39 protein-coding genes, 7 tRNA genes and 1 pseudogene (1 of these 47 cut by a window edge) are annotated in these 50,953 nt (G+C 71.7%); 24 read left to right on the top strand and 23 right to left on the bottom strand.

Annotated elements, in window-relative coordinates:
* Positions 1–104 (top strand): annotated as a pseudogene (locus J5X75_RS44400) (IS5 family transposase); the annotation flags it as partial.
* A gap of 19 nt (positions 105–123) precedes the next feature.
* Here the strand turns inward: J5X75_RS44400 and J5X75_RS17760 are convergent.
* From J5X75_RS17760 to J5X75_RS17750, 3 genes are all read right to left on the bottom strand, one after another.
* Positions 124–810 (bottom strand): hypothetical protein, encoded by a 687-nt coding sequence (locus J5X75_RS17760; protein ID WP_208468505.1) that lies wholly within the window; start codon positions 808–810, stop codon positions 124–126.
* A 160-nt stretch (positions 811–970) separates the two neighbouring features.
* Positions 971–1,909, bottom strand: coding sequence for a nucleotide-binding protein (locus J5X75_RS17755; protein ID WP_208468504.1), 939 nt, complete (start codon positions 1,907–1,909; stop codon positions 971–973).
* Positions 1,910–1,978: 69 nt separating this feature from the next.
* Positions 1,979–2,197, bottom strand: coding sequence for a hypothetical protein (locus tag J5X75_RS17750; protein ID WP_208468503.1), 219 nt, complete (start codon positions 2,195–2,197; stop codon positions 1,979–1,981).
* Positions 2,198–2,305: 108 nt separating this feature from the next.
* Between J5X75_RS17750 and J5X75_RS17745 the strand changes: the two genes are divergently transcribed.
* Positions 2,306–3,292 carry a hypothetical protein gene (locus J5X75_RS17745; protein ID WP_208468502.1) on the top strand — a complete coding sequence of 329 codons (987 nt, stop codon included), beginning with the start codon at positions 2,306–2,308 and terminating at the stop codon, positions 3,290–3,292.
* A gap of 129 nt (positions 3,293–3,421) precedes the next feature.
* Positions 3,422–3,973 (top strand): QsdR family transcriptional regulator, encoded by a 552-nt coding sequence (locus J5X75_RS17740; RefSeq protein ID WP_208468501.1) that lies wholly within the window; start codon positions 3,422–3,424, stop codon positions 3,971–3,973.
* On the opposite strand, the gene J5X75_RS17735 is transcribed toward J5X75_RS17740, so the two are convergent.
* Positions 3,889–4,770, bottom strand: a complete 882-nt coding sequence (locus J5X75_RS17735; RefSeq protein WP_208468500.1) for an alpha/beta hydrolase family protein — start codon at positions 4,768–4,770, stop codon at positions 3,889–3,891. The two genes, J5X75_RS17740 and J5X75_RS17735, sit on opposite strands and share 85 nt — an antisense overlap.
* A 293-nt stretch (positions 4,771–5,063) precedes the next feature.
* Here J5X75_RS17735 and J5X75_RS17730 point away from each other — a divergent pair, with 293 nt between their 5' ends.
* Positions 5,064–7,352, top strand: coding sequence for a sensor histidine kinase (locus tag J5X75_RS17730; protein ID WP_208468499.1), 2,289 nt, complete (start codon positions 5,064–5,066; stop codon positions 7,350–7,352).
* A gap of 34 nt (positions 7,353–7,386) precedes the next feature.
* Here J5X75_RS17730 and J5X75_RS17725 read toward each other — a convergent pair.
* The 7 genes from J5X75_RS17725 to J5X75_RS17695 form a co-directional block, all read right to left on the bottom strand.
* Positions 7,387–7,460, bottom strand: a tRNA-His gene (locus J5X75_RS17725).
* Between the two features lie 33 nt (positions 7,461–7,493).
* A tRNA-Val gene (locus J5X75_RS17720) sits at positions 7,494–7,566 on the bottom strand.
* 5 nt (positions 7,567–7,571) lie between these two features.
* Positions 7,572–7,644: transfer RNA gene (locus J5X75_RS17715), tRNA-Val, on the bottom strand.
* A gap of 2 nt (positions 7,645–7,646) precedes the next feature.
* A tRNA-Met gene (locus tag J5X75_RS17710) sits at positions 7,647–7,723 on the bottom strand.
* A gap of 1 nt (position 7,724) precedes the next feature.
* A tRNA-Lys gene (locus J5X75_RS17705) sits at positions 7,725–7,797 on the bottom strand.
* A 15-nt stretch (positions 7,798–7,812) separates the two neighbouring features.
* Positions 7,813–7,886 (bottom strand) — tRNA-Ala (locus tag J5X75_RS17700).
* 23 nt (positions 7,887–7,909) lie between these two features.
* Positions 7,910–7,981, bottom strand: a tRNA-Gly gene (locus J5X75_RS17695).
* Positions 7,982–8,952: 971 nt separating this feature from the next.
* Here J5X75_RS17695 and J5X75_RS17690 point away from each other — a divergent pair.
* The 4 genes from J5X75_RS17690 to J5X75_RS17675 are packed head-to-tail and all read left to right on the top strand — an operon-like array spanning position 8,953 to position 16,476.
* Positions 8,953–9,978, top strand: coding sequence for a multicopper oxidase domain-containing protein (locus J5X75_RS17690; RefSeq protein ID WP_208468498.1), 1,026 nt, complete (start codon positions 8,953–8,955; stop codon positions 9,976–9,978).
* Entirely contained in the window at positions 9,975–13,901 is a 3,927-nt protein-coding gene (locus tag J5X75_RS17685; protein WP_208468497.1) for a ThuA domain-containing protein, read from the top strand. The genes J5X75_RS17690 and J5X75_RS17685 overlap by 4 nt, the downstream gene beginning before the upstream one ends.
* Before the next feature lie 56 nt (positions 13,902–13,957).
* Positions 13,958–15,469 (top strand): OmpL47-type beta-barrel domain-containing protein, encoded by a 1,512-nt coding sequence (locus J5X75_RS17680; RefSeq protein ID WP_238488291.1) that lies wholly within the window; start codon positions 13,958–13,960, stop codon positions 15,467–15,469.
* Positions 15,470–15,504: 35 nt separating this feature from the next.
* Positions 15,505–16,476, top strand: coding sequence for a hypothetical protein (locus J5X75_RS17675; protein ID WP_208468496.1), 972 nt, complete (start codon positions 15,505–15,507; stop codon positions 16,474–16,476).
* Between the two features lie 139 nt (positions 16,477–16,615).
* Here the strand turns inward: J5X75_RS17675 and J5X75_RS17670 are convergent, their stop codons facing one another.
* Positions 16,616–17,299, bottom strand: coding sequence for a hypothetical protein (locus J5X75_RS17670; protein WP_208468495.1), 684 nt, complete (start codon positions 17,297–17,299; stop codon positions 16,616–16,618).
* 36 nt (positions 17,300–17,335) lie between these two features.
* On the opposite strand from J5X75_RS17670, the gene J5X75_RS17665 reads away from it, so the two are divergent.
* From J5X75_RS17665 to J5X75_RS17655, 3 genes are all read left to right on the top strand, one after another.
* Entirely contained in the window at positions 17,336–18,106 is a 771-nt protein-coding gene (locus J5X75_RS17665; RefSeq protein ID WP_208468494.1) for a hypothetical protein, read from the top strand.
* Positions 18,103–18,465 carry a GntR family transcriptional regulator gene (locus J5X75_RS17660; RefSeq protein WP_208468493.1) on the top strand — a complete coding sequence of 121 codons (363 nt, stop codon included), beginning with the start codon at positions 18,103–18,105 and terminating at the stop codon, positions 18,463–18,465. Before J5X75_RS17665 ends, J5X75_RS17660 begins: the two co-directional genes overlap by 4 nt.
* Positions 18,466–18,555: 90 nt before the next feature.
* Positions 18,556–19,518 (top strand): hypothetical protein, encoded by a 963-nt coding sequence (locus J5X75_RS17655; protein WP_208468492.1) that lies wholly within the window; start codon positions 18,556–18,558, stop codon positions 19,516–19,518.
* A gap of 155 nt (positions 19,519–19,673) precedes the next feature.
* Here the strand turns inward: J5X75_RS17655 and J5X75_RS17650 are convergent, their stop codons facing one another.
* Positions 19,674–20,792 carry a CAP domain-containing protein gene (locus J5X75_RS17650; protein WP_208468491.1) on the bottom strand — a complete coding sequence of 373 codons (1,119 nt, stop codon included), beginning with the start codon at positions 20,790–20,792 and terminating at the stop codon, positions 19,674–19,676.
* Between the two features lie 567 nt (positions 20,793–21,359).
* On the opposite strand from J5X75_RS17650, the gene J5X75_RS17645 reads away from it, so the two are divergent.
* Entirely contained in the window at positions 21,360–23,588 is a 2,229-nt protein-coding gene (locus J5X75_RS17645) for a pectate lyase-like domain-containing protein (RefSeq protein WP_208468490.1), read from the top strand.
* A gap of 83 nt (positions 23,589–23,671) precedes the next feature.
* Here J5X75_RS17645 and J5X75_RS17640 read toward each other — a convergent pair whose 3' ends face one another.
* On the bottom strand, positions 23,672–24,448 hold the full coding sequence (locus tag J5X75_RS17640) for a calcium-binding protein (protein WP_208468489.1): 777 nt from the start codon (positions 24,446–24,448) through the stop codon (positions 23,672–23,674).
* A 59-nt stretch (positions 24,449–24,507) separates the two neighbouring features.
* Positions 24,508–26,118 (bottom strand): FG-GAP repeat protein, encoded by a 1,611-nt coding sequence (locus J5X75_RS17635; protein ID WP_208468488.1) that lies wholly within the window; start codon positions 26,116–26,118, stop codon positions 24,508–24,510.
* Positions 26,119–26,221: 103 nt separating this feature from the next.
* Between J5X75_RS17635 and J5X75_RS17630 the strand changes: the two genes are divergently transcribed.
* The gene (locus tag J5X75_RS17630; RefSeq protein ID WP_208468487.1) at positions 26,222–29,167 is read left to right on the top strand and encodes an ATP-binding protein; all 2,946 of its coding nucleotides are present in this window, start codon (positions 26,222–26,224) and stop codon (positions 29,165–29,167) included.
* 27 nt (positions 29,168–29,194) lie between these two features.
* Here the strand turns inward: J5X75_RS17630 and J5X75_RS17625 are convergent, their stop codons facing one another.
* The 4 genes from J5X75_RS17625 to J5X75_RS17610 all read right to left on the bottom strand — a co-directional run bounded on the left by J5X75_RS17625 (position 29,195) and on the right by J5X75_RS17610 (position 33,034).
* Entirely contained in the window at positions 29,195–30,655 is a 1,461-nt protein-coding gene (locus J5X75_RS17625; RefSeq protein ID WP_208468486.1) for an RAD55 family ATPase, read from the bottom strand.
* Positions 30,621–31,010, bottom strand: a complete 390-nt coding sequence (locus tag J5X75_RS17620; RefSeq protein ID WP_208468485.1) for a response regulator — start codon at positions 31,008–31,010, stop codon at positions 30,621–30,623. The genes J5X75_RS17625 and J5X75_RS17620 overlap by 35 nt, the downstream gene beginning before the upstream one ends.
* 135 nt (positions 31,011–31,145) lie before the next feature.
* Entirely contained in the window at positions 31,146–32,381 is a 1,236-nt protein-coding gene (locus J5X75_RS17615) for a sensor histidine kinase (protein WP_307798129.1), read from the bottom strand.
* On the bottom strand, positions 32,378–33,034 hold the full coding sequence (locus J5X75_RS17610; RefSeq protein ID WP_208468484.1) for a response regulator transcription factor: 657 nt from the start codon (positions 33,032–33,034) through the stop codon (positions 32,378–32,380). Before J5X75_RS17610 ends, J5X75_RS17615 begins: the two co-directional genes overlap by 4 nt.
* A gap of 108 nt (positions 33,035–33,142) precedes the next feature.
* On the opposite strand from J5X75_RS17610, the gene J5X75_RS17605 reads away from it, so the two are divergent.
* From J5X75_RS17605 to J5X75_RS17585, 5 genes are all read left to right on the top strand, one after another.
* Positions 33,143–33,691: a hypothetical protein gene (locus J5X75_RS17605; RefSeq protein ID WP_208468483.1), complete on the top strand. Its 549-nt coding sequence runs from the start codon at positions 33,143–33,145 to the stop codon at positions 33,689–33,691.
* Positions 33,688–34,722, top strand: coding sequence for a peptidoglycan-binding protein (locus tag J5X75_RS17600; RefSeq protein ID WP_208468482.1), 1,035 nt, complete (start codon positions 33,688–33,690; stop codon positions 34,720–34,722). The genes J5X75_RS17605 and J5X75_RS17600 overlap by 4 nt, the downstream gene beginning before the upstream one ends.
* Positions 34,719–35,375, top strand: a complete 657-nt coding sequence (locus J5X75_RS17595; protein WP_208468481.1) for an ABC transporter ATP-binding protein — start codon at positions 34,719–34,721, stop codon at positions 35,373–35,375. The genes J5X75_RS17600 and J5X75_RS17595 overlap by 4 nt, the downstream gene beginning before the upstream one ends.
* The gene (locus J5X75_RS17590; protein ID WP_208468480.1) at positions 35,372–36,565 is read left to right on the top strand and encodes an ABC transporter permease; all 1,194 of its coding nucleotides are present in this window, start codon (positions 35,372–35,374) and stop codon (positions 36,563–36,565) included. The genes J5X75_RS17595 and J5X75_RS17590 overlap by 4 nt, the downstream gene beginning before the upstream one ends.
* A 206-nt stretch (positions 36,566–36,771) precedes the next feature.
* On the top strand, positions 36,772–37,788 hold the full coding sequence (locus J5X75_RS17585) for a glycoside hydrolase family 26 protein (RefSeq protein WP_208468479.1): 1,017 nt from the start codon (positions 36,772–36,774) through the stop codon (positions 37,786–37,788).
* Between the two features lie 103 nt (positions 37,789–37,891).
* Here the strand turns inward: J5X75_RS17585 and J5X75_RS17580 are convergent, their stop codons facing one another.
* Both J5X75_RS17580 and J5X75_RS17575 read right to left on the bottom strand, forming a co-directional pair.
* Entirely contained in the window at positions 37,892–38,620 is a 729-nt protein-coding gene (locus J5X75_RS17580) for an Ltp family lipoprotein (protein WP_208468478.1), read from the bottom strand.
* A 498-nt stretch (positions 38,621–39,118) separates the two neighbouring features.
* Positions 39,119–41,707 carry a tetratricopeptide repeat protein gene (locus J5X75_RS17575; protein ID WP_208468477.1) on the bottom strand — a complete coding sequence of 863 codons (2,589 nt, stop codon included), beginning with the start codon at positions 41,705–41,707 and terminating at the stop codon, positions 39,119–39,121.
* A gap of 124 nt (positions 41,708–41,831) precedes the next feature.
* Here J5X75_RS17575 and J5X75_RS17570 point away from each other — a divergent pair, with 124 nt between their 5' ends.
* The 3 genes from J5X75_RS17570 to J5X75_RS17560 all read left to right on the top strand — a co-directional run bounded on the left by J5X75_RS17570 (position 41,832) and on the right by J5X75_RS17560 (position 44,729).
* Positions 41,832–42,989: an MFS transporter gene (locus tag J5X75_RS17570; RefSeq protein ID WP_238488287.1), complete on the top strand. Its 1,158-nt coding sequence runs from the start codon at positions 41,832–41,834 to the stop codon at positions 42,987–42,989.
* Positions 42,986–44,020, top strand: coding sequence for a zinc-dependent alcohol dehydrogenase (locus tag J5X75_RS17565; protein ID WP_238488285.1), 1,035 nt, complete (start codon positions 42,986–42,988; stop codon positions 44,018–44,020). Before J5X75_RS17570 ends, J5X75_RS17565 begins: the two co-directional genes overlap by 4 nt.
* A 64-nt stretch (positions 44,021–44,084) precedes the next feature.
* On the top strand, positions 44,085–44,729 hold the full coding sequence (locus J5X75_RS17560) for a ThuA domain-containing protein (RefSeq protein WP_208468476.1): 645 nt from the start codon (positions 44,085–44,087) through the stop codon (positions 44,727–44,729).
* 7 nt (positions 44,730–44,736) lie between these two features.
* On the opposite strand, the gene J5X75_RS17555 is transcribed toward J5X75_RS17560, so the two are convergent.
* Positions 44,737–45,654, bottom strand: coding sequence for an ADP-ribosylation family protein (locus J5X75_RS17555; protein WP_208468475.1), 918 nt, complete (start codon positions 45,652–45,654; stop codon positions 44,737–44,739).
* A gap of 38 nt (positions 45,655–45,692) precedes the next feature.
* Here J5X75_RS17555 and J5X75_RS17550 point away from each other — a divergent pair, with 38 nt between their 5' ends.
* Together J5X75_RS17550 and J5X75_RS17545 are read left to right on the top strand one after the other, a co-directional pair.
* On the top strand, positions 45,693–46,460 hold the full coding sequence (locus J5X75_RS17550; RefSeq protein WP_307798127.1) for a carbon-nitrogen hydrolase family protein: 768 nt from the start codon (positions 45,693–45,695) through the stop codon (positions 46,458–46,460).
* Positions 46,461–46,755: 295 nt separating this feature from the next.
* Positions 46,756–49,944, top strand: coding sequence for a tetratricopeptide repeat protein (locus J5X75_RS17545; RefSeq protein ID WP_208468474.1), 3,189 nt, complete (start codon positions 46,756–46,758; stop codon positions 49,942–49,944).
* 26 nt (positions 49,945–49,970) lie between these two features.
* Here the strand turns inward: J5X75_RS17545 and J5X75_RS17540 are convergent, their stop codons facing one another.
* Complete coding sequence (locus J5X75_RS17540) at positions 49,971–50,345, bottom strand: DUF2203 domain-containing protein (RefSeq protein ID WP_208468473.1); 375 nt, start codon at positions 50,343–50,345, stop codon at positions 49,971–49,973.
* Positions 50,346–50,419: 74 nt separating this feature from the next.
* Here J5X75_RS17540 and J5X75_RS17535 point away from each other — a divergent pair, with 74 nt between their 5' ends.
* Positions 50,420–50,953: the 5' portion of a DUF2079 domain-containing protein gene (locus J5X75_RS17535; protein ID WP_208468472.1), read on the top strand. The gene runs 1,017 nt beyond the window's last position; the window shows 534 of its 1,551 coding nt (coding positions 1–534); its start codon is at positions 50,420–50,422; the stop codon falls past the right edge of the window.

Raw genomic sequence — 50,953 nt, 5'->3', positions numbered from 1 at the left:
TCGCCCGGCTCAAGCGCCACCGCGGCGTGGCCACCCGCTACGACAAGTTGGCCGTCCGATTCCAGGCCGTCCTAACCATCACGGTCATCTGCGAGTGGCTCTGACCGGCTTATGAAACACGCCTTAGGCCAGCAGGGCCTCGCGCATCTCCTTGCCCGGGTTGAAGCCGCCGACGACCCGGCTGGTGGCCGGATCCCGGACCTCGACGGTGTTGTTGCGGCGCATCTGCTCGCGGATCGGGGACGGCAGCGGCGGCGCGTCGGACATGGCGGCACGGATGTCGCGGGCGGCGGCGATGAGGCGGGCCGCGAGGGTGGCCGAGTCCGCGTCGGGAATCACGCCGCCGTACTCCCATCCGGCGGTGACCAGGTCGAGCAGCTCCAGGACGTGGGTCAGGACCGGGTTCGCGTCGAGGATCCGGACCAGCTGCTTGGCCTGGTCGCCGGCGACGGTCACGGCCGCGGTCGTCTGCACGTACGGATGGAAGGCGCCGGCCGGCACCGTGAGCAAGGGTGACCGCAGCCGCGTGCCGGCGCTCTGCCATGCCCAGCGGTAGTCGCGGCGCTCGACCGGGAAACCCTGGGCGGCCATCGCCGCGAACGCGGTGTCCGCGGACTCCCGCAGCACGAGGGTGGCGGTGACCAGCCCGTCGTCACCGTCGAGCAGCCGGGCCGCCTCGGTGGCCTGATCGGCGAACCGGGCCGGGGTCTGGCCACCGAACCGGGTGCGCAGCTCGCGCAGCAACTCCTGCTGGCGGCCGGGATCCGTCTGCGCCTGCCGTCCACCCGACCCGAACCGGAACCACCGCATGTCGCCTCGTCTCCGCCGCCTCGAGAATCGCGCAACATCGTAGTCGCCGGGACGGGACCGCCTGCGGGCGGATGCTGTCTATAATGACAACCGTTTCCACGAGGGTGTGGTGAGACCGCGCCGGAATGCCCCGTTTGCCGGCGGGGCAGTCCGGCGTTCCTCACACCGGGACCGGGCCCAGCTGGCCGGTGACGTCACCATGGGCGGCGCGGACCCAGCCCTTGCCGGCGACCCGCAGGTGGAGCGTGCGCAGGAGGTCCTCGCGCCGGCCGGCGGAGATCGGCCGCGACGCGGCGTGCCGCGCGATCAGCGCCAGCGGGGCGGCGTCGTCCAGATCCTCCGGCCGCGGCGGGCTGCCGGCCTGGCGGGCCCGGCGCAGACCGGCCTGCATGCCGAGGACCGCGATCGGGGCGACGCCCAGCTCCCGCTCCAGGTACTCCCGGTCCGGCTCGTCGGCCACCTTGTTGCCGACGACCGCCACCGCCTCGGCCACCCCGGCCGCCGCGGCCAGCTCCCGGTAGCGGCGCGCCACCGACACCGACTCCGGCGTCGGCTCGGCCACCACCACGATCACGTCGAACTGGGCGTGCAGCGAGTTCGCGAACGCGTCGGTCCCGGCGACCATGTCACAGACCACCCAGCCCTCGCCGGCCGGATCCAGGTGGGAGAGCAGATTCTCCAGGATGGCGAGATGTCCGTGGTAGCAGCCGGATCCGATGTCCCCGGGCTCGTAGGTCCCGACGTGCAGGACGTGCGCCCGGTCGTCGAGCCGCGCCGCGTGCCGCGCCAGGACCGGATCCGCCGGGTCGAGGGTGACCAGCCGCGACCCCGGGCCCGGCGGTGTCGTCGCCACGAAGTGTTCCACCCCGGCGATCCGGGTGTTGCCGCCGAGCAGATGGGTGCGCACCGACCGCACGTTGTCCGGGTGCGACAGCGCGTCCTCGGCGCGGGCGGTCACACCGAGAAGGGGCGCGAGGTGCACGTTGACGTCCGCGTCGACGGCCAGCACCCGGTGCCCGGCGGCCCGCAGGTGCTGGACGAACAGCGCCGCCAGGGTGCTCTTCCCACTACCGCCCTTGCCAGTGAAAGCGATTTTCATTTGCATGAAGGTAAGGATGGCACGGCGCGGTGGCAAGCACCGCCACTCCGCGATTCCGGTCCGGTACACCTACGTGAACCGCTGCGCGCCGGGAGGGGCCGGCGACACCAGGGCGCCGCGGTCGGCGTACCGGGAAAGGGTTTGACCGGTCCGTGGACGGGCGCCGAGGTCGACCACCAAGGCCGTGGCGAACGCGGCGCCGAACAGGCGCCAGCGCGAGACCGCGGCCGGCGCGGCCGCCGGGCGACGCGTGGCCGGAAAGGTCATCGGGACGGTCATCTGCGACATGCGAGGAAGCGTGACCCGCGACTTCGGGTCTGCCCCATGAGCCCGCTGTGGACTTGCTGACGGCCCGCGCGGACCGGTGGCGGTGCCATGGCAGGGTTATGAGCCGTGATGGGTGTTCTTCTGATGGCCGCGCTGACCGGAGCGCCCGTCGCCACGACCGGACCAGCCGAGACCGTGTGCCGGATCGAGGACGACCGGCTCGTGGAGATCTCCGGCCTGGTCAGCGACGGCAGCGGCTACGTGGTGGTCAACGACAGCTCCGACGACGCGGACCGGCGGCGGATCTTCTTCCTGGACGGGGACTGCGCGGTGACCCGGACGGTGAAGTACCCGTCGGAGCCACAGGACACCGAGGACCTGACCCGCGCCGCCGACGGGACGCTGTGGGTGGGCGACACCGGCGACAACGACAAGGAGCGGGACTCCGTCGCGCTGTGGCGGCTGGACCCGGGGTCGAAGAAGCCGACGATGTTCCGGCTGGCCTACCCGGACGGGCCGCACGACGCGGAGGCGCTGCTGGTGGGCGCGGACGGCGTACCGGTGATCGTGACGAAGGATCCGCTGACCGCCGGGGTGTACGTGCCGGACGGCGACCTGCGCGACGACGGGACCACGACGCTGCGCCGCGCCGGCGGCTGGGGCATCCCGATTGGCACCGGGACCAGCAACCCGTACGGGATCCGGGGCCGGGCCGTCGTGACCGGCGGCGCGGTCAGCCCGGACGGGCGGCGGGTGGCCCTGCGGACGTACGCGGACGCGTTCGAGTTCGACGTGCCGGACGGTGACGTGGTGCGGGCGATCACCGAGGGCACGCCCACGCCGGTGGCGCTGCCGGACGAGCCGCAGGGCGAGTCGATCGCCTACTCCTCGGACGGGACCGCCCTGCTGACGGTCTCCGAGGGCGAGGGTGGCGTGCCGCTGCAGCGCTATCCGACGGCGGCGCCGGTGTCGCCGTCACCGTCGCCCTCTCCGTCGCCGGCCGTGGTGGCCGCGCCCGCCCCGAACAGACGGTTACCGATCGGGGCGCTGATCGCCGGTCTCGCCTTCGCCGGGGCCGCCGGCACGCTGTTCGCCATGCGCCGCCGCCACCATTGATGATCGGTTTTCCCCTCCCCTGCGTACTCATTTCCGGAAGGGGGGAGAATCTTGCTCAGCAAACGGCGTGTCATCGCTCCCGAAGTCCTCCTCCGGGGTGCGGCCATGCATTTCCTACAGCATTCCACGATGGACATGGACCTTCTCGCCACCGAGCTGGCGATCAGCCGGGCGACGCTCTACCGGGCGGCCGGGAGCCGGGACACCCTGCTCGGCGAGGTGTTCTGGGCGATCGGGCGGATCCTGATCGAGGAGGCGTCCGGTGAGGTCACCGCGACCGGCCCGGACCGGGTCATCGGGATCTCCCGGCAGTTCGCCGAGCTGATCGACTCGGCCCAGCAGCTGCGCGCCTTCATCGCCGCCGAGCCGCGGACCGCGGCCCGGGTGCTGTTCACGACGGCCGCCGACATGAACTCCCGGGCGGTCGACGCCCAGCTCGCGATCTTCGTCGAGTCCGGGATCGAGGGCGAGCCCGGGGATCTGCGTCGGCGGGCCCTTCATGTACGTGCGCACCCTCGAGTCGGTGCTGTACGGCCCGCTGCTGGGCAGCGGGCCGATCGCCTTCGAGTCGGCCGAGCCGGCTCTGCGGGCGCTGCTCACACCGTGAAGTCGTCGCAGGTGCTGCGGTACTCGCTGACCGCCGTGCCGGCGCCCGGGCCGGGGCAGACGAACTGCCGGTAGCGGGTGTCGTCGTCGACGAACAGTTTCAGCCAGGCGACGCTGGTGGCGGCGATGGTGGCGTTCGGGGTGTTCGGCGCGAAGTGGCTGGCGTCGTTCAGCTCCAGATAGGCCTTGCCGGGGCCGGTCGGCAGGCTCTGGAAGAACGGTTCGGCGTGGCTGCGGACCGGGGCGATGGTGTCCGACTCCGCGCCGATGATCAGCGTCGGCACGGTGTCCCGGCTGAACGACTTGGTCAGGTTCCACGGGGTGAGCGGGATGGCGGCCCGTAGGCCGGGCCGGCTGCGGGCCGCCTCCAAGGCGCCGCCGCCGCCCATCGAGTGGCCCATCACCGCCACCCGGGAGGCGTCGATCCGGGTCCGGGCGCTGCTCCGGCCGGTCAGGAAGTCGGCGGCGGCGAGCAGCTGGCGGCCACGGCTGGCAGGCTGGTCGGAGGTGGTCAGCGTGTCGATGTTGAACACCACGAAACCCTGCGAGGCGATCCGCGGGGCCAGCCAGGCCATGCTGGACTTGCGGGCGGTGAAGCCGGGCGCGATGACCACCGCGCCGAACGTGCCGGCACCGGTGTCGGCCGGTACGTAGATGTCGCCGCCGCCGAAGCCGGTCACCGAGGCGCGGGCGACGGCGGTCTGCGAGATCGCGAACGGTCCACGCGCCGCCGCGATGCTGTTCGCACTCGGCGCGGGCCCCCGCCGGAAACTCTCGGTGGCGGCGTCGGCACGCGGGATGAGCGTGATCCCGGCGGCGCCGATCGCGACGGCCGCCGCAATTCCGAATAGGCGCGGAATCGTCTTGCCCAATGTTCTCTCCCCACTGACGAAACGATTGTCTGCGAGAAAAGCGTGACCCGGGAATTCGCCGTCGCCAACGGTTCCGCGATTGTTGAGACGGGGGTCCAGGCAAAGCGGTGGAATCGGGCATCACTGATGGACAGCAATTGGTCGCCCACCGTCAATGATCAGATCCGGGCCTGAGGCCGGGTCGGGCGACGGACCGGCCTGCGGTGGCCCGATGCGTCGTCGACGATCCGGGCAATCTCATATGATCGGGCTATAAGGCGCGGCACACGGATGGGGGTGCAGCGGTGGTCGGCATGCCTGTGCTCGACAGGGCCGTACTCGACGCCCCGGCCCGGCTCCATGCCGTCTCGCAAGCCCGCGAAACCTTCGCCGGCATGCCCGTCGGCTTCGATGCCATCGCCCGGATGACCGCCCGTCTGACCAACGCGCCCATCGGGATGATCTCTCTGCTCGGCAGCGCCGAAGAAGAACTCATCGGGCGGTACGGGGTTCCCGAGTGGTTCGCACCGGACCGGCATGGCGCACGCCACGCGCTCTGCGCCTACGTGGTCTGCGGCAACGAGGTGCTCGCGGTCGAGGAGCTGCCTGCGGGCGAGGGCGCGTCCGACGATCCGCTCCGGAGCAATCCGCTGCTCGCCGACGGCGGCATTCGTGCCTTCGCCGGGGCGCCACTGCGTGATGAGGCCGGCCGGCCGTTGGGTGCGGTGTCGGTCGCCGACACCGTGGCGCGTGCGTGGCATCCGGGCGAACTCGCGGTGCTCGCCGAGGTCGCCGAGATGCTCCGGTTCGAGCCGGACGGCGAGGCCGCCCGCGCCACGCTCGGCGAAGAGCCTCCGCCCTCCGGGCGGACCGGCCGGGCCTGGCCGTCGAGCATGCAGGCCGGTTTCGAGGGGGACCGTCGGTTCTTCGCCGCGCTCCTGGACAGCCTGCAGGTCGGCGTGGTGGTGGCCGACAGTACGGGCCGGCCGGTACTGGTCAACAAGATGGCGCGCGAGCGGAACAGGGTTCCTGCCGGGCTCTCTCCGGAGGAGGCCATCGCGACGATCTGTCGCCGGCTGCGCCACTCCGACGGCACTTCGTTCGAGCGACACGAAATGGTGTTCGTACGCGCGCTCGTCGACGAGAACGTGCAGCGAGCCGAATCGATCCTGCAGGGCACAGGGTTCCGGGACCACCACGTGGTCGCCTACGGCAAGGCGCTCCGCACCGACGAGGGCGAGCTGTTCGGCAGCGTCACGACGGTCCTCGACGTCACCGACCGGTGGCGCGCCGACCGGTTCCGCGACTGCAATCTGCGGATCGCCACCATGCTCAACCACGCTGACACCGTCGAAGAGGCCGGTCCGGAGCTGGTCGACGCGCTGGGCGAGGCCCTGGACTGGCCGTGCGTCGCGCTCTGGCTGGCCAACCCGGCCGAGCATGTGCTCGATCTCGTCGCGCACCACCTCGACTCCGGTATCGCGCTCGCCGCGCCGATTCCGGACCGGGTGGAGCGTGGTGGAAGCGTGACGGGTGAGTGCTGGCAGAGCGGCACGCTGCTGTGGGTGCCGCGATATGCCGAATCCCGGTACGCCCGCGGGCCCGGAGCTCAGGAGTTCAGCCCGGCCGGTGACGGGCCTCGTCCGTACACAGCGGTGGCGGTGCCGATCCGCGACGAGGCTTGCGTGGTCGGCGTGCTGACCTGCTTCGCCGACACGGTCGAACACGACAGGCCGTTGCTCACCGGCCTGCTCGAGGACATCGCCGAGCAGGTCGGCTACTTCCTCGCCCGGCACCACAGCATGGAACTGGCGATGCAGCTGGTCCGCACGAGGGACGACTTCATCGCCCTGGTCGGGCATGAGCTGCGCACGCCTCTGACGTCGATCACCACCTGCAGCGACCTGCTGCTGGAGGACGAGCAGTTGTCCGACGACGCACGTGAGCTGGTCGAGATCGTCAGCCGCAACGTCGGATCCGTGCATGCGATCATCGAGGACCTGCTCGACCTCGCCGCCCTGGAGTCGGGCCACCTGCGACCGCAGCTGCTGCCGGTCGACCTGGTCGCCGTCGTCTCCGCCGCGATCGCGGAGCTCGGCGATCAAGCGGGGACCCGGCTGCACACCGGCTTGCCGAGCACGGTCGTGCTGGCCGGCGACGCCCGGCGGTTGCGTCAGGTGGTGGACAACCTGCTTTCCAACGCCGTCAAGTACAGCCCTGACGGTGGTGACATCCATGTCGAGTTGGTCGCCGGGGAGGACTTCGCGGAGCTCGCCGTCACCGACAACGGCATCGGCATCCCCCCGGAGGACCGGGACCGGCTGTTCGACCGTTTCTACCGGGGCGGCAACGCCCGCCACAACATCCCCGGAACAGGGCTCGGGCTGACCCTGGTGCGAACCATCGTGCAGGCGCACTGCGGCACCGTGGCCCTGGATCCCACCAGGAAGAACGGGACCCGCATCCTCGTACGCCTACCGCTGCACGCCGCGGCGACGACGCCGGCCGATGGGCAGCCCGGTGTCGCGCTGCGCTACCCCCTGCGGGGAGCGTTCCGGCCGCTGGAGCCGATCCGGCGCGTGCCGGATCAGGATTGTGGCTGAGCCGCCCGCGCCGCTGCCGGCGCGCCCGCGTGAGGGTGACCGGCCGGACTCGAACCGCGCCGCCTCCAGGTCCACAGCCTGGCGCTCTGCCTGATGAGCTACGGCCACCATGCCGTCGCCGGACACGCCGGTGACGGTTCGTACCCGTGCCGGGACTCGAACCCGGGACAGCCGGTTTGTAGGACCGGTGCTCTCGCCGCTGAGCTACACGGGCATGCGTGTTCCGGCCTGGAATCGAACCAGGGACCTCCGTCTTGTCGAGGCGGCGCTCTACCGACTGAGCTACCGGAACGGGAGCGGGGACGGGATTTGAACCACGTGATCTCCGGCTTATGAGGCCGGCGAGGACGACCGAACTCCTCTACCCCGCAGTGCGCCGTCGGGGACTCGAACCCCGGACATGCCGCTTAAGAGGCGGCAGCTCTACCAGCTGAGCTAACGGCGCGTGTATCGACGTACGTGGACCCGGTCGGAGTCGAACCGACAACCTTCGCTGTGCAAAAGCGTTGCTCTACCAGTTGGAGCTACAGGCCCGAGGGTGTTCTGTGCTGGACACGAGCGGCTACGGGGAGTCGAACCCCGGTCTCCGCCATGGCAAGGCGGCGCACTGACCGTTGTGCTACAGCCGCGCTGTTGAGTGGAGAGAGAACAATTCTGGAACGAATCCAGGGCACGGTCGATCACCGCGGAAAACAGGAAAGCCGCCCGTCCCCCGAGTGCCGAGGTGGGCGGCTAGAACGCAGAGAACGCTGCGCTATCCACTCCACCGATCGGGGCCGTGACCTCGCCGATGCGGCCTCGCCGTCACGACGGGAACGGCGAATCCATATCGCTTGGCGCAGGTCGGCTGCGTCACCATGACGGTTCAACTCCCTTCGGCGATCGTGGTGTTGCGGGTTCTTCGCCCGCCTCACCGGCGTTGAGATCACTCTGCATCATGCCGGCGGAACGCGCGACGTATTTATGAGCCGTGTCATCGCGGACCGGGACCGGCTGGGCCGAGGCGGGCACCGCGCGGCAGTCGGTGACGTGGTAGTAGAACGGTCTCGCCCGGCGGTAACACGTGAGGGTGGTCCGGGGTCAGCGTCTCGCCTCCGGTATCCGCCTCGGCCCGAGGGTTCGTGGCGTCGCCGTAGAGGAACCAGCCGTTCCAGCCGGGATCGGCGGTCAGCCGCGGGGCGGGCACCCCGGAACCTTAATCGGTCAAGTTGGCGAGGACGCCTGCATTCAAGCTGCTGAATGCGTGTTCCAGCGGGCCCGTCGCCGACTGGAATCACCGCTCGGGATGGCCCGATTCATCTTCCCTCGGGTCACGATGTGCCTGGTGAAGCCGAGGATGGGGCCGGGATCCCGGCACGGCCGCTGAATTTTACGGCAGTCAATGTCCTGACCTGGACTTTCAGGAATACTTTCGATTTGCCCTGCCGTAGTTCCGTCGAAGAGACCTTTACTTTCGTCGATCCCGTCCATAGATTCTGCGGTATCAGGCACCACTGATATCAGCGAGCCGTTAACGCGAGGCGTGACGACAGGCCAACCCCCTCCTTTTAGATCTTGGGTGCGCTGCCGCGTCCATTCGGCTCGAGAGGAACGGAGACGCATGGACGACACCGCCGACCGGACCCGACCAACGTTCTCCCGGCGTTCGCTGATCGCCGCCGGCACACTGGGGGCCGCCGTACCCGCCATCGGCGGCGCGGCGGCCCTGCCGGACACCCCCGCGCGCGCGGCCCTCTCCGTCACCAGACGGGTGACGATCTACGCCGAGGCGCTGCCGGGTGGCCTCTTCGGCTACGGGTTACAGCCCGGACAGGCGACCGTGCCCGGTCCGGTGCTGGAGATCTACGAGGGGGACACGCTCGAGATCACGCTGGTCAACACCACGAACCAGCGCCTGTCCATCCATCCGCACGGGGTGGACTACAGCGTCGGATCCGACGGCAGTCCGCTGAACGACTCGTACAACGATCCGGGCGAGACACGCACCTACGTGTGGCGCTCACGGGAGATGGTCGCGGCCGCCGGGCGCCGCCTCATGCCGGGCAGCGCCGGTTACTGGCACTACCACGACCACGCCATGGGAACCGACCACGGCACCGCGGGTGTGGCCCGCGGCCTCTACGGTGCGCTGATCGTGCGCCGCCGCGGCGACATCCTGCCGGACAAGCAGTTCACCGTGGTCTTCCACGACATGACGATCAACAACCGGACGGCGCCCGCCACACCCCTGTTCGAGGCGAATCTCGGCCAGCGGGTGGAGTGGATCGCGATCGGGCACGGCAACCTGTTCCACACCTTCCACCTGCACGCGCATCGCTGGGTGGACAACCGCACCGGCATGCTGGAGAGCCTGAACGACCCCAGCCCGGCGATCGACAACAAGGATCTCAACCCGGGTAGCTCCTTCGGCTTCCAGGTGCTGGCCGGCGAGGGCGTCGGCCCCGGCGCGTGGATGTACCACTGCCACGTACAGAACCACTCCGACGGCGGCATGGCGGGGATCTTCCTGGTCCGCAACGCCGACGGCAGCATGCCGCCCGGCGCCGAGGAGGCCATCCACCGCTTCCAGGGTCACGCCCACGGCGCACCGGCGAGCCACACCGATCATCAGGGGGCGCACGGATGAGCACACGGGCATCACGACGAGGGCTCGCCGTCCTGACGGCGCTGACCCTGGTGGCGGGCATGACACCGGTCATGGTGAGCGCCGCACCGGCGGCGGCCGCCGCGGAGCCGATCTCGGTGATCGTCTTCCACGGCGCGGCGGCGGAGCAGGAGGACCCGGTCACCACCGCCGCGCAGACCATCCAGCAGCTCGGGCAGGCGGCCGGGATCACCGTCGAGGTCACCAGCGACCCCTCGGTGTTCACGGCCGCCGAACTGGCCGGGCACCGTGCGGTGGTGTTCCTGTCGGCCGGCGGCACGGCCCTGTCCCGCGATCAGGAGAGCGCGCTCACCGCGTACATGAAAGGGGGTGGGGGTTTCGTCGGCATCGCCGACGCGGCCAAGGCGCAGCTGGACTCGGCCTGGTTCACCGGCCTGATCGGCACCCGCCCGGCCGGTGCCGTCCCGGCCGCCGAACCGGTCGCCAAGGTCGGCGCCAGCGCCGAGAACCCGCCCAACGAGACCAAGGAGAAACTGGCCGACGGCGACACGAACACCAAATGGCTGGCCCGCAGCACCACCGGCTGGGTGAGTTACGAGCTGGCCGCCGCCAAGGCGATCACCGGGTACGCGCTCACCTCCGCCAACGACGCCGCGGGACGCGACCCGAAGGACTGGTCGCTGCAGACCTCACCGGACGGGCAGACCTGGACCGACGTGGACCGGCGCACCGCGCAGACGTTCCCCGACCGATTCCAGACCCGCCGCTTCGACCTGGCCGCACCGCAGAACGCCAGGTTCTTCCGGCTGAACATCACCGCCAACTCCGGTGAACCGCTCGTCCAGCTCGCCGAGCTGCGGCTGTTCACCGCCGACAGCACCGCCCCGGGCTCCCCCGCGGTCAACCGGTCCGTCGTCGACGTGCTCGACCGGCGGCATCCGGCCACCAAGGACCTGCCGGCCACCGTCACCCGGGCGGACCGCTGGTACAACTGGTCCCCCAACCCGATCGGCACGGTGCACACCCTCGCCCAGGTCGAGGAACGCCACTACAACCCGGGGACCAGCGCCAACGGGCCGTTCCATCCGGTGTCGTGGTGCCGCGACTACGAGGGCGGCCGGTCCTTCTACACCGGCATGGGCCACACCGCGGACAGCTACGCCGAAGCCGGCTTCCGGCAGCACCTGGCCGGCGCGCTGGGCTGGGCGACCGGCATGGTGCGCGGTGACTGCCAGGCGACCATCGCGGCCAACTACCGGACCGAGCGGCTGACCACGGCCAACCAGAGCGGGCAGCTCGACCAGATCGGCGAACCGCACGGGCTGACCATCGCCGGCGACGGCACGGTCTTCTACGTCGGCAAGGCGGCCTGCCCGAGTGGGCCGGTGGTCAGCTGGGACGACCCCAAGGTCGGGCTGGGCTGCGGCACCATCCACTCCTGGAAACCGGGCACCCGACAGGTCAAGCTGCTGACCACGCTGCCGGTGATGGGCAACCGGGGAAGCGGTTCGGAGCTGGTGAAGAACGAGGAGGGCCTGCTCGGCATCGTGCCCGACCCGGCGTTCGCCGAGAACGGCTGGCTCTACGTCTACTGGATGCCGCACGAGTCGATCGACCGGGCCAAGCGCGTCGGGCAGCGCACCGTCAGCCGGTTCACCTACGACCGCGAGACCCAGAGCATCGATCAGGCCACCCGCAAGGACCTGCTGCGATTCCCCGTGCAGATCCACAGCTGCTGCCACGCCGGCGGCGGCATGGCCTTCGACAAGCAGGGCAACCTGTACGTCGGGTCCGGCGACAGCAACTCGTCCGAGGGTTCGCAGGGCTACTCCGGCAACAACTGGACCCAGGAGTACGCCGGGCTGTCCTTCCAGGACGCGCGACGTACCTCCGGCAACACCAACGACCTGGCCGGGAAGATCATCCGCATTCACCCGGAGCCGGACGGGACGTACACGATCCCCGAGGGCAACCTGTTCCCGCCCGGTACCGAGAAGACCCGGCCGGAGATCTACGTGATGGGCGTCCGCAACATCGCCCGCCTGCAGATCGACCCGGAACGCGACTGGCTGACCGCCGGCTGGGTCGGCCCGGACGCCGCACAGCCGAACCCCGAACTGGGCCCGGCGAAGTACGAGACGGCCACCGTCATCACCTCGGCCGGCAACCAGGGCTGGCCCTACTGCATGGGCAACCGGCAGCCGTACCGGGACCGCAGCACCACCGACGCCACCGTGCTCACCGGCTGGTACGCCTGCGACAACCTGAAGAACACCTCACCGCGCAACACCGGACTGGTGGACATCCCGCCCGCCCGGGACAACATGATCTGGTACGCGCCGGGTGGCGGCGGCCCGGTCTTCCCGCCGCGCGCCGACGGCAGCGGCATCCCCACCTACCACGCCGCCGACGCCGTCTACACGCAGCCGTACCTGCGCGGCGGCGGCCAGGCGATCATGTCCGGGCCGACGTACCACCGCGACCGGGTCGACCCGGCCAGCACGGTCGCCTGGCCGGCCTACTGGGACGACAAGTGGTTCATCGGCGACCAGTCCAACTCCGCCAACCGGGTGGCGGTCACCGTCGACCCGGCCGGGGTCCCGCAGCAGAAGCCGCCGCTGTTCGGCGAGTCGCTGCGCGCGATCCTGCCCGGCGGCAACGCCGACAACCGGCTGATGAGCTGGATGGACGCCAAGTTCGGCCCGGACGGTGCGCTCTACCTGCTCGACTACGGCGGCGGCTTCTTCAGCCTGCACCCGGCCCAGAAGCTGCTGCGGGTGGTTTACACCGGCGGGGCGCCGACCCCGGCTCCGGCCGCGACGTCGGTGGCGGTGCAGAACAAACCTCTGACGTACGCCTTCAGCGGCTCCCGATCCGGTGGAGTCAGCCACCGGTGGGAGTTCGGCGACGGCGCCAGCTCGACGCTCGCCGACCCGCAACACGTCTACGGCGATCCCGGAAACTACACCGCCCGGCACACCGTGACCTATGCCGACGGCGAACAGGTCACCGTGACGACGACCGTGAACGCCGGATGCGCCGTGCCGGACGACCGGGCCACCGTGTTCCTGACCGACAGCGACACCGGGGTGCCCAACAAGGCGGCCGGCGGCGGCTGCACGATCAACGACCTGATCGACGACGAGAGCACCTGGGACAGCCACGACAACTTCGTACGCCATGTCACCGCGGTGGCCCGTGAGCTCCAGGACGACGGGCTGCTCACCGCCCGGCAGGCGGGCACGCTGACCCGCGCCGCGGCGGCGGCCCCGGTCGGCCGGCCCGGCCACACCGGATACGAGCCACTGTTCGACGGCACCGCGCGGTCCCTGCGGGACTGGGTCCAGGCGCCGTCCGGGTCGTTCGGCATCCAGCCGGACGGTTCGCTGCGCCCCTCCGGCGGCCTGGGCATGCTCTGGCACACCGGGGAGTTCGCGGACTTCTCGCTGCGGCTGCAGTTCCGCGACGTCGCGCCCGGCACCGGGCGCGGCAACAGCGGGGTGTTCACCCGGTTCCCGGACCCGCGGACCCCGCTGGACCAGCGGCCGCCGGGCAGCTGCGGCACGGTCGGCTCGGCACGCACCTCACCGGCCTGGGTGGCCATCTACTGCGGGCACGAGGTGCAGATCTACGACGGCGAGACCGGGGAGCCGCAGAAGACCGGCTCGATCTACAACTTCGATCCGGCGTCACTGGCGGAAGCCCGCGCCACACCGAAGAACGTGTGGAACGACTACGAGATCCGGGTCGTGGGGCAGCGCTACACCATCATCCGCGACGGTGTGGTGATCAACGAGTTCGACAACACGCCCGGCAAGACGTCGTCACGGGCCTCGGACCCGCCGACCGACCTGCGGCAGTTCCTGCGCGGGCACGTCGGGCTGCAGAACCACGGCGACAACGACCTGATCGAGTTCCGCAACATCCGCGTACGCAAGCTCTGAGCCGGTGGGACCGGCCGGTGTCCCGGCCGGTCCCCCATCGGGAAAGGTGCCAACCCTTGCGAACATCCGTGAGCCGGCGCGCCGGCGCGGCGCTGATCGGCCTGCTGCTCGCCGTGCTGCCGGTCGCCACGCCATCCGCGATGGCCGACGCGCAGACCCTGACCTGGACCACCGACGACGACATCACCCGCTACCGCAGCGCACCGGCCACCGCCGAGGCCGGCGCGACCACCATCGTCTTCGAGAACAGCACGGCCACCGGCAACACCACCGGGATGCCGCACACCCTGACCTTCGACACCAGCGCCGAGGGCTACAACCACGACGTCACCCTGAACATCCTGGCCAGCCCGTTCGACGTGAACAACGGCCGGCACCAGGCCACCGTCACCCTCACCCCGGGCCGGTACCGCTACTACTGCACCCTCCCGGGACACGGCACCATGGTCGGCGAACTCACCGTGACCGGCGGCGGCGAGGACACCACCGCGCCCACGGTGACCGGCAACGTGACCGGAACCCGCAACGCCGACGGACACTACGTCGGCTCCGCCACCGTCACGGTGACCGCCACCGACACCGGCTCCGGCGTGAACACCGTGGAATACCAGATCGACGACACCAGCTGGCGGCCGTACACCGCACCGGTCGCGGTCACCGCGGTCGGCGACCACGCGGTGCAGTTCCGTGCCACCGACAACGCCGGCAACGTCTCCCCCACCGGCTCGGTCTCGTTCCGTGTCGTGGCCGGCGACTCCACCCCGCCGACGACCGCCATCGCCCTGACCGGCGACCGGGACACCGCGGGACGCTATCTCGGCGCGGCGACCGCCACCGTCACCGCGACCGACACCGGGTCGGGTGTGGACCGGGTGGAGTACCAGCTCGACGGCGGCGCCTGGACGGCCTACACGACGCCGATGGTGATCAGCACCCTCGGCGCGCACATGCTGCACTCCCGGGCCGCGGACAAGGCCGGCAACGTGTCGGCCGAGCAGATGGCGCACTTCACCGTGGTGGAGCGGCCCGTGGAGGACACCACCCCACCGGTGGTCACCGCCGGCGTGACCGGCCAGCGCGATCCGGCGGGACACTACATCGGTACGGCGACCGTCACCGTCACCGCCACCGACACCGGTTCCGGGGTGGACACCGTGGAATACCGGCTCGACTCCGGCGCGTGGACGGCGTACACCTCGCCGGTCGCGGTGAGCGTGCCCGGAGCCCACACCGTCCGCTACCGGGCGACCGACAAGGCCGGCAACACCGCCGCCGAGCAGCAGGTGCCGTTCACCGTGGCCGGAACCGGCTCCGACGCCTGCCCGGACTCCGACACCCGGGACACCGTGATCATCGACGGCGCCGACACCCGGGTGGCCAACACCGACTCCGGCAACGGCTGCACCGTCAACGACCTGATCGCCGAGAACGGCGAGTACCCGAACCACGCCGCCTTCGTCCGGCACGTCGAATCCGTCACCGCCGGCCTGGTCACCGCGGGGAAGCTGACCGCACGGCAGGCCGGAGCGATCGTACGGGCCGCCGCACGATCCGGAGTCGGCTCATGACCCCCACCCGCACCTCGACGCCCGGGAGGGCACCCATGCGACGTACCGCCGCCCTGACCATCGCCGTCGTCACCGGTTCCCTGCTGCTCTGGCCGTCGGCCGCCAACGCCGGCCTGGTCACACACTGTGTCGGCACCGGCGGCGCGGTGACCGTTCCCAACGACCTGCTCGTTCCCGCCGGTGAATCGTGCGCCCTGACCGGCACCGTCATCACCGGCAACGTCACCGTGGCGGCCGGCGCCAACCTGGTGATCGACGGCGGCCGGACGGACGGGACGATACGCGTCGCCGCGGACGGCTACCTCGACGCCCGCGCCACCACGATCGGCGGCACCGTGGTCCTGGCGTCCGGCGGCTACGGCCTGTTCCTGAAGAACGCGGCGAGCGGGGCGGTCACCGTTCGCCCGAAGGGCACCGCGCCGATCGACGGCTTCCTCTTCACCGAGGGCGCGCGCATCACCGGCACGGTCAACGCCCAGGGCGGAGAGGTACGCCTCGGCGAGTCCACCGAGGTCACCGGCAACGTCACCAGCTCCGGCACCCACTACACCGACCTGCACGACTCCTTCGTCGACGGCACGCTGTCGGTGCTCAACAGCGGCACCGGGGCCGTCGTGTGCGGAAGCGCCGTACGCGGCAAGGCGACGTTCGCCGGCAACGTCGGCGGCGTCCAGCTCGGCCCGAACGGGGTCCTGGACAGTTGCGCGTCCGGCGGCTACTTCGGCGGTGACGTCAGCGTCGCCAACACCACCGGCGCGACGACCGTGGACGACACCATCATCGACGGGCAGCTGACCGTCCACAGCAACGACCCGGCCGCCGTGATCGCCGCGAACAATCGCATCCGCCGCGGGGTGGCCGGGGCGCCGCCCGCCGCGGCCGCGCTGCGCCAGGGCCAGGCGCCGGCGGTGACCGCCCCACGGCAGGACACGGTCGAGGAACGCGCCGAACAGCGCCGGACCACGGCCGTACGGGAGGCGGACGCGGCCGGCCGGGCGAACCTGTAACCGGTACCTCCCCAGCGGGCCGGGGGGGGGGGGGGGGGGGGGGGGGGGGGCCCCCCCCCCCCCCCCCCCCCCCCCGCCGCGGGTTTCCCCCTCCATCACCTGGTCGACACCGTCGGTGGCCTGCTCCTGGGTGGTGTCGTTACCGGCAGACGTGGTCGGCGAGGAACCGCTGCCACGGCACGGCCTCCGGGTCGCCGGTCGTGCTGACCTTCCAGCCGCCGGTGGGGTGCGGCCGCAGCGGGTACAACGGGACCTCGATCGTGTGCGGGCCGGTCAGGCGCCGGATGCGGACCGGGACCGGCTGGGCCGAGGCGGGCACCGCCCGGCAGTCGGTGACGTGGTAGTAGACCCTGATCTTCACGGTCTCGCCGGGCGGTAACACGTAAGGGCGGTCCGGGGTCAGCGTCTCGCCTCCGACACGCACCATCTCCAGGGCGGTGTCGTAGTAGAGGTCGCCGACCGTGACCCGTTCGACCGTCATGCCCGGCCGGTCCTTCTCCACCCCGACGATGGTCAGCGACATCTGGTTGTCGTTCGTGACGGCGAATTCCTGCGCGACGTGCTCGGTCGGCGCCGCGTGCCTGCGGTTGACCAGCGAATCCGTCTCGGCCCGAGGGTTCGTGGCGTCGCCGTAGACGAACCAGCCGTTCCAGCCGGGATCGGCGGTCAGCCGCGGGGCGAGCACCCCGGAACGGTCGGTCACCACCCCGGCGAGGGCCAGGGCGAGCAGCACGGCCGCGAGCAGGGCGAGGCGCCGGCGGGTACGCACGGGCAGCATCCCGGTCCGCGGATCCAGCCCGCGCCACACCTCATCGGTCAGCACGGCAGGAATGTATCAGCATCTTGGTACATTGTGGCGATGAGCTTCTGGCTGCTGATCGTCACCCTGCCGGTCGCCGCCGCGCTGTTCACCGCCGTGCTGACCGATCTCCCGGTGCGACGGGACGCGGTTCGCCGGTTCGCCGACCGTCAGAACCTCGTGGTCACCGCGGACAACGGCGCCCGGATCGTCGACTATCTGGCCACGGTCCGGCGCTGGCGCTCAGCCGGGCTGGCCGCCGCGCTCACCGCGTACACGATCATCGGTTTGCGCGACAACCGGCTCGGCGTGAGCGTGACGTTCCTGCTGGCCGGGTGGTTCGCCGGCGCGGTGGTCGCCGAGGCGCGGCTGGCGGCCCTGCCGCCGGGCCGGCCGGGCGCCGGACTGACCCCGCGCACCGCGGCCCGCTACCTGCCCGCCGCCCAGCGGTACGCACTGCCCGCGGTGATCCTGGCCTTCGCGGCGCTGGCGGCGGCCGGTGGCGCGCCATCGGGCCGGCTGGCGGCGCTGTCCGCCGCCGTCGCCGGCGTCGCGGCGCTGGTGGCCCTGACCGTACGCCGGATCCTGCTGCGCCCACAGCCCGTCGCGCCCGCCGGTGTGCTGGCCGCCGACGAGGCGATCCGGTCCCGGTCGCTGCACGCGGTGACCGCCGCCGGAACGACCCTGGTCGCCTACTGCGCCGCGGACCTGCTGCTGCGCGCGGTCGCCGTCCGGTCCGCGAACCTCGCGCTGCTGCTGATCCCCCTGGTCGCGATCGGGGTGCCGTGGTGGGGCCGGCGCCAGGGAACCGCCCGGCCACGACCGGCATGATCGTCACCATCGACCCGGACAGCACCGTCCCGCCGTACGACCAGATCCGGGAACAGCTGACCACGATGATCCAGGCGGGGGTGCTGGCCGCCGGGGTACGCCTGCCATCGATCCGCCAACTGGCAGCCGATCTGGGGCTGGCGCCGAACACGGTGGCCCGCTCCTACCGGGAACTGGAATCGGCCGGGCTCATCGTCACCCGGGTCGGCCGGGGCACCACCGTGTCGCAGCCTCCCACGCTGTCCGCGGCCGAGCGGCAACGGCTGCTGCGAGCCGCCGCCGCGTCCTACCTCGCCACCGCGGCCCGCCTGGGCCATTCCGTCGACGAGGCGATCGCGGCGCTGCGCCCCGGGGCGTGATGCCGCGTGAGCGCAATCCTGATCGACCGGCTGCAGCACCGTCGCGCGGCCTTTCTGGTCACGTGGCCGCCGGACCGTATATTGGCGGCCATGACGCTACTCGACACCGGCAGTCCGGACCGGTCGCGGCAGCCCGCCCCACCGCTGCGGGGCGGCCCCGGCCGGTGGATCGCCGAGGTCGGCGGGCGGGCGTTCCTGGTCGCGATCCTCGCGGCCGTGCTCGGCGGGCTGAGCGGGATCGCGCTCGGCTCCTGGCTGGCATGGCGGGACGTGGACCCGATGGCGCCGGACCGGGCCACCGCGATCCGGCTCGCGCCCACCGTCCTGCCGGGGGCGTTCGACGACCGGGTCGACCACTACGGACGGCACACCTTCTGGAATCCGTACAGCAAGAACACCCTGCACGGCGGCACCGGGGTACGGGTGGGCCGCGCCCACGTGACCGGCACCGTGCCCGCGCAAGCCGGCCCCGAGGAGGTCGCCGCCGCCGTCACCCGGCAGATGCGCGCGGGTGGATGGCAGGACGTGCACAGCACGATACAAACCTCGTCGTGGGTGACCGTCGAGGTGACCGGCACCCGCGACGGATACCTCGCCGCGGTGCAGTTCACCCCGGCCGACGAGGTCAATCCGGCCACCCTGGGGTTCGACCTGATGTGGGCCGAGCCGCCCGGCCAGCCGCGCTACACCGTCGCCGGCGGTCTGGCCGGCGCGCTGCTCGGCGCACTGCTCGGGTTCTTCACCTCACGGCGCTGGCGGCGGCACAGCCGGAGGATGCAGCGGGCGTACGTGGGTCTCTGTTCCGTCACGCTGCTGATGCTCACCCCCGCCTGCCTGGGCAACATCCCCACCGCGGCCGGCTCCCTGATGGCCAACACGCACCGCAACGGACCGGGTCCGTCGGTGTACTGGGGCGGTTTCGTGATCTACGGGGCGGAGCCGCTCGCCATCCTGTCCGTGCTGCCGATCCTGGCGATCGTCATCGGCTGCTTCCTGCCGCCCATCGCCTCCCGCCGAGGGCCGGAACCCGCCCGCCCGACCTCGATCGGGTAGGAGCGGATCGCGGCGGTCGCGTGCACTGTGGGCGGCCGACATCAGAGCGGCGACATGACCAGCTCGACGTGCCGGGCCGCCTCTACCGCCCGGCCAAGGTCCCCCTCATCGTCGAAGGCGCATGGCGGCGCCTGAGCGGCCATCGGCGAAGGACGTCATGAGGCGAACGTCTGGATGAAGTAGTGGAGGGTCGCCGGGGAGCCGGCATTGGGCTGGCCGACGGGGACGAAGCCTTTGCCGACGGCCACCCCGACGCCGGTGGTGCGATAGGCGCAGTTTCGCATCGTGGCGTTGTGGCCCGGGCTGTTCCGCCAGTAGTCGAGCGCGTGGCGGACTTCGGGCGCGGGTGCGCTGCCGGTGTAATAGCGGACGTAGGCGTTCTCGGTGCCGGCCCGGCCGACTTCCCGGGAGATCCGGGTGGCGGCGTCGCTGCCGTCGGAGCCGACGTGGCCCTGCCTGTTGGCGTCGCCCTTCTCCCACAGGCCGGGCGGCCCGGGATGCCGGGACAGGTCGTCGGCGTGCCTGCGGGCCACGCCGACCAACCGCGGATCGACCGTCAGCGCCGTGCCGCACGACTCGCGGTGGATCGCGTTGACCTCGTCGAGGACCTGCTGCTCGGCCGGGCTCAGCGGCGCCGACCCGTCGGGGACGATTCCCTGGTGCGGCAGCACGAAGTTGTATCCCATCGGTTCGTGCAGACCGCTGGCCGGACAACGCTGATTCTCACGGTAATAGGAACCGTCACGACCGGAAAAGAACATCCCATTGCACTTGCCACAGAAACGCCAGTCAGGCTGCGCGGTCGCCGACCCCGGCACATCGTGCGGCAGCACGAAGTTGAAACCCATCGGCTCATGCAGACCACTAGCCGGACAACGCTGATTCTCACGGTAATAGGAACCGTCACGACCGGAAAAGAACATCCCATTGCACTTGCCACAGAAACGCCAGTCAGGCTGCGCGGTCGCCGACCCCGGCACATCGTGCGGCAGCACGAAGTTGAAACCCATCGGCTCATGCAGACCACTGGCCGGACAACGCTGATTCTCACGGTAATAGGAACCGTCACGACCGGAAAAGAACATCCCATTGCACTTGCCACAGAAACGCCAGTCGGGCTGCGGCTGTTGCTGGAGCGCCGAGAATCCCAGCGCCTTCTCGGTGGTTCCCCCGGCGAGCCCGGCCAGGGCGGCGGTGGCGCCCAAGCCGGCGATGACGAGGCCGCGGCGCGTCAGCGACATGCCGGCATCGGCGCGTTGTCGGGCGTGTTCCATAGTCGCCTCGATTCCATGCTGTTGCCGTTCCAGCATCCCATGACAGGGCGCCGGAAAAGCGGCGAGTCATCCTAACGAGAGCCGGCCCGGAGGAAGGCCGCCGAGCCGCTTCGGGCAGGGGCGCGACCGTCGAGGAACGCCTTCGGGTCGCGATCGCCGACGCGGCACGCCCCAAGGCATCGGCCCCGAGGGGATCGCGGCCTCGTCCGGGTCTCCTACCCACCACACCCGCCGCCGCGCCGCCGACGGCCCGGAGTGACCGGCTCGAAGCGGCAGGCGAGGCTGGACGACCGAGGTCGACGACGGCCTCGTTCGGGACCTCGCGCAGGCCCGCCGGCTCCCGCCACCAGGCCCGATGCGCTCAATAACACTTTTCTCGAGAGTTTTCCTCCCCCATCTCCATTCCGGCGCAACCGGTCATTTGTTTTCGGCATATTGACGAACCGCAACGCCGAGGTAACAATTCACTCCACCGGAGAGCGCTCTCTGAGCGGTGCCGCATGCCATCCCGCCCCGCCGTACGTCTGTCCTCACGGGCGCGCGGCAACCCGTCCGACAGGCAGGTCCATGACACCCCCGACACTGACTTCCCCACCACCGCGGACACTCCGCCGCCGCGGGCGCATCGTGCTGAGCACCGTCCTCGCCGCGACCCTCGGCACCACCGTCGTCTCGGTCGCCACCGACGCCAGTGCCGCGGACACCCTGCTCTCGCAGGGCAAGCCGGCCACCGCCTCGTCCCTCGAGAGCGCCGCCTTCCCCGCGTCCGCCGCGGTCGACGGCAACACCGGCACCCGCTGGTCCAGCACGTTCGCCGACCCGCAGTGGCTGCAGGTCGACCTGGGCAGCACCCAGTCGATCAGCCAGGTCGTGCTGAACTGGGAGGCGGCCTACGCCTCCGCCTTCACCATTCAGACGTCGGACAACGGCAGCACCTGGACGAACATCAGCCCGGTCACGGTGGGCCAGAACGGCTCGCAGACCCTGAACGTCACCGGAAGCGGCCGGTACGTGCGGATGAACGGCACCACCCGCGCCACCCCGTACGGATATTCGCTCTGGGAGTTCCAGGTCTTCGGCGGAGGCGGAACCAACCCGTCGCTGCCCACCTCGGACACCCCCGACCTGGGCCCCAACGTGCGGATCTTCGAGCCGTCCACACCGGCGTCGACCATCCAGTCGGCGGTGGACCAGGCGTTCAACGCGCAGCTGCGCAGCCCGACCGCGCAGTTCGGCTCCCAGCGCCACGTGTTCCTGTTCAAGCCCGGCACGTACGGGCGGGTGTGGGCCAACGTCGGGTTCTACACCACCCTGGCCGGTCTCGGTCTCAACCCCGACGACGTGACGATCAACGGCGCCGTCAACGTCGACTCCGGCTGGAACTATGGCGACGAGTCCAACGCGACGCAGAACTTCTGGCGCAGCATGGAGAACCTGTCGATCGTGCCCGAGGGCGGCACCAACCGGTGGGCGGTCTCCCAGGCCGCCCCGATGCGCCGGGTGCACATCAAGGGCAACCTGACCTTGGCGCCGTCGAACCAGGACAACGGGCAGGGCTACTCCAGCGGCGGCTACCTGGCCGACTCGGTGGTCGACGGCGTCGTCTCCTCCGGTTCCCAGCAGCAGTGGTACACCCGGGACAGCCGGATCGCGCGCTGGGACGGCGGTGTCTGGAACATGGTGTACTCCGGGGTCCAGGGCGCCCCGGCGAACGCCTTCCCGAACCCGCCGCACACCACCCTGGCGACCACGCCGGTGACGCGGGAGAAGCCTTTCCTGTACGTCGACAGCGCCGGTCTCTACCGTGTCTTCGTACCCGCGCTGCGGCGCAACTCCGCGGGCGCCAACTGGCCGAACACGGCCGGCACGTCGATTCCGATGCGGGAGTTCTACGTCGCCAAGCCCGGTGACAGCGCCGCCCGGATCAACTCGGCACTGGCCCAGGGCCTGAACCTGTTCTTCACCCCGGGCACGTACACCCTCAACGACACCATCCGGGTCACCCGCGCCAACACCGTCGTCACCGGCATCGGCTTCCCGACGCTGATCCCGACCGGCGGGGTCGAGGCGCTGAACGTCGCCGACGTCGACGGGGTCAAGGTCAGCGGTCTGACCTTCGACGCGGGTACGACCAACAGCGCCACCCTGATGAGCGTCGGGCGCACCGGCGTGCACACCGACCACGCCGCGAACCCGATCAGCGTGCAGGACGTCTTCTTCCGGATCGGCAGCAGCGTCCAGGGCAAGGCCACCACCACCCTCGCCGTGCACAGCGACGACACGATCATCGACCACATCTGGGCCTGGCGGGCCGACCACGGCGGCGCGCCCACCGGCTGGACGGTCAACACCGGCGACACCGGCCTGCTCGTCAACGGCGACGACGTCCTGGCCACCGGCCTGTTCGTCGAGCACTACCAGAAGTACGAGGTGATCTGGAACGGCAACCGCGGGCGGACGATCTTCTTCCAGAACGAGAAGCCGTACGACGTACCCAACCAGGCCGCCTGGATCGGGCCCCGCGGGAACGGGTACGCCGCCTACAAGGTCGCCGACACCGTCACCGACCACGAGCTGTGGGGCGGCGGCTCCTACGCCTACTTCAACGTCAACCCGAGCGTGCGGGTGGACCGGGCGTTCGAGGTGCCGAACCGGTCGGGTGTCCGGCTCCGCAGTGTCCTGACCGTGTCGCTCGGTGACGTCGGCACCATCGCCAACGTCGTCAACGACGTCGGCGGCGCCGTCCCCAACCCGGCCGGCAACACCACGCCGCGCAACGTCGTGGCGTACCCCTGATCCGTTGAAGTCATGGCACCACTGAGGTGAACCCGGCGGCCACCGGTGCGACTCGCACCGGTGGCCGTCCCCCGTTTCGTACGTCAGGACTCGCAGTTGCGTTTCACGTCGCCGGCATCGGACGTGCACTTGTCGGAGCCGTCGCCGCCGTCGGAGGTGTCGTTGGCGGACACGCCGTCGTCCGCCGACAGGGTGTCGCTGCCGCTTCCGCCGAAGAGCTCGTCGCTGCCGAGTCCGCCGAAGAGCTCGTCGGCCCCGGATGCGCCGAGCAGCTCGTCGTCGCCGCCACCACCGAGCAGGTCGTCGTCGCCGACTCCTCCGACCAGGAGGTTGTCGGCGACATTGCCGGCGACGAGGTCGTCGCCCGAGCCGGTCTGCGCGTTCTCGACATCGGTGAGGAAGTTGTCTCCCTCACCGGTGACGCCGTCGTCGGCGATGCCGTTGAGGCTGATGTTCACGTCCGCGGTGCGATCCGCGTAGGTGCCGAGGTCGGATCCCGGTCCGCCGGAGAACCGGTCGGCGCCGTCCGCGACGTTCAGCGACCGTGCGGTGTCGCTTCCGTCCTCGCCGTTGAGCGTGTCGTTGCCGGTTCCGCCGATGAGTGTGTCGTTGCCGGCTCCACCGCAGATGACATCGTCACCGCCGAGCCCTTCCACCGTGTCGTTGCCGCCGAGCGCGGCGATGACGTCACGGTTCGCGGTGCCGCGGAGGGTGTCGATGCCGGCGGTGCCGGTGATGGTGGCGGTGAGGCCGGCACAGGTGACGACAGCCTGCGCGCCGGCGGTGGGGAGAAGCAGGCCCGCCCCGCTGAGCAGCGTGACGGCCGTCAGCGTACGGATCCTGGCTTGATGGCGGTTCATTGGTAGGTGTTCCCTCCTCATGGTGGTGTCCGTCGAAAAGAAGTCGTCGATAGGCCGGGTCAGCCGGCGGCCAGGGCGGCTCCGAAGTTGTCGTACGGCTCCGCCACGCCGGTCAGCCCGTTCTGGTCCCACACCTGGTTGCCGCCGGCGGCGAGCCCGGTCGCGCTGCCGTAGACCACGTTGACGGCACCCGCCTCGGAGGCGTCACCGATGTCCTCGCCCCAGGCCCCGACGGCCAGGTCGGTGCGGCCGTCGCCGTTGAAGTCACCGGTCGTCGCCGCGTCGCCGAAGACATCGCCCGTTTCCGGTACGCCGGCCAGTGCCCCCTGATCCCAGGACTGGTTCCGGTTCGCGGTGAGCCCGGAGGCGCTGCCGTAGATCACGTTCACCGCACCGGCGGCGTTGGGGGTTCCCACGTCCTCACCGGGCACCCCGACGGCCAGGTCCGCGTGGCCGTCGCCGTTGAAGTCACCGCTGGTCACCGTGGATCCGAAGAAGTCACCGTCGTCCGGGGTGCCCACCAGTGGCCCCTGATCCCAGAGCTGGTTGCCCGCCGTACCCAATCCGGAGACGCTGCCATAGATCACATTGACCGCGCCCGCGTTGCTGAGGTCGCCGAGGTACTCCTGCTCCACGCCGACGGCGAGGTCGGCACGGCCGTCACCGTTGAAGTCGCCGGCGGTCACCGCGGCGCCGAACCGGTCGAAGCGCTCGGCCGCGTCGACCAGTTCCTGCTGTGTCCACAGCTGGTTGCCGGCGGTGACGAGCCCGGCCGCGCTGCCGTAGATCACGTTGACCGCGCCCGCGTCGTGGATGGTGCCGACGTCGTCCGAGGGCACGCCGACGATCAGGTCGGCGCGGCGGTCGCCGTTGAGGTCACCGGCGGTCAGTTCGTCGCCGAACATGTCACCGGCTTCCACCGTGCCGTTCAGCGGACCCTGGTCCCACAACTGGTTGCCGGCCGCGCGCAGGCCCGCCGCGCTGCCGTAGATCACGTTGACCGCGCCCGCCGTCAGCACGTCACCGACGTCGTCCTGGTGCGCCGCGACGGCCAGGTCGGCGCGGCCGTCGCCGTTGAAGTCCGCGGCCGCCAGCGCGTGGCCGAAGTGATCGCCGCTCTCCACCGCACCGGCCAGCGTGCCCTGGTCCCACAGCTGGTCATCCGTGGTCTTCAAGCCGGCCGCGCTGCCGTAGACGACGCTGACCACGCCCGCGCCGAGCGCGTTGCCGACCGCCTCGCCGGGCACCCCGATGGCGAGGTCGGTACGGCCGTCGCCGTTGAAGTCGCCCGCCGCCACCGCGCTGCCGAAGTGGTCCCCGGCCTCCGCCGTACCGGCCAGGTGCCCCTGGTGAAGGAGCTGATTGCCGCTGCGGCCCAGGCCCACGGGGCTGCCGTAGATCACGTTCACCGCGCCGGCCGCGTTCTGGTCCTCGACGTCCTCGTCCGGCGCCCCGACGGCCAGATCGGCCCATCCGTCGCCGTTGAAGTCCGCGCGCACGCTGGCGGCGGCCGCGGTCACCGGCGCGGAACCCGGTGCCGCGGTGGCGGCTCCCGGCGCCGTCGCGCACGCCGCTGTCACGGCCAGGACGGCTACAGCCGCGCGCCCCCGTACGGCCGCCGGCAGGCGGAACGGTCGTCCCACCGTGGGAAGAAGGTGCTTCCCGCTCATCGATTTCCTCCTGTCTACGGCTGCGGACGCGCGGCGTGCCGCGCGCCACAGCGCGTGCCGCCAATGGAGTCTGTCGATGTGCCGACCGCTTAGCATCTGGCGAATGCCATACCCCCGGCCCTCCCGAGGCAGTAGCGGTCACCCCTCCGGTACGGCGTTCGTGGGGCGCGGCGCCGAGTTGCGGCGTCTGCGTGCCGCGTACGACCAGGCGTCCGCCGGCGCGTGGACCGTCGCCGAGGTCACCGGTGACCCGGGCATCGGCAAGTCGAGCGTGCTGGCCCGGTTTCTGGCACATGCCCGCGGCGCCGGCGCTCAGGTGTGTGCCGGGCAGGCCGTCGAGTCGGACGGGCACGTCCCGTACGGCCTGCTGGTCGACGCTCTCGGGGACGTGGTGAGCCGGCTGCGGGCCGCGCAGCTGGCGGCGGCGCGGGCCGACCTTCCGGTGCTGCGCGCCGTCTGGCCGCGGTTGCCGGGACCGGCGGATGCGCCGGAGCCGGTTCCGGCGGCGCAGCGCTACCGGGTGCACCGGGCCGCCCGGAACCTGCTCGCCGTGCTGGCCGCCGGGACAGGGAACGGGCCGTTGGTGGTGGCGCTGGACGACGTGCACTGGGCCGACGAGGGAACGACCGAGTTGCTCGGGCACCTGCTCAGGCATCCGCCGCCCGGACCGGTGCTGCTGGTGGCGGTGTACCGGCCACGGCAGTTGGCGAGCCGGTTACGCGGCGCTTTCGCCGACGCCGCCGTGACCGGGACGAGCGTACGCGTGGATCTGCCGCCACTGACCGAGGACGAGACCGCGGCGCTGCTGCCTGACCGGCTGTCCCCGCGGCGCCGGCGGCACCTGCATGTGGCCAGCGCCGGAAATCCGCTCTATCTCAAAGCGCTGTCAGCCGTTGCCGAGGTGGCGCCGCCCGAGCCGGTCAGGGGCCACCGCCCACCGGATCAGGCCGGCCTGCCGGACCCGGTCTGGTCGGCGCTCACCGCCGAACTGGCGACGTTGACACCGACCGAGCGGCTCGTCGCGGCCGCCGTCGCGGTGGCCGGCGCGGCGGCCGACATCGATCTGCTGTCCACCGTCGCCGAGTGCCCGGCGCCGGATGTCGTCGCCGCGCTCGACCGGCTCGCGGCCCGGGACGTGCTGCGGCCCGTCCCCGGGATCGCGACGTTCCCGTTCCGGCATCCGGTGGTGCACACCGTCACCTACGCGTCGGCGCCGGCCGGCTGGCGGACAGCCGCGCACGCCCGCGCCGCGGCGGCCCTCGCCGAGCGTGGCGCGGCGGGTACGGTCCGGGCGTACCACCTGGAACGCTGCGCCGGGGCCGGCGACGCCGCGGCCGTCACCACGCTGAGCGACGCCGCCGCGACGGTGCTGCCCGCGGGGCCGGCGACGGCGGCCCGGTGGCTGGCCACCGCGCTGCGCCTGCTGCCTGCCGGCGCCACCACCGACGCCGTCCGGTGGGAGCTGCTGGTGCGGCACGCCGAGGCGCAATCCCTGGCCGGGGACCTGTCCGGCGGCCGGGACAGCGTCCACACCTTGCTGTCGCTCCTGCCGCGGCACCCCGCGGACAAGCGCGCCCGGGTGGCCGTACTCGCCGCCACCGTGGAACGGTTGCTCGGCAACGCGATGGAGGCGGAGGCGCTCCTGGCCGCGGAGCTCGCCACCTGTCCCGAGGCGCGGGGCGCCGCCGGGGCGACGCTGCGGACCGGCCTGGCCACCTGCGCGGTGCTGCGCTCCGACCCCGCCGCGGCCGACCGGTGGACCGGGCAGGTGCTGCGCGACGCCCGACGAGACGCCCGGCCGGCCCGGCTGGCCGGCGCCTTGGCGCTCGCCGCGATGGCGGGTCACCTCACCGGCGCGTCCACCGTCGGCGCGGCGCGGCTCGACGAGGCGGCCCGGATCCTGGACGGTCTACCCGACGACGACCTGGTGGAGGTGCTGCAACCGCTCAGCTGGGTGGGTGCCGCCGAGATCGCCCATGAGCGGATCCCGGACGCCATCCGGCACCTGAACCGAGTCCTCGCGGTAGCCGACCGGCACCGGCCGGCACACGTGCTCACCGACCTGTACGGGCAGCTGGGCACCGCGTACGCGTTGATCGGCGACCGCGACCGGGCAACCGAGTGTTTCGACAACGAGTACGACGCCGCGCTGCTCACCGGCAGCGCGGCCCAGCGCGGAACCGCGGTCAAACACCAGAGCTGGCTCGCGCTGTGGCGTGGTGACCTACCGGCCGCGCTGCACCTGGGCGAGCGGGCACTCGCCGACGCCCGGGCGCAGCAGCACCCCCTGTCCTGGAGCTCGATGGCGATCTTCGCTCTCGCGCACCTGTTCGACGGCGACCCGGCGGCGGCGATCCGGCTCCTCGAGTCGGCCGGTGACCGGCCACACAAGCCGACCATCGATCCGGGGTCGCGGATCCGCTGGTGGGAGGTTCGGGCGGCGGCGTTCGCGGCGGCTGGAGACACCGATGCCGCCCGGAACGCCGCCGAACACGCGGGCCGGCTGGCCGCCGGTAGCAGTCTGCGCCGGAGCCGGGCGCACGCGGCCATGGCACGCGGGTACGCCCTGCTCGGCGACGACCCGGCCGGCGCCCTCGAGGCGGCCCGGGCCGCGGGCACACTCCTGGACCGGGCGGGCGACCTCATCGCCGCCGGACGTGCCCATCACCTCGCCGCGAATGCCCTGGCGGTGCTGCGCCGCCCGGCGCAGGCACGGGCCTGCTTCGCCGACGCCCGTTCCCGCTTCGTCACGGCACAGGCGCCGCTGCTGCACGACGCCACCCTCCGCGACGAACGGCGGATGAACGCGCGCCGCCCGCGGCCCGGCGATCGCCGCGCGCTGACCCCGCGGGAGTCGGAGGTGGCCGGGTTGGTCGCCGAAGGGTTGACCAACCGGCAGATCGCCGAGCGACTGTTCCTCAGCGTGGGCACGGTCGGGGTGCACGTCGGCCGGGTGTACGCCAAACTCGGGGTGGGGCGCCGTGCCGCGGTGGCCGCCCGGCTCGCGGCGCCACCGCACGCCGCTGACCAGGCCGATGGCCACCCGTAGGGCGCCGAGGGCGCTCCGGCGTCGGGGTCAGTGCACGTCCTGGTCGTGCGGGACGGGCGCTGTGCAGTCGCGTAGAGCGCTCCAGCCGAGCATTCCGGTGATCTGCTCGATCTGGTCGCCGACGGCCACACCGTCGGCGGTCACGTGGTAGTCGTGGATGGTGTAGTCGTGACCGCTGTTGCGCATCTTGAGGATGTTGATGGTCCGGCCGATCGCGGAGCAGTGCTCGATGTAGCGGATCTGGATGACGTTGTGGAACAGGAACATGAGCCCGGCCAGGGGTTCCTCCATGGGGCCGATGGTGCGGGTCTCGCTGGTCACCCAGAGTGTGGCTCCGGCGCTGCGGACCAGTCCGAGCAGGCTGCGCAGGTAGGCGGGGAAGCGCTCGGCCTCGCGGGCGGTGTTGGCCATCTCGGCGAGGCTGTCGATGACGATGCGGGTGGTGGCGCCTTCGGTGAGGTTGTGCCGGGCGACCGAGGCCAGCCCGTCGAGGTCGAGGTTGCCGACCGGCACGTGCGAGATCACGAGTTTGCTGTCGGCGTGGGCGGTGGTGAAGTCCCATCCGAGTCGGCCGGCCATGCTGATCAGTTCTTCGGCGGTGTCCTGGAAGGTGATGTAGAGGCAGCGTTCGCCGCGCGCGAGTCCTTCGGCGATGAAGTGCAGGCACCCCAGGGTCTTGCCGACGCCGGACGGGCCGAGGACGAGGGTGGCGTCGCTGTGCGGGATACCGCCGCCCATGAGGGCGTCGAGGCCGTGGATGCCGGTGGGTACCCGGCCCGGGTCGGGTTGGTGTTCGTCGGTCAGGAGGGATTCGATCCTCGGGTACACCTGGACCCCGTCGCGGGTGATGTGCACGGTGTGGGTGCCTTGCACGTGGGCGGTGCCACGCATCTTGACGACGCGCAGACCACGGCGGTCGATCGGCTCGCGGGGCCGGTAGGACAGTTCCAGGATCCCGTCGGCCAGGGCGAACTCGGCGCGGACCTCCGCCTCCTCGGCCGTGTACTCGCCGACCAGGAAGAGCACCGCCCCGCTGTGCGCGACTTTGCTGGTCAGGTCGTAGAGGGAACGGCGCAGGTCGTGGTCGCTGACGAAGTCGCGCAGCATCTTGGTGCTGTCGATGACCACGACGGCCGGTTGGTCGTCGAAGGCTTTGCGGATCACCTCGTCGACCATCGGGGCGAGGTCGTTCGAGGTGTTGTCGCACAGCAGGTCGCCGAGGTGGACGTACTCGACGTGCGAGCCGAGGTGCCCGGGGACGAAGAAGTCGAATTCGCGTAGATGCTCGATGAGCTTGGCGTGGGATTCGGACAGGGTGGTGTAGTAGACGGCTTTGTGTTCGGCGCTGGCGGCGGCGAAACAGATCTGCTGCGCCAGGATGGTCTTGCCGGATCCGGGGGGACCGGTGATGACGACCATCGAACCGCGCTCGAAGCCCCCGCCCAGCACCAGATCAAGATCGGCTTGCCCGGTCGACAATCGTGTCACTGTCCCTCACTCCCTTCCGCAGCAGGTCGTCCACCGCCGCGCGCAAGTCCCGGCTGCTGCACGGCTTGGCCAGCACACGGTCGGCTTCGGTCACCAGCCGCCAGTCCCCGCTGACGGCCACGACGGGGATCGCCGCGGTTCTCGGATCGGCCCGCAAGCGCCGGATGAGCTCGACGCCGTTCATGATCGGCATCATCACGTCGGTGACCACCAGGTCGGGAGGTGACGCCCGCACGGCCTCCAGGGCGGCGGCGCCGTCGTTGGCCTCGGTCACCTCGTGACCGGCCCGGCTCAGGATCCGGCGATGCAGGAACCGCAGATCCGGTTCGTCATCGACCACCAGGACCTTTGCCATCGAACCCATCCGCTCGTCGCGGTGACCCACGTGGTGTCGTGCGAGGCACTCGACCTGAACCCTATCGGGATATAAGACGGAAATGACCTACTCGTCGGGATCCGCTACGCGGTGCGGGCGAAGGCCGGGACGGTCTCACCGGGCCCGCGGCGGCACGGGGAACCGCAGGGAGATCCGGAGTCCACCGGCCAGGCCCGGCTCGGCGGTGATCTCGCCCCCGTGCGCGGCGACGACGGACCTGACGATCGACAGGCCGAGCCCGCTGCCGTCGACGGAGCCGGTACGCCCGGACAGGCGGTGGAAGGGTTCGAAGAGGCCGGGTATCTCGTCGGCGGCGACGACCGGACCGGTGTTGGCGACGGTGACCACGGATCCGGCGCAGGTCACCGTCACGTCCCCGTCCGGCACGTTGTAGGCGATCGCGTTCTGCAGCAGGTTCTGCACGGCGCGTTCGAGCAGCACCGGATCGCCGATCGCCGGGACCGGTGCCGCGGAGAACCGCAGGTCCACGCCGGCGGCGACGGCACCGGGCCGGGCGGCGTCCACCAGGCGGCCGGTCACCTCGGCGAGGTCGACGCGGTCGCGGGTGGTGAGCCGCTGCTCGGAGCCGGCGAGCACCAGCAGCCCTTCGATCAGCTTCTCGTGCCGGGCGTTCATCGCCAGCAGGGCCGTACCCAGCCGGCGCAGCTCGGCGGGCGGGTCGGGGTGGCTGAGCGCGACCTCGATCAGGGTCCGGTTGATGGTCAGCGGGGTACGCAGTTCGTGGGAGGCGTTCGCCACGAACCGGCGCTGGGCGCCGAACGCGGCGTCGAGGCGGGCGAGCATGTCGTCGAAGGTGTCGGCGAGTTGCCGCAGTTCGTCCTGCGGGCCGCTGAGGCCGATACGTTCGTGCAGGTTGCTCTCGGCCACCCGGCGGGCGGTCGCGGTGATCTCCTGCAGTGGTCGCAGGGTACGGCCGGCCGCGAGCCAGCCGAGCCAGACGCCGATGACGCCGACCCCGGCCAGGGCGAGGGCGCCCTGGCGCAGCAGGGAGGTCAGGGTCTGCTGGCGGAACTGCCCCTGCAGCTTCTCCGCGAGCCGCATGGTCTTCTCGGCCTGCCGCTGCTGTTCGGGTGTCCAGGTCGCATCGGGGCTGGTCGGCTGCGGTTCGGTGGCGGCGTCGCCGGACGGCTGCGCCACGCCGGTGTCGACGGCGGTGATCTCGATCCCGGGAATCGCCGCGACGACCGCGGTACGACCGAAGTTCGGGTTGCTCAGGGCAGACGCGAGCAGCAGGTAGGTGATGCCGAGCAGCACGGTGCCGACCAGCAGGAACAGTCCGCCGTACAGGGCGGTCAGGCGGGCCCGGATGGTCAGCCGGTGCGTCGTCACGGGATCTGGTATCCCACTCCGGTCACGGTGGTCACCGCCTGCGGCGGCCCGAGCTTGCGCCGTAGGGTCAGCATGGTGACCCGGACCACGCCGGTGAACGGGTCGGTGTGCTCGTCCCAGGCACGTTCCAGCAGCTGCTCGGTGCTCACCACCGCGCCGTCGGCGCGCAGCAACTCCTCGAGCACGGCGAACTCCTTGCGCGACAGCGCGACGTGATGGCCGTCGCGGTACACCTGACGGCGCGACGTGTCGAGCCGGATGCCGGCGCGTTCCAGCACCGGCGGGGCGGCCGGGCGGGCGCGCCGGCCCAGCGCCCGGACCCGGGCGACCAGCTCCGCGAACGCGAACGGCTTGGACAGGTAGTCGTCGGCGCCCAGCGAAAGGCCCTCGACCCGGTCGGTGAGGCCCCCGGAGGCGGTCAGCATCAGCATGCGCACGTCCCAGCCGGCGTTCACCACGGCCCGGCACACGTCGTCGCCGTGCACCACCGGCAGGTCCCGGTCGACGACGAGGACGTCGTAGCTGTTGACCGCGAGGCGCCGCAGTGCGGCCTCACCGTCGTAGGCGGTGTCCACGGCGAGAGCCTGCAGTCGCAGACCCTCGGCTATCGAGTCCGCCAGCACGACCTCGTCCTCTGCCACCAGTACACGCATCGGGCCATCCTGCCGCGCGAACCCGTTAGAACGCTGTTAGCGCCGGCACTAATGATCATTTAACGGGCGAACTGGTGTGGTGGTTCCCGACTCGAGGGAGGAACCACGATGACATTCGTCCACAGAACCCGGCTGTTCGTCGTACCGGTGCTGCTCGCGGCCGTGCTCGGCGGTTGCGCGGAGCAGAAGCGGGAACCGTCGGTGGCGTCGGCCGGCGGGAAACCGACGGCCGGCGCCGGTTCGGTCGCGCCACAGGCGCCGGACGCCGCGGCGCAGGGTCGCAGATTCGCGCAGTGCATGCGGGAGAACGGCGTCGACATGGAGGACCCCGGCCCGGACGGCATGATGCGCGGGCTCGAGGTGACCAAGGCGAACGAGGCGAAGCTGACGGCCGCGTCGACCAAGTGCCGCGAGTTCCTGCCCAACGGCGGGGAGCCCGGGAAGATGCCGGCCGAGGATGTCGCGAAGCGCCGCGCATACGCCGCATGCCTGCGAGAGAACGGAGTGCCGGAGTTCCCGGACCCGGATCCGGAGACCGGCGAGTTCAGCATCGGCAAGGACAAGGCCGGCGCACTCGAGAAGCTGGACGCGGCGGCGCCGAAGTGCCCGCAGCTCGGCGGAGGTGCCGCCATGCCGGGCATCAGGGTGGACGGATGACCCGCCGAACAACGGTGGCGCTGCTGGTCACGCTGGTGACGCTCGGCGCCGCGGGCACGGCCGCGGTGCTCCTCGGTCGCGACAAGGAACCGGAGCCCACCGCCGACGGCCCGAAGGCCACCACCACGGTGCGGCGCCAGACCCTCGCCGAACAGATCAAGATCAACGGCAGTCTCGGGTACGGCGACCCGGTGCCGATGAGGTCGGGCGCCACCGGCACCGTGACGTGGCTGCCGAAGGAGGCCGCCACGATCCGGCCCGGCGGAACCCTGGTACGCGTCGACAACCGGCCGGTGGTGCTGCTCGGCGGCGTCCTGCCGCTGTACCGCCCGCTGGCGCCCGGCACCGAGGGCCCCGACGTGCGGCAGTTCGAGCGCAACCTGCGCGCGTTCGGCTACGACGGCTTCACCGTCGACGACGAGTACACGGCGTCGACCGCCCAGGCCGTACGGGGCTGGCAGAAGCGGCTCGGCCTGCCACGAACCGGAACCGTCACCACGTCCTGGGCGGTCGTGGCGCCCGGCAGCATCCGGATCGCCGAGCTCAAGGTACGGATCGGTGATCCCGGGACCGGTGCGGTGCTCACCTACACCGGCACCGCTCCGGTGGTCACCGTCAAGGCCCCGGCCGCCGACGCCGCCTGGGCCGCACCCGGCGCGAAGGTGTCCGTGGCGCTGCCCGGCGGCAGGCGGGCGCCCGGCAAGGTCACACACGTCGGCGCGAAGGCGACCGGGGCGGAGGGGGAGGACCCGACGGTGCCGGTCACCATCTCGCTGACCGGCCGCCCGGACACCGGCGGCCCGCGCGAATCCCCGGTGGAGGTCACCTACACCGGCCGGCAGCGCGACGACGTGCTCACCGTGCCGGTGCCCGCCCTGCTCGCGCTGGCGGACGGCGGATACGGCCTCCAGGTCGTCGAGAACGGCACCTCCCGGTACCTGGCCGTGCGGGTCGGCATGTTCGCCGAGGGACGCGCCGAGGTCAGCGGCTCCGGCCTGGCCGAAGGCATGACCGTCGGGATGCCCGCATGATCCAGATGATCGACGTGGAGAAGACCTACCCGGGCGGTGTCACCGCGCTCGCCGGTGTCTCGGCCACCGTGGCCGCCGGCGAACTGGTCGGCGTCGTCGGGCCCTCGGGCTCCGGGAAGTCGACGATGCTGCACCTGCTCGGCGCGCTGGACCGCCCGTCCGCCGGCACCGTGCGCATCGACGGCCACGACGTGGCGGACCTGCCCGACCGGTCGCTGTCCGCCCTGCGGGCCCGCACCATCGGCTTCGTCTTCCAGCAGTTCCACCTCGCGCCGGGGGTGTCCGCGCTCGACAACGTCGCCGACGGGCTGCTCTACCGCGGCGTACGGCGGAGCGAGCGGCGCCGCCGCGCGGCCCTGGCCCTGCAACGGGTGGGCCTCGCCCATCGGGCGGGCCACCGGCCGCACGAGATGTCCGGCGGGGAACGGCAACGGGTGGCGATCGCCCGGGCGGTCGTCGGCGACCCGGCGGTGCTGCTCGCCGACGAGCCGACCGGCAACCTCGACTCGAACGCCAGCGCGGCGGTGATGGCGCTGCTGCACGGCCTGCACGCGGACGGCGCCACCGTCGTGGTGATCACGCACGATCAGAAGATCGCCGCGGGACTCCCCCGCCGCCTGACGATGCGCGACGGCCGGCTGGGTGAGTCGTGAGCGCGCCGACGAGGCCGGTACCCGCCCGGCTCGCCCCGGACGACGTGGTCCGGGTCGGGGCCGCCGGCCTGCGTACCCGGCCACTGCGGATCGTCCTGTCGGCGCTGGGCATCGCGATCGGCATCGCCGCGATGCTGGCCGTCGTCGGGATCTCCGCGTCCAGCCGCGCCGAACTGGACCGCACCCTGCGCGCCCTCGGCACCAACCTGCTGACGGTGGCGCCCGGCAACACCCTCGCCGGAGCGCCGGCGAAGCTGCCACCCGAATCGACCGCGATGGTACGGCGTATCGGCCCCGTGCAGAGCGTCACCGCCACCGGCCGGCTCGCGGCGAAGGTCTACCGCAACGAGCACATCCCCGCGGGGCAGAACGGCAGCATCTCCGTGCTGGCCGCACGGCCGGACCTGCTCGAACACGTCGGCGCCCGGCTGACCGCGGGACGCCGGCTCACCGAGGGGGCCGACGGGCCGACCGTCGTGCTCGGCGCCGGCGCGGCGCTTCGCCTCGGCATCGACGCACCCGGCCCCCGGGTCTGGTTGGGCGGCCGCTGGTTCGGCGTGGTGGGCATCCTGGCGCCGATCCCGCTCGCGCCCGAGCTGGACTCGGCGGCGCTCGTCGGCTGGTCGGCGGCCCAGCGCCTGCTCGACTTCGACGGATCACCGACCACCATCTACACCCGCACCACGGACGCGTCGGTCGAGCAGGTCCGCGCCGTACTCGCCGCGACGGTCAACCCGCAGGCCCCCAACGAGGTGAAGGTCTCCCGGCCGTCGGACGCGTTGTCGGCGGCCCGGGTGACCGACGACACGCTCAACGGGATGCTGCTGGGGCTGGGCGCGGTCGCCCTGATCGTCGGCGGGGTCGGCGTCGCCAACACGATGGTGATCTCCGTACTCGAACGCCGCGCCGAGATCGGCCTGCGCCGGGCCCTGGGCGCCACCCGCGGACAGGTCCGCCTGCAGTTCCTGTGCGAATCACTGCTGCTGGCCACTCTCGGCGGCGGCGCGGGCGTGCTGTTCGGCTCCCTCGCCACCGCCGGCTACGCCTGGTACCGGACGTGGCCCGCGGTGATACCCGGCTGGGCGCTCCTCGGCGGCCTCGCCGCCACCGTCGCGGTCGGCGCGGTGGCGGGCCTCTACCCCGCAGCGGCGGCGGCCCGCCTCGCACCCACCGAGGCACTGACCCACTGACGCCCGGCGGGCTGCCCGGCCGCAGCCCTCCGGGCACGCCGGTTCGGCAACCGGAACGCAACCGTGGGTTTCCTCAAGTAGGGCAACCGGGCGGCACCCGGTTGAGTCCCGGGCCTGCTCTGGCGGTCCTGGAATCTCTTTCACATGCCGGCCGATACGCGGCCGACCACCGGGGGAGATTCATTTTGCGACGTGCCAAGCTGCCGATGCTCGTGACAGCTCTGACCGCCGTGATCGCCGGAGCCACCGCTGTCGTGGCGCCGACGTCCGCCACTGCCGCGCCGCGTACCTGCACCACCGGTGACAACCTCGTCCCGACCTGCGGCGTGCTGTGGGGCGGCGCCGCGGGTGGTTTCACCAGCACCCCGCGTGACCAGGCTCTCAAGACCTGGGAGAAGGCTTCGGGCCGGACCGCGACGATCTTCCACCAGTACCACAAGGGTGACGAGGTCTTCCCGACCAAGTCCGAGATCGCGATGACCCAGGACCCGGCGAACCCGCGGGTGCTGCTGGAGAACTGGAAGGTCGCCGAGGGTTCGACCTGGGCGAAGGTCGCCGAGGGCGAGCAGGACGCCCGGATCGACGCGTTCGCCGAGCGGGCCAAGGCGTACGGCAAGCCGTTCTTCCTCGCGCTCAACCACGAGCCGGAGAACGACGTGATCGCGAAGAAGGGGTCCGGCTGGGAGGCCAAGGACTTCGCCGCCATGTACCGGCACACCATCCAGCGCCTCGAAGCGCAGGGCGTCGACAACGTCGTGAACGTGATGGCCTACATGGGCAACGAGAAGTGGATGGCCCAGTCCTGGTGGAAGGACCTCTACCCGGGCGACGACGTCGTCGACTGGATCGGCCTGGACTCCTACTCGTCGGTGGAGAAGGGCTACTACCACCACGGCGACTTCGCCAGCCTGCTCGACCGTAAGCCGAAGAACGGCGGTCAGGGCTTCTACGACTGGGCCGCCAGCAAGCACGCCGACAAGCCGTTCATGGTCGCCGAGTGGGGCGCCTACCACCGGGTCGGCAAGAACACCGACAAGTCCGCCCTGTACGACAACGTCGTCCCGGAGCTGAAGAAGCGCCCGCAGATCAAGGCGATCGTGCACTTCGACACCCGCAAGGACGACCAGGGCGACCGCGACATCAGCATCGACAGCACCAAGGCCAGCCTGGCCTCGTTCCAGAAGCTCGCCGCCGACCCCATCTTCAACGTCAAGATCGGCTGACCTGATCCTCCCCTGACACGAGAAGCGCCGCCCGGTCCGCCGGGCGGCGCTTCCGGCTTCCCGGTGGCGTGACGGCGCGCCGTCGGGTGTTCGTTCGTGCGGGCTACAGTCCGACCTTCTTGACGCCGTAGGTGGCCTGCGCGGTGGTGAATCCCTCGTACTTGAGCTGCTTGATCAGCCCGGACCGGGAGAACGAGCCGAAGTCCAGGTATTCCTCGGCCTTCTTGGCGGCCTGTTCGTTCCAGTCGGCCTTCTGCGCGTCCACGCCGAAGGTGGCGTCCTTGGTGGAGAAGCCCTCGAACTTGAGCTGCTTGATCAGCCCGGTCCGGGAGAAGGCGGCGTAGTCCAGGTAGTCGGCTGCCTTCTCGACGGCGTTCTCCTGGGCGACGGTCAGCTTCTTGGTGGGCTGGGTGGTCGCCTCCGCAACGGGCTTGCTGGTGACGTCGGCCGCGGGCTTGGTGGTGACGTCGGCCGCGGGCTCGGTGGCCGGTTGCTTCGTGGCCGTGGTCGTCGTCACCGCGGTCGTCGTCGCGGCGGCGTTGTCCTTCGCGGCGTCGTCGCCTGCGGCGGCCACCGCACCGATGCAACAGAGTCCGGCCAACCCGGCCACGACCGCGAGCACGACCTTTCCGGTGTTCTTCTTCGGCGGCGCGACCGGCGGCGGGAAACCCGCGTAACCGGGCGGAACGGGCTTACCGGGCGGAACGGGCTGACCGGGCACTCCGGGCGGCGGGTACCCGGCCGGCGGCGGTGCCCAGCCGGGCGGCGGCTGCGGGACGGGACGGTTGGGGTCGAACGGCTGCTCGTTCGCGGGCGGGCCGGAGTAAGACATCATCATCCCTACACGACGGAAACAGAACTCGCGAGATGCCGGACCGCCGTCCGTAGTCATCGCCGCGTCAAGATTTAAACGAATCAACAAATCAGTACGGGTGAGTCGTTCGGCCACTTCCCCGCTCTCACCGGTCAGGCCGATCCCGTCTTCGGGGAAGATCCACAACCGATCGGCGGCCGCCGGCAGCCGTCCGCCCATTGCCCTCGGTCCCGTGGCGAGCCGCCGGGCGTCTCCATCGGGGACAGAAGAGGAGAGATCGGCCCCGGCGGCGCGGCGCGGGGCCGATCTCGGTGGCTGGCCGGCCAAGGATTCTGCGCTCCTCGACCCCCGTGACCAGCGCCGCCCATCGCTGGGAAGTTCCGGCGCTGTCGAGCGTCCACCTCGGCGCGGTGGCGTGGGCGGAGTCTGGACGAATTTGGACGCGCGGGTGACGCGGCGCACCGTGGGGCCGGTCGAGACATCGGCCGGCCGCGCGGTGCGCGGCCGGTGTCACGGTCAGTTCTGGTCGGCCGCGTCGAGCTCGGCCAGGTGAAGGCGGATCTGGTCGGCCTCGGGCAGTCCGAGGTCGACGTAGTGGGTGAGGGCCTGCCGGTACTCGTCGCGGGCCCGCCCGGGGTCGGCGAGGGCGCGGTGGACGTCGCCGAGCCCGGCGTGGGCACGGGCCTGCTGATGACGGTTGCCGGTGACGCTGGCGATGGCGTGGGCGGCGGTGTGGTGGGTCAGTGCGTCGGCGGTCCGTCCGGCGGCGCGGGACACCTCGCCGAGCCCGTTGCACACCCATGCCTCGTTGTCCTGGTTGCCGGTCTCCTGGAAGACGGTCAGGGCCTGCCGGTAGTACTCGGTGGCCTCATCGAGCCGGTCGAGGCGGGTGTGCAGTGAGCCGAGGCTCTCCAGCGCGCCGGCTTCGGAGGTGCGGTCACCGATCTGCCGGTACAGCCGCAGGGCCTGTTCGAGGTGGTCGCCGGCCGGCTCGTACCGGCCCATGCGGACGGCGAGTTCGCCGAGGCCGTGCAGCGCCAGGGCCTCACCGCGCGGGTTGCCGGTCTGCCGGGACACGGTCAGCGACTGGCGGTAGTAGTCGGCGGCCTCGTCGAGGCGGCCCGCCCGTTCCATGACAGCGCCGAGCCCGCCCAGCGTGGTGGCCTCTCCGATGCGGTCGCCGTTGCGCCGGTCGAGCTCCAGGGCCTGCTGCTTGTAGGCGATGGCGTCCGGGTATCGGCCGGCCCGTTCCGCGATGAGGCCGATGTTGAAGAGAGCCCGGGCCTGCCCGGCCGTGTCGGCGGTCTGCCGGAACAGCTCGAGAGCCTGCCGGAGGTGGTCGTCGGCCGGGTCGGGCCGGCCCAGCCGCAGGTGGGCGATGGCAAGACCGCTCAGGGCGTGGGCCTGCCCCTTCAGGTCGCCGCTGTCGCGGGCGGCGCGGTGGGCGTGGCCGTGCACGGTCAGGGCGTCGTTGTGGTGGCCGCCTTGCAGGTAGCGGGACAGGGTGCGGGCCAGCCGGGTGGTGTGGTCGGGCCACCCGTGCGTGGCGGTGTGGTCGGCGACGGCGACCAGGGTGGGCCGTTCGGTGTCCAGCCAGTCGAGCGCGTCCGGGCGATCGGTCAGGGGCGGGACGGGGGTGCCGGCCGGGGAGACGTGCGGCCGGACGTTCGCCTCGCCGGGCAGCAGGATCTCCATCGCGGCCGCGGTGGTGGCCAGGTAGTAGTCGAACAGGCGGGTGAGGGCGGCGCGGCGTGCGGGTGGGGAGTCGTGGTCGTGGGCGCGCGCGGTGGCGTAGGCGCGGACCAGGTCGTGGAGGACGTACCGGCCGGCCGTGGCCTGCTGGATGAGGTGATCCCGGAACAGCGCGCCCAGGCAGGCTTCGGCGGTGTCGAGGGCGGTGTCCGTGAGGGCGGCCGCGGCGTACGCGTCGAAGTCCTGGCCGGGGTGCAGGGCGACCAGGCGCAGCAGACGCTGCTGGTCGGCGGGGAGGTGCCGATAGGACAGGTCGAGAGCCAGTTCGACGCCGGCCTCGAGGCGCCGGTCACGGTGGCGCTCGTCGAGCCGATCGGCGTGGTCGGTCAGTGTCCAGCCGGCGGTGTTGCGGATGTGGCCGGCGATGAGGCCCAGCGCCAGGGGTAGGTAGCCGCAGCGGCGCGCGATCCGGGCGATCGCGTCCGGATGCGGGCCGACGGGCTGCTCGGACACGGCGGCGGTCAGGAAGGCCGTCGCCTCGTCCGGGTCGAAGACGTCGACGGTGAGCCGGGCGGTGGGGTGCAGGTCGGCGAGGCTGCGCCGGCTGGTGACCAGGGTGACGCAGCCCGGCACGTCGGCCAGGAGCGGACGGACCTGGTCGGCGGTGGCGGCGTTGTCGAGCACGATCAGGGCCCGGGCGCCGGCGAGACGGTTGCGGTAGGCGGCGGCGCGGGCGGCCAGCCGGTGGGGTATCTGATGGCCGGGCATGCCGAGCAGCCGCAGGAATCCGTCGAGGACAGCCGCCGGGTCGGCCGGCGGCTGGGTGGGGTCGGGGTGGAAGCCGCGCAGATTGACGAACAGGACCCGGTCGAACTGTTCCTCCCGGAGGAGCTGTTGTCCGGCGTGGACGGCCAGCTGGGTCTTGCCGACCCCGGCCATGCCCTCGATCGCCGAGATCACCACCGCGCTGCCGGCCCCGGTGGCTTGCCGGACGGCGTCGCTCAGCCGCTTCAGCTCATCGGTCCGGCCGGTGAATCCCACCAGATCCTGCGGGAGGCTGTCCTGGACCCGAACCTGGGAGACCGCCTCGACCTCCCGGCCGATCACGCGCAGGGCCTGCCGCCACTGCGTCACGTACCCGGTGTCGTCGCGGAGGGCCTGGACCACGGCGACGACCAGGTCGGTGTTCAGCCGCCGCCGGCCGGATTGGAAGCAGTTCGCCACCGTCGACCGTCGCGCCAGCTCGCCGGCCGGCCGGCCCTGCGTGGTCCAGGCCGCGTTGACCCGCTCCTTGATCGTCTCGTACGAGGGGTCGCCGGCCCAGACCTTCAGCAGCCGTAACCGTTCGACGAGGTCGTCGACGGTGCCGGCCTCGGCGGGATCGGGCGGCGCGGCGAAGGTGTCCCGCGGCATGGCACCTCCCTGGAGATCGTCGAAGCGGGTTCGAGGTTAGTACTCCAGCCGGAACGCTCGTCAGTCCGGAGGTCCGGCGCCGGGTTCTTGACCGAGTGGATCATCGGGTACGAAGCTCACCCGGATGAAACGTGTCATGCCCGCGTTGAGCGGGACCGCGGCGACCGCCGCGACCATCTTCCTGGTGGCGCTCTGCCTGCGGCCCGCGATCACCGTGGTCGGGCCGTTGTTGCCGCAGATCAGCGTGGACGCCGGGCTCGGCGAGGCGGCGCAGGGACTGTTGGGGGCGCTGCCGTTGCTGGCGTTCGCGTTCGTGTCGCCGCAGGTGCACCGGATGGCCGGGCGGCTCGGGATGGAGCAGGCGGTGCTCGCGGCGCTGCTGGTGCTGGCGGCGGGTACGTTGGTGCGCTCCTACACCGGGCCGGGCGGGCTGTGGGTGGGCACGATGGTGATCGGGTGTGCGATCGCGGTCGGGAACGTGCTGGTTCCGGCCATCGTGAAACGTGACTACGCGTCGAACGTGTCGCGGGCCACCGGGTTCTATACGGCTTTCATCACGATCGGGGCGTCGGCGGCCTCGGCGGTGGCGGTGCCGGTCGCGGACGCCGTGGACTGGCGGTTGTCGCTGGCCGTGTGGGGCGGCCTGGCGCTGGCCGTGGCGGCGGCGTGGCTGCCCCGGGCGCGGGCCGCGCCCGTTCCGGAGGTGGTCGCGGCCGCCGGGTCGGCGGCGGTGTGGCGGCAGCCGCGGGCCTGGATGATCACCGCGTTCATGGGTCTGCAGTCGACGTGTTTCTACGTGCTGGTGACCTGGCTGCCGACGATCGAGATCGCGGCCGGGTTCCCGGAGCGGGTCGCGGGGTTGCACCTGTTCCTGTTCCAGGGGATGGGGATCCTGGGAGGGCTGGCGATCCCGCTGCTGCTGCGTGATCCCGGGACCCGCCGGCTGGGCGCGGTCGTGGCGAGCCTTCCGGTGATCGTCGCGCTGCTGGGGCTGCTGGCCGCGCCGGGGCTCGCCGTCGTGTGGGCGGGCATCGCCGGGCTCGGGCAGGGTGCCGCGCTGGTGACGGCGTTGACGCTGATCAGCCTGGGCGGGCGGACCGCGGCGGAGACCACCCGGCTGTCCGGGATGGCGCAGTCGCTGGGGTACCTCCTCGCGGCGGCCGGGCCGGTGGCGGCCGGCGTCCTCGCCGAGCGGACCGGCGCCTGGGACGCGACGTTGGTCATGGTCGTGGGGTTGGGCGTCCTGCAGGTCGGAGCGGGGGTCCTAGGATCCCGATCATGATGCGGGCGCTGGTTCTCACTGCTCCGGGCAAGGCCGAGGTGCGCCGGGTGCCGGAGCCGGTCGCCGCGCCCGGCCAGGTGGTCGTCGACGTCGAGCGGGCCGGCGTGTGCGGCACCGATGTGGAGTTGTTCACCGGCGAGATGAGTTACCTGCACAGCGGGGTGTCGTCGTACCCGTTACGGCCCGGGCACGAGTGGTCGGGGACGGTGCGCTCGGTCGGGGCGGGCGTCGGCGAGTCGTGGATCGGGCGGCGGGTCACCGGTGACACCATGATCGGCTGTGGTGGCTGCCGGCGATGCCTCGCGGGGCGGCATCACGTCTGCCCCGAACGGCATGAGCTGGGCATTCGCGACGGCCTGCCGGGGGCGCTGGCCGAGCGGATGGCGTTCCCGGCGGCCTACCTGCACCCGCTCCCGGACACGGTCGACGCGATGGCCGGCGCGATGGTCGAGCCGGCCGGCAACGCCCAGCGCTGCGTCGACGCCGCCGCTCTCGCCGCCGGGGAGCGGTTGCTGATCCTGGGAACCGGCACGATCGGCCTGCTCACCGCGATGCTGGCCCGGGCGCGTGGGCTGGAGGTGCATCTGCTCGGGCAGGAGCTGGGGTTCGCCCGGTCGCTGGGCTTCTCGCGGTCCTGGGATGCGGCGTCCCTGCCCGCGCTGTCCTGGGACGCGGTGGTCGACGCCACCAACGCGCCGTCGATGCCGGGGCTCGCGGTGTCGCTCGTCGAGCCGGGACGCCGGGTGGTCTACATCGGCCTGTCCGGAACACCCAGCATGATCGACACCCGGGACGCCGTGCTGAAGGACGTCACCGCGGTCGGGATCCTCGGCGCGTCGGCCGGTCTCGCGGACGCCGTCGCGGCCTTCGCGTCGGGCGCGATCGATCCGCGGCCGCTGGTCGCCGCGACGGTCGGTCTGGACGAGGCCGCGGCCGTGCTGTCGGGTTCGCGTCCGGCGGGCGCGGGGCCGGGGCCGAAGATCCACATCAACCCCCGGGACGGGTACGGGGGACGCGGCTCTCACCGGTGATCACCGCGACACGCGCGGCGCCCGGTTCCGTACGCCGCCGACTCGAAGGGATCAGGATGGACCGATGCCGCCACGCGTCCTCGTCTTCACCCGCACCGCCGATTTCCGGCACGACTCGATCCCGGCGGCGATCGCCGCGCTCACCGGGCGCGACGACCTCCGGGTGACCGCCTCCGAGGATCCGGCCGACGTCGCCGCCGGTGACCGTTTCGACGCCGTCGTCTTCGTCTCGACCTCGGGCGACGTGCTCGGCGAACGGGCCCGGGACGCCCTGCGCTCGTTCGTCGAGGGTGGCCGCGGTTTCGCCGGGGTGCACGCCGCCGCCACCACCGAGCCGTCCTGGGACTGGTGGCCGGATCTGCTCGGCGCCCGTTTCGCCGGCCATCCCGAAGGTGTGCAGCAGGCGACCGTCGACGTCGTGCCCACCGGTCACCCGTCGACCGCGCATCTGCCGCCGGCCTGGCGTTTCACCGACGAGTGGTACGCCTTCTCCGACGTCCGCCCCGGCTCCACGCTGCTGCTCGGCGTCGACGAGTCCACCTACGCCCCTGCGGAGTTCGGGATGCCGTCACCGCACCCGCAGGCGTGGTTCCGTGAGGTGGGCGCGGGCCGGTCCTGGTACACCGAGCTCGGCCACCGGACGGAGGCCTGGTCGGACGGCCTCTTCCTGGATCATGTCGTCCACGGCATCCGGTGGGCGGCGGCGTAGGGCGGGCTCACGGCTCGGTCAGCACCTGCACCGACCGCAGATCGCGGTGGGCGGCGTGCACCTCGGCGATCTCGGCGAGCGCGTCCCGGCCGAGGGCCCGGTACGCCCCGGTCAGCAGGGCCAGGCCGGCTTCCCGGTACTCGTCACGGTCCAGCCAGTGCAGCTCGCTGCCGACGGTGAGGGCGAACGCCGGCCGGCCCGCGGCGAGTTCGCTCTCGGCCTCGGCGATCCACTCGGCCGCCTTGGCCGGATCCTTGCCGAAGTCCTCCAGGCGCATCCCCGACGACGGCAGGTGCGGCTTGCCGCTGCGGGGTGGCAGGAACGGGAAGAGGGAGACCGCGGTCCGCCGGCGCAGCCCGGGCTCCCGGCGGGGCAGCCGGTCCCGCCGGAGCGCCTCGGCGTCGGCGTCGGCATACCAGTCGAGGGCCTCGATCAGGGGCGCGGCCCGTTCGGCGTCCTCCGGTTCGGCGCCGTAGTCGGCGAGAAACTGGTCGACCTCCTCGCGGAGCACGCCGAGCAGGGTCGGTGGCCGGGACGGCCAGGTCTCGGCGCTGTCGCGGGCGTAGTTGTGGGCGATGAGGTTCGGCAGGCCGGCGGGGTCGTCATACCAGAGGCCGTAGTGCAGCCCGTCCGAGCCACCGCCCATGACGGTGACGAATTCGGCGGGGTCGCGCCGGAAACGGGCGTGCAGCCGCTCGTCGAGCCCGTCGCGGCCGACCAGGTCGAGCCCGCCGTCACGGAAGTAGTCGGTGACGCCCCACGCCGAATGCCCCATTTCGAGGACGGCGGCCTGGTCGCTGGCCCAGAGCGCGGCGAAGACGGCCACGAACCGGGGCAGGCGTAGCCCGAACACCCGCTGGACCCGCTCGGCGACCAGCGGGAACCGCTCGGTCATGGTGGTCAGTGCCGCTTCCCGTGTCGTCATCAGCGGATCCTAGATCGGGGGTACGACAAGATGTCCGGGTGCAGCTGTCCGTACTGATCGCCCAGGTCCCCACCGTCTGGGACGTCGCCACCAATCTGTCCACCTACCGTGCGGTCCTGGCCGAGACCCGGCCCGGTGACGTGGTCCTGTTCCCGGAGGGCCTGCTCTCCGGCTATGCCGAGGACCTGTCGCCGTTGGACACGCTCGATCCCGCGGAGATCCGCGACGCCGTCGATCAGGCCGCCGCCCTGGCCCGGGAGAGGCGGGCGCACGTCTTCTGCGGATCCGTGCTGCCGGAGGAGCGCGGCTGGTCGAACGCCGCCCTGCACCTGTCCCCCGACGGTCCGCCGCACGTCTACCGCAAGATCAACCTGGCGATGAACGAGCGTGGCCGGATGACGCCGGGCGACCGTCTGGAGACGACGAGCGTGCACGGCGTCACCGCGGCGACGCAGCTGTGCCGGGAGATCCGTTTCCCGGAGCAGTGGCAGTATCTGGCCGCCGCCGGCGCGCGATTCCTCGTCTATCTGACCAATGCCGCGAACCCTCGCGAGCCGGACGGCGTCTGGCGTTCGCACCTGGTCAGCCGGGCCGCCGAGAACCAGCGTTTCGTCCTCTCCGCCAACATCCCCGATCCGGCGCAGCATTGCCCGAGCATGATCGTCTCACCGCGCGGGGAGGTGCTCGCCGAGCTCCCGATGGGCGAGAAGGGCCTGCTCCGGCACACTTTCGACCCGGACGAGTCGGGCGACTGGTATCTCCGCCAGCGCCGCCAGGACGTGATCTCGCTGACCTGTCACGCCTGAGGCCGCCCCCACCGGCGGCCGATCCCACACACGGCCGCCGGCCGGCCCCCTTGCGGTCCGGAGCTCGGCAAAACCCCGGCATCCCTTCATCGCACCGAAGTGCCGCGTCAATCAAAAACCCCCACTTATCTCTCACCCTGAGCGCAGCGAGACCTTCCCTCCTATTTCGTACGAGCGGCGACCAGAACCGTGGCCACCCCGCGAGGCGCCGCCCACTCCCGCCTGTGCCGCGCCCGCCGGGCTGAGCTGCCGGGCCGGGCTTCCGTTCGGACCGGTGGGGTCCACAATGAGCGGCATGCTCCGTCGATGGCGACCGCGATCGTCCGGCCAGGTGGTGACCGGCAGCGTCGTCTTCGGCGACGTCGTCCAGATCGCGGACGTCGGCGGCGATGTCACGGTCAGCCCGTCCCCACGGCCGTACCGGGTCACGCCCGCCACCGTCGGCGCCGCCGAACTCACCCCCGACCGGGCCCGCGCCCAGCCGAGCCGGCTGCTGCTGGCCCGCTACCAGGTCGTGCCGTTCACCGGCCGCACCCGCACCCTCGACGACCTCGACACGTGGATCTCCGGCCCCGATCCGGTGGCGGCCCGCCTGATCCACGCGGCCGGCGGCCAGGGCAAGACCCGTCTGGCCGCCGAGGTGGCGAACCAGTGCGCGGCGGCGGGCTGGACGGTGTGGACGGTCACCCACCACGCGACACCGGTACCCGGCTCCCGCGTCGATCTGCCCGGCGGCGCCCTGCTGGCCGTCGTCGACTACGCCGACCGCTGGCCCGTCTCAGCGCTACAGGCCCTGCTCACCCAGTTGGGGCAACTCCACGCCCGGGCCGGCACCACCGTACGGGTGCTGCTGCTCTCCCGCTCCTCCGGCCACTGGTGGCAGGCGGTCGCCAGACAGGCCGAGTCCGACGGCGCCGAAACCTCCTCGACCGCGCTCCCGGCCCTGGCGGCCGACAGTGACGACGACCGCCTCGCCCTGTTCACCACGGCCGCGGCCCACTTCGGTAGGGCGCTGCATCCTTCGTACCCCGGCCCGTGGCCCGCCCCCGATCTGACCGGTTCCGGATTCGCGCAGGTCCTGGCCGTGCACATGGCCGCCTTGGCGGCCGTCGACGCTCACCGCCACGGCAGCGAGCCGCCCACCCACCCGCACGCCGTCTCGGCCTACCTGCTCGGCCGCGAACAGGCCCACTGGCAGGAATTGCACGCCCGACGCGAAAGCCCGCCGACCACCGCGCCCACCGTCATGCAGCGCACCACCTACGTCGCCGTCCTGACCGGGCCGCTCCCCCGCCCCGACGCCCGGCAGGCCCTCGTCCAGCTCGCCCTGGCCGGCAACCCCTCCGCCGCCGACCAGCTCATCGACGACCACCGGATCTGCTATCCCCCGGCCGACCATCGCACCGTCCTGGAACCACTGCTACCGGACCGTCTTGCCGAGGACTTCCTGGCCCTGTCCACACCCGGCCACCATCTCGACGACGACCTCGGCCTTCTCACCGACGACTGGACCCTGACCGCCCCCGGCGCCCTCCTGGAAGGCGGGGATGCGACCGGACGGGTCGACAGCATGATCAGCACATTGACGGAAGCGGCTCACCGGTGGCCGCACCTCGCCGAGGAAGTGCTGTACCCCCTCGTACGCCGTCATCCCGAGCTGATCACTTCCACCGGCGGCGCCACCCTGGCCCGCCTCGTGTCGATCCCCACGATCGACGTGTCCGTCCTCGAGGCCCTCGAGCCGCATCTGCCACTCGACCGGCACATCGACTTCGATCTCGCCGCCGCCTCGATCAGCAGCCACCTGACCCGCCACCGCCTCGCCCACACCGACGATCCCTCGGCACGTGCCGCCCTCCACGCCGAACACTCGTGGCGACTGGACAACGCCGGGCGGCACGACGAGGCCCTGGCCGCCGCGGAGCAGGCCGCCGCCGGGTATCGCCGCCTCGCCGAGGAGAACCCGGCGCGACACGCGGCCGATCTCGGGGGCTCACTGGTCAATCTCAGCAACCAGATGGCGCGGCTGGGCCGCCCGGCAGAGGCCCTCACCGCGGCGGAGGACGGCGTCGCCATCTTCCGTGGTCTCGCCTCCGCCGAGGCCGGCACCCGCCTGCCCGACCTGGCCGCCGCACTGGATGTCCTCGGTAATCGCCTGACCGAGGTGGGCCTCCCCGAGAAGGCTCTCGCCGCGACGGAGGAAGCCGTCTCGGTCTACCGCCGGCTCGCCGACGACGACCCCGGCACCTACCTCTCCGACCTCGCCATGTCGATGAACAATCTCGGCAACCGCCTGTCCCGTCTGGGCCGTGCGGCGGAGGCGGTGTCACCGGCGGAGACGGCCACGGCACTCGCCCGCGAGCTGGCCACCATCCACCCGGCGACCCATCTGCCCCACCTCGCCCTGTGCCTCACCAACCTCGGCAGCACGCTCTTCGCGCTCGGCGACCGGGAGCGGGCCGTTTCCCTGTCACGTGAGGCGGCGGAGATCTACCGACGGCTCGCCGACGACAACCCCGGCGTCTACCACGAACCGCTGGCGCTCTCGCTCAACAATCTGGGGGCACATCTCGCGGCTCAGGGCCGGTCCGACGAGGCGGTGGTGGCGGCCGAGGAGGCGCTGGCCATCCGGCGGCGCCTGGCCGAGGTCCGCCCCGGCGCACACCTTCCCGGCCTGGCAGCATCGCTGGCCAACCTGGGGCTGTTCCTCTCGCGCCTGGGCGATCGCGAACGAGCGATCACGATGCTCGAGGAATCGACCGTCATTCGGCGGCGTCTCGCCGACAGCCATCCGGCCGTCCACCGCCAGGCTCTGGCCGTGTCGCTGAGCAATCTCAGCGTCCAGTACCTGGAGGCGGATCACGTGGAGGAATCGCTGGCGGCGGCGCGGGAAGCCGCGGCGATCCACCGTGACCTGGTCACCGCGAATCCCGTGCCGCATCTCCCCGACCTCGCGCACTCGTTGTGCAACCTCAGCAACGCACAGGTCCGGATCGGTCTGCGCCGATCGGCCCTGGCAACGGCGCGAGAGGCCACCGCGATCTCCCGGCGGTTGGCCGCCGACCACCCCGGTGCCCACTCACCGCTGCTCACGACCGCGTTGCACGTCCTCGGCCAGCGGCTCGGCGACCAGGGCGACTGGGCCGGGGCGATCGCCGTGACGGACGAGGCGACCGGCATCATCCGCGGGCTGGCACGGCGGAATCCCGAGGCCCACCTCGCCGATCTCGCGAAATCGTTGATGACGTACGCGGGCCTCTGCGCGACGGCGCAGGCGAATCTACGCCAGGCATTGAGCTGCGTGATCGAATCGCTGCGGATCTACCAGCCCTTGGCGGCACGGAACCCGGACGAGTTCGAGGCATTGTGGTTCCGGGCCGGACTGGTGTTCGCCGATGTCCTGGCCAAGCTCGGCGAGGAGGAGAAGGCGGCGATCGTTCGCGCGCGACTGAAGCGGATCGCCGGGCTGCCCGAGAACGGCTGAACCGGCACCCGCCCTGCCACGCTGTCTCAGGCGGCGTCGTCCGGGAGCGGGCGGCGGCCGGCGAAGCCGAGGTCGGCGCGGTGGTACCAGGTGATGTCGGCGTCGCCTTCGAGCCAGCACAGCAGAACCGGGACGCCGTCCAGGTCGGCCGGGAAGTCGACCAGCAGCGGGGCCACGCCCTTGAGTTCGGCGCCGGTCTCCTGGATCTCGGTCATCAGTTCGTTGAGGCGGGCCTCGGCGGCCTTGCGCTCCGGCAGCCCGCCCAGGCTGGTCGGCTCCCCGCCGGGGACCAGGGCGGCGGAGAGTTCCACCATGTCGGCGCGCAGGGTGATGACCTCGTCGAGGACCGGGCGCAGCCGGGCCAGTTCGGTACGTGCTTCCGCCACCGTGAACAACCCCATACCGCAGAGTCTGTCACCCAGGGGGGAACGGCTCGGCGAACACCCGCCGAGGAGATCTACTAGGTTGTGCATCCGTGCTGATCAGAGTGCGGGATGCCGCGATCCGGACGCTCCTGTCCCCCTGCGGGTGGATCGTCGGGGTGGCGATCTATCTGTTCGCCCGGTGGGCCCAGGCTCAGTACGACGCCCTCACCGTCGGCGCGTGCGACCTCGGCATCTTCTACCAGGCCGTACAGGGCTGGGCGAACGACGGCTGGCCGATGGTGCCGATCAAGGGGTACGTGCAGCTCGGCGACCACTTCTCACCGGCCTTCGCCCTGCTCGCGCCGCTGGTGTGGATCCACGACTCGGCGATCACCCTGGTGTACGCCCAGATCGTCCTGATCTGCCTGTCCGGCATCCCGATCTACCACATCTTCCGCCGCCGCCACGGCATCGCGGTCGGCACTGGGATGCTCATCGCGTACCTGTGCAGTCATGCCGTCTTCGGCACCGTCGCCTTCCCGGTGCACGAGGTGATGTTCGGCGCGTTGTTCCTGGCCTGGGGCCTGGAGCGGATGCTCGCCGGGAAGTGGACCCAGGCGACGATCCTGTTCGCGGCGCTGGTC

This window comes from Actinoplanes flavus, from assembly GCF_017592555.1.
Classification (GTDB): domain Bacteria; phylum Actinomycetota; class Actinomycetes; order Mycobacteriales; family Micromonosporaceae; genus Actinoplanes; species Actinoplanes flavus.
The sequence above is the reverse complement of the archived record's forward strand: the minus strand, read 5'-3'. Positions and strand labels throughout refer to the sequence as shown.

Excerpts from the sequence above, each read along its gene's own strand:
- J5X75_RS17600 (WP_208468482.1), top strand. The coding sequence starts at position 33,688 with ATGACCCGCCGAACAACGGTGGCGCTGCTGGTCACGCTGGTGACGCTC.
- J5X75_RS17740 (WP_208468501.1), top strand. The coding sequence starts at position 3,422 with ATGGACATGGACCTTCTCGCCACCGAGCTGGCGATCAGCCGGGCGACG.
- J5X75_RS17750 (WP_208468503.1), bottom strand. The coding sequence starts at position 2,197 with ATGTCGCAGATGACCGTCCCGATGACCTTTCCGGCCACGCGTCGCCCG.
- J5X75_RS17755 (WP_208468504.1), bottom strand. The coding sequence starts at position 1,909 with ATGAAAATCGCTTTCACTGGCAAGGGCGGTAGTGGGAAGAGCACCCTG.
- J5X75_RS17635 (WP_208468488.1), bottom strand. The coding sequence starts at position 26,118 with ATGAGCGGGAAGCACCTTCTTCCCACGGTGGGACGACCGTTCCGCCTG.
- J5X75_RS17675 (WP_208468496.1), top strand. The coding sequence starts at position 15,505 with ATGCGACGTACCGCCGCCCTGACCATCGCCGTCGTCACCGGTTCCCTG.
- J5X75_RS17650 (WP_208468491.1), bottom strand. The coding sequence starts at position 20,792 with ATGGAACACGCCCGACAACGCGCCGATGCCGGCATGTCGCTGACGCGC.
- J5X75_RS17760 (WP_208468505.1), bottom strand. The coding sequence starts at position 810 with ATGCGGTGGTTCCGGTTCGGGTCGGGTGGACGGCAGGCGCAGACGGAT.
- J5X75_RS17585 (WP_208468479.1), top strand. The coding sequence starts at position 36,772 with ATGCTCGTGACAGCTCTGACCGCCGTGATCGCCGGAGCCACCGCTGTC.
- J5X75_RS17630 (WP_208468487.1), top strand. The coding sequence starts at position 26,222 with ATGCCATACCCCCGGCCCTCCCGAGGCAGTAGCGGTCACCCCTCCGGT.
- J5X75_RS17545 (WP_208468474.1), top strand. The coding sequence starts at position 46,756 with ATGCTCCGTCGATGGCGACCGCGATCGTCCGGCCAGGTGGTGACCGGC.
- J5X75_RS17685 (WP_208468497.1), top strand. The coding sequence starts at position 9,975 with ATGAGCACACGGGCATCACGACGAGGGCTCGCCGTCCTGACGGCGCTG.
- J5X75_RS17640 (WP_208468489.1), bottom strand. The coding sequence starts at position 24,448 with ATGAACCGCCATCAAGCCAGGATCCGTACGCTGACGGCCGTCACGCTG.
- J5X75_RS17620 (WP_208468485.1), bottom strand. The coding sequence starts at position 31,010 with ATGGCAAAGGTCCTGGTGGTCGATGACGAACCGGATCTGCGGTTCCTG.
- J5X75_RS17745 (WP_208468502.1), top strand. The coding sequence starts at position 2,306 with ATGGGTGTTCTTCTGATGGCCGCGCTGACCGGAGCGCCCGTCGCCACG.
- J5X75_RS17730 (WP_208468499.1), top strand. The coding sequence starts at position 5,064 with ATGCCTGTGCTCGACAGGGCCGTACTCGACGCCCCGGCCCGGCTCCAT.
- J5X75_RS17560 (WP_208468476.1), top strand. The coding sequence starts at position 44,085 with ATGCCGCCACGCGTCCTCGTCTTCACCCGCACCGCCGATTTCCGGCAC.
- J5X75_RS17570 (WP_238488287.1), top strand. The coding sequence starts at position 41,832 with ATGAAACGTGTCATGCCCGCGTTGAGCGGGACCGCGGCGACCGCCGCG.
- J5X75_RS17595 (WP_208468481.1), top strand. The coding sequence starts at position 34,719 with ATGATCCAGATGATCGACGTGGAGAAGACCTACCCGGGCGGTGTCACC.
- J5X75_RS17580 (WP_208468478.1), bottom strand. The coding sequence starts at position 38,620 with ATGTCTTACTCCGGCCCGCCCGCGAACGAGCAGCCGTTCGACCCCAAC.
- J5X75_RS17540 (WP_208468473.1), bottom strand. The coding sequence starts at position 50,345 with ATGGGGTTGTTCACGGTGGCGGAAGCACGTACCGAACTGGCCCGGCTG.
- J5X75_RS17575 (WP_208468477.1), bottom strand. The coding sequence starts at position 41,707 with ATGCCGCGGGACACCTTCGCCGCGCCGCCCGATCCCGCCGAGGCCGGC.
- J5X75_RS17610 (WP_208468484.1), bottom strand. The coding sequence starts at position 33,034 with ATGCGTGTACTGGTGGCAGAGGACGAGGTCGTGCTGGCGGACTCGATA.
- J5X75_RS17660 (WP_208468493.1), top strand. The coding sequence starts at position 18,103 with ATGATCGTCACCATCGACCCGGACAGCACCGTCCCGCCGTACGACCAG.
- J5X75_RS17645 (WP_208468490.1), top strand. The coding sequence starts at position 21,360 with ATGACACCCCCGACACTGACTTCCCCACCACCGCGGACACTCCGCCGC.
- J5X75_RS17605 (WP_208468483.1), top strand. The coding sequence starts at position 33,143 with ATGACATTCGTCCACAGAACCCGGCTGTTCGTCGTACCGGTGCTGCTC.
- J5X75_RS17665 (WP_208468494.1), top strand. The coding sequence starts at position 17,336 with ATGAGCTTCTGGCTGCTGATCGTCACCCTGCCGGTCGCCGCCGCGCTG.
- J5X75_RS17555 (WP_208468475.1), bottom strand. The coding sequence starts at position 45,654 with ATGACGACACGGGAAGCGGCACTGACCACCATGACCGAGCGGTTCCCG.
- J5X75_RS17690 (WP_208468498.1), top strand. The coding sequence starts at position 8,953 with ATGGACGACACCGCCGACCGGACCCGACCAACGTTCTCCCGGCGTTCG.
- J5X75_RS17565 (WP_238488285.1), top strand. The coding sequence starts at position 42,986 with ATGATGCGGGCGCTGGTTCTCACTGCTCCGGGCAAGGCCGAGGTGCGC.
- J5X75_RS17655 (WP_208468492.1), top strand. The coding sequence starts at position 18,556 with ATGACGCTACTCGACACCGGCAGTCCGGACCGGTCGCGGCAGCCCGCC.